Annotated in this window: 53 protein-coding genes, 1 tRNA gene and 1 pseudogene (1 of these 55 only partly in view); 20 read left to right on the forward strand and 35 right to left on the reverse strand. The window is 57.6% G+C overall.

Going from position 1 to position 56,399, the window contains the following annotated elements:
• Positions 1 to 294 carry the end of an SDR family NAD(P)-dependent oxidoreductase gene (locus tag AS136_RS14535; protein WP_063266812.1) on the forward strand. Its footprint begins 483 nt before the window's first position, so only the last 294 of its 777 coding nucleotides appear in the window; the start codon falls outside the window, past its left edge; it ends in the stop codon at positions 292 to 294.
• A gap of 25 nt (positions 295 to 319) precedes the next feature.
• On the forward strand, positions 320 to 1,111 hold the full coding sequence (locus AS136_RS14540; protein WP_008805511.1) for a MoaF C-terminal domain-containing protein: 792 nt from the start codon (positions 320 to 322) through the stop codon (positions 1,109 to 1,111).
• A gap of 551 nt (positions 1,112 to 1,662) precedes the next feature.
• On the opposite strand, the gene AS136_RS14545 is transcribed toward AS136_RS14540, so the two are convergent.
• The 3 genes from AS136_RS14545 to AS136_RS14555 form a co-directional block, all read right to left on the reverse strand.
• Positions 1,663 to 2,616 (reverse strand): aldo/keto reductase, encoded by a 954-nt coding sequence (locus AS136_RS14545; protein WP_012968772.1) that lies wholly within the window; start codon positions 2,614 to 2,616, stop codon positions 1,663 to 1,665.
• A gap of 127 nt (positions 2,617 to 2,743) precedes the next feature.
• Complete coding sequence (locus tag AS136_RS14550; protein WP_002892707.1) at positions 2,744 to 3,520, reverse strand: ABC transporter substrate-binding protein; 777 nt, start codon at positions 3,518 to 3,520, stop codon at positions 2,744 to 2,746.
• 19 nt (positions 3,521 to 3,539) lie between these two features.
• Positions 3,540 to 4,718 (reverse strand): M20 aminoacylase family protein, encoded by a 1,179-nt coding sequence (locus AS136_RS14555; protein WP_012542544.1) that lies wholly within the window; start codon positions 4,716 to 4,718, stop codon positions 3,540 to 3,542.
• A 540-nt stretch (positions 4,719 to 5,258) separates the two neighbouring features.
• On the opposite strand from AS136_RS14555, the gene AS136_RS29015 reads away from it, so the two are divergent.
• A complete protein-coding gene (locus tag AS136_RS29015; protein WP_228961033.1) occupies positions 5,259 to 5,540 on the forward strand; it encodes a lipid-binding SYLF domain-containing protein in 282 nt (93 codons plus the stop codon).
• 64 nt (positions 5,541 to 5,604) lie between these two features.
• Here the strand turns inward: AS136_RS29015 and AS136_RS14565 are convergent, their stop codons facing one another.
• Together AS136_RS14565 and AS136_RS14570 are read right to left on the reverse strand one after the other, a co-directional pair.
• On the reverse strand, positions 5,605 to 6,060 hold the full coding sequence (locus AS136_RS14565) for an RcnB family protein (RefSeq protein ID WP_063266813.1): 456 nt from the start codon (positions 6,058 to 6,060) through the stop codon (positions 5,605 to 5,607).
• 168 nt (positions 6,061 to 6,228) lie between these two features.
• The gene (locus AS136_RS14570; protein WP_002892699.1) at positions 6,229 to 6,618 is read right to left on the reverse strand and encodes a hypothetical protein; all 390 of its coding nucleotides are present in this window, start codon (positions 6,616 to 6,618) and stop codon (positions 6,229 to 6,231) included.
• Between the two features lie 271 nt (positions 6,619 to 6,889).
• Between AS136_RS14570 and AS136_RS14575 the strand changes: the two genes are divergently transcribed.
• The 3 genes from AS136_RS14575 to AS136_RS14585 are packed head-to-tail and all read left to right on the forward strand — an operon-like array spanning position 6,890 to position 9,891.
• The gene (locus AS136_RS14575; RefSeq protein WP_008805505.1) at positions 6,890 to 8,008 is read left to right on the forward strand and encodes an ABC transporter substrate-binding protein; all 1,119 of its coding nucleotides are present in this window, start codon (positions 6,890 to 6,892) and stop codon (positions 8,006 to 8,008) included.
• A gap of 60 nt (positions 8,009 to 8,068) precedes the next feature.
• A complete protein-coding gene (locus AS136_RS14580) occupies positions 8,069 to 9,097 on the forward strand; it encodes a FecCD family ABC transporter permease (protein ID WP_162494475.1) in 1,029 nt (342 codons plus the stop codon).
• Positions 9,094 to 9,891 carry an ABC transporter ATP-binding protein gene (locus AS136_RS14585; protein ID WP_063266814.1) on the forward strand — a complete coding sequence of 266 codons (798 nt, stop codon included), beginning with the start codon at positions 9,094 to 9,096 and terminating at the stop codon, positions 9,889 to 9,891. The genes AS136_RS14580 and AS136_RS14585 overlap by 4 nt, the downstream gene beginning before the upstream one ends.
• Before the next feature lie 40 nt (positions 9,892 to 9,931).
• Here the strand turns inward: AS136_RS14585 and AS136_RS14590 are convergent, their stop codons facing one another.
• The 3 genes from AS136_RS14590 to AS136_RS14600 form a co-directional block, all read right to left on the reverse strand.
• Entirely contained in the window at positions 9,932 to 11,074 is a 1,143-nt protein-coding gene (locus tag AS136_RS14590) for an HlyD family secretion protein (RefSeq protein WP_063266815.1), read from the reverse strand.
• A complete protein-coding gene (locus AS136_RS14595) occupies positions 11,074 to 11,418 on the reverse strand; it encodes a DUF3302 domain-containing protein (RefSeq protein ID WP_008805501.1) in 345 nt (114 codons plus the stop codon). Before AS136_RS14595 ends, AS136_RS14590 begins: the two co-directional genes overlap by 1 nt.
• 134 nt (positions 11,419 to 11,552) lie before the next feature.
• On the reverse strand, positions 11,553 to 12,194 hold the full coding sequence (locus AS136_RS14600) for a helix-turn-helix domain-containing protein (RefSeq protein ID WP_049163166.1): 642 nt from the start codon (positions 12,192 to 12,194) through the stop codon (positions 11,553 to 11,555).
• 238 nt (positions 12,195 to 12,432) lie between these two features.
• Between AS136_RS14600 and AS136_RS14605 the strand changes: the two genes are divergently transcribed.
• The 5 genes from AS136_RS14605 (at position 12,433) to AS136_RS14625 (ending at position 18,949) form a co-directional block, all read left to right on the forward strand.
• Positions 12,433 to 13,356, forward strand: a complete 924-nt coding sequence (locus AS136_RS14605; protein ID WP_063266817.1) for an aminoimidazole riboside kinase — start codon at positions 12,433 to 12,435, stop codon at positions 13,354 to 13,356.
• A 166-nt stretch (positions 13,357 to 13,522) separates the two neighbouring features.
• A complete protein-coding gene (locus tag AS136_RS14610; RefSeq protein ID WP_008805498.1) occupies positions 13,523 to 15,040 on the forward strand; it encodes a carbohydrate porin in 1,518 nt (505 codons plus the stop codon).
• A gap of 104 nt (positions 15,041 to 15,144) precedes the next feature.
• Positions 15,145 to 16,515: a sucrose-specific PTS transporter subunit IIBC gene (locus AS136_RS14615; protein WP_008805497.1), complete on the forward strand. Its 1,371-nt coding sequence runs from the start codon at positions 15,145 to 15,147 to the stop codon at positions 16,513 to 16,515.
• Positions 16,515 to 17,915, forward strand: a complete 1,401-nt coding sequence (locus AS136_RS14620; protein WP_063266818.1) for a sucrose-6-phosphate hydrolase — start codon at positions 16,515 to 16,517, stop codon at positions 17,913 to 17,915. The genes AS136_RS14615 and AS136_RS14620 overlap by 1 nt, the downstream gene beginning before the upstream one ends.
• 23 nt (positions 17,916 to 17,938) lie before the next feature.
• Positions 17,939 to 18,949: a LacI family DNA-binding transcriptional regulator gene (locus tag AS136_RS14625; RefSeq protein WP_162494424.1), complete on the forward strand. Its 1,011-nt coding sequence runs from the start codon at positions 17,939 to 17,941 to the stop codon at positions 18,947 to 18,949.
• A gap of 47 nt (positions 18,950 to 18,996) precedes the next feature.
• Here the strand turns inward: AS136_RS14625 and AS136_RS14630 are convergent.
• From AS136_RS14630 to AS136_RS14650, 5 genes and pseudogenes are all read right to left on the reverse strand, one after another.
• Positions 18,997 to 19,606 (reverse strand): annotated as a pseudogene (locus AS136_RS14630) (hypothetical protein).
• A gap of 185 nt (positions 19,607 to 19,791) precedes the next feature.
• Positions 19,792 to 20,814: an ABC transporter permease gene (locus AS136_RS14635; RefSeq protein ID WP_004152946.1), complete on the reverse strand. Its 1,023-nt coding sequence runs from the start codon at positions 20,812 to 20,814 to the stop codon at positions 19,792 to 19,794.
• Positions 20,815 to 20,833: 19 nt separating this feature from the next.
• Positions 20,834 to 22,318 carry a sugar ABC transporter ATP-binding protein gene (locus AS136_RS14640; RefSeq protein ID WP_004202401.1) on the reverse strand — a complete coding sequence of 495 codons (1,485 nt, stop codon included), beginning with the start codon at positions 22,316 to 22,318 and terminating at the stop codon, positions 20,834 to 20,836.
• 32 nt (positions 22,319 to 22,350) lie between these two features.
• Complete coding sequence (locus AS136_RS14645) at positions 22,351 to 23,274, reverse strand: sugar ABC transporter substrate-binding protein (protein ID WP_002892597.1); 924 nt, start codon at positions 23,272 to 23,274, stop codon at positions 22,351 to 22,353.
• Between the two features lie 430 nt (positions 23,275 to 23,704).
• Positions 23,705 to 24,724 (reverse strand): LacI family DNA-binding transcriptional regulator, encoded by a 1,020-nt coding sequence (locus AS136_RS14650; RefSeq protein ID WP_063266820.1) that lies wholly within the window; start codon positions 24,722 to 24,724, stop codon positions 23,705 to 23,707.
• A gap of 101 nt (positions 24,725 to 24,825) precedes the next feature.
• On the opposite strand from AS136_RS14650, the gene AS136_RS14655 reads away from it, so the two are divergent.
• Complete coding sequence (locus AS136_RS14655) at positions 24,826 to 25,833, forward strand: Gfo/Idh/MocA family oxidoreductase (protein WP_012542555.1); 1,008 nt, start codon at positions 24,826 to 24,828, stop codon at positions 25,831 to 25,833.
• Positions 25,834 to 26,076: 243 nt separating this feature from the next.
• On the opposite strand, the gene AS136_RS14660 is transcribed toward AS136_RS14655, so the two are convergent.
• Genes AS136_RS14660 through iolE form a run of 3 tightly spaced genes read right to left on the reverse strand, consistent with a single transcriptional unit; the run spans position 26,077 to position 29,207 of the window.
• Positions 26,077 to 27,108, reverse strand: a complete 1,032-nt coding sequence (locus tag AS136_RS14660; protein WP_063266821.1) for a Gfo/Idh/MocA family protein — start codon at positions 27,106 to 27,108, stop codon at positions 26,077 to 26,079.
• Between the two features lie 9 nt (positions 27,109 to 27,117).
• Positions 27,118 to 28,290, reverse strand: a complete 1,173-nt coding sequence (locus AS136_RS14665; protein ID WP_023297162.1) for a Gfo/Idh/MocA family protein — start codon at positions 28,288 to 28,290, stop codon at positions 27,118 to 27,120.
• A complete protein-coding gene (iolE, locus tag AS136_RS14670; RefSeq protein ID WP_008805488.1) occupies positions 28,287 to 29,207 on the reverse strand; it encodes a myo-inosose-2 dehydratase in 921 nt (306 codons plus the stop codon). The genes AS136_RS14665 and iolE overlap by 4 nt, the downstream gene beginning before the upstream one ends.
• Before the next feature lie 572 nt (positions 29,208 to 29,779).
• Here iolE and AS136_RS14675 point away from each other — a divergent pair.
• Positions 29,780 to 30,205 carry a hypothetical protein gene (locus AS136_RS14675; protein ID WP_063266822.1) on the forward strand — a complete coding sequence of 142 codons (426 nt, stop codon included), beginning with the start codon at positions 29,780 to 29,782 and terminating at the stop codon, positions 30,203 to 30,205.
• Positions 30,206 to 30,249: 44 nt separating this feature from the next.
• Here AS136_RS14675 and AS136_RS14680 read toward each other — a convergent pair whose 3' ends face one another.
• The 8 genes from AS136_RS14680 to AS136_RS14715 form a co-directional block, all read right to left on the reverse strand.
• On the reverse strand, positions 30,250 to 30,681 hold the full coding sequence (locus tag AS136_RS14680) for a cell envelope integrity TolA C-terminal domain-containing protein (RefSeq protein WP_012968783.1): 432 nt from the start codon (positions 30,679 to 30,681) through the stop codon (positions 30,250 to 30,252).
• A 157-nt stretch (positions 30,682 to 30,838) separates the two neighbouring features.
• A complete protein-coding gene (gene lysS / locus AS136_RS14685) occupies positions 30,839 to 32,356 on the reverse strand; it encodes a lysine--tRNA ligase (RefSeq protein ID WP_063266823.1) in 1,518 nt (505 codons plus the stop codon).
• Positions 32,357 to 32,684: 328 nt separating this feature from the next.
• Positions 32,685 to 34,160 (reverse strand): dipeptide permease DtpD, encoded by a 1,476-nt coding sequence (gene dtpD, locus AS136_RS14690; protein ID WP_012542563.1) that lies wholly within the window; start codon positions 34,158 to 34,160, stop codon positions 32,685 to 32,687.
• 60 nt (positions 34,161 to 34,220) lie between these two features.
• Positions 34,221 to 36,368: a lysine decarboxylase CadA gene (gene cadA / locus AS136_RS14695; RefSeq protein ID WP_023322169.1), complete on the reverse strand. Its 2,148-nt coding sequence runs from the start codon at positions 36,366 to 36,368 to the stop codon at positions 34,221 to 34,223.
• 82 nt (positions 36,369 to 36,450) lie between these two features.
• On the reverse strand, positions 36,451 to 37,785 hold the full coding sequence (gene cadB / locus AS136_RS14700) for a cadaverine/lysine antiporter (RefSeq protein ID WP_008805484.1): 1,335 nt from the start codon (positions 37,783 to 37,785) through the stop codon (positions 36,451 to 36,453).
• A gap of 365 nt (positions 37,786 to 38,150) precedes the next feature.
• On the reverse strand, positions 38,151 to 39,731 hold the full coding sequence (gene cadC, locus AS136_RS14705; RefSeq protein ID WP_008805483.1) for a lysine decarboxylation/transport transcriptional activator CadC: 1,581 nt from the start codon (positions 39,729 to 39,731) through the stop codon (positions 38,151 to 38,153).
• Positions 39,732 to 40,024: 293 nt separating this feature from the next.
• Positions 40,025 to 40,297 (reverse strand): YdgH/BhsA/McbA family protein, encoded by a 273-nt coding sequence (locus tag AS136_RS14710; protein ID WP_002892402.1) that lies wholly within the window; start codon positions 40,295 to 40,297, stop codon positions 40,025 to 40,027.
• Between the two features lie 100 nt (positions 40,298 to 40,397).
• Complete coding sequence (locus AS136_RS14715) at positions 40,398 to 41,318, reverse strand: Kdo(2)-lipid IV(A) acyltransferase (protein WP_008805482.1); 921 nt, start codon at positions 41,316 to 41,318, stop codon at positions 40,398 to 40,400.
• Between the two features lie 510 nt (positions 41,319 to 41,828).
• Here AS136_RS14715 and AS136_RS14720 point away from each other — a divergent pair.
• Positions 41,829 to 42,695: a GNAT family N-acetyltransferase gene (locus tag AS136_RS14720; RefSeq protein ID WP_012542565.1), complete on the forward strand. Its 867-nt coding sequence runs from the start codon at positions 41,829 to 41,831 to the stop codon at positions 42,693 to 42,695.
• Between the two features lie 22 nt (positions 42,696 to 42,717).
• Here the strand turns inward: AS136_RS14720 and AS136_RS14725 are convergent, their stop codons facing one another.
• From AS136_RS14725 to AS136_RS14740, 4 genes are read right to left on the reverse strand one after another with little or no spacing between them, the layout of a single operon-like run.
• Positions 42,718 to 43,743 (reverse strand): fimbrial protein, encoded by a 1,026-nt coding sequence (locus AS136_RS14725; protein ID WP_063266824.1) that lies wholly within the window; start codon positions 43,741 to 43,743, stop codon positions 42,718 to 42,720.
• A 1-nt stretch (position 43,744) separates the two neighbouring features.
• Positions 43,745 to 46,180 carry a fimbria/pilus outer membrane usher protein gene (locus tag AS136_RS14730; RefSeq protein WP_063266825.1) on the reverse strand — a complete coding sequence of 812 codons (2,436 nt, stop codon included), beginning with the start codon at positions 46,178 to 46,180 and terminating at the stop codon, positions 43,745 to 43,747.
• Positions 46,181 to 46,190: 10 nt separating this feature from the next.
• The gene (locus tag AS136_RS14735) at positions 46,191 to 46,886 is read right to left on the reverse strand and encodes a fimbrial biogenesis chaperone (protein WP_063266826.1); all 696 of its coding nucleotides are present in this window, start codon (positions 46,884 to 46,886) and stop codon (positions 46,191 to 46,193) included.
• 58 nt (positions 46,887 to 46,944) lie between these two features.
• Complete coding sequence (locus AS136_RS14740) at positions 46,945 to 47,505, reverse strand: fimbrial protein (protein WP_004151792.1); 561 nt, start codon at positions 47,503 to 47,505, stop codon at positions 46,945 to 46,947.
• A 471-nt stretch (positions 47,506 to 47,976) separates the two neighbouring features.
• Here AS136_RS14740 and AS136_RS14745 point away from each other — a divergent pair, with 471 nt between their 5' ends.
• Both AS136_RS14745 and AS136_RS14750 read left to right on the forward strand, forming a co-directional pair.
• Positions 47,977 to 48,639 carry a LuxR C-terminal-related transcriptional regulator gene (locus tag AS136_RS14745; protein ID WP_008805477.1) on the forward strand — a complete coding sequence of 221 codons (663 nt, stop codon included), beginning with the start codon at positions 47,977 to 47,979 and terminating at the stop codon, positions 48,637 to 48,639.
• Entirely contained in the window at positions 48,617 to 48,922 is a 306-nt protein-coding gene (locus tag AS136_RS14750) for a hypothetical protein (protein ID WP_022064705.1), read from the forward strand. Before AS136_RS14745 ends, AS136_RS14750 begins: the two co-directional genes overlap by 23 nt.
• 51 nt (positions 48,923 to 48,973) lie before the next feature.
• Here the strand turns inward: AS136_RS14750 and AS136_RS14755 are convergent, their stop codons facing one another.
• Positions 48,974 to 50,278, reverse strand: a complete 1,305-nt coding sequence (locus AS136_RS14755; protein ID WP_023339736.1) for a citrate synthase — start codon at positions 50,276 to 50,278, stop codon at positions 48,974 to 48,976.
• 45 nt (positions 50,279 to 50,323) lie between these two features.
• Positions 50,324 to 50,464 carry a hypothetical protein gene (locus tag AS136_RS28695; RefSeq protein WP_020804400.1) on the reverse strand — a complete coding sequence of 47 codons (141 nt, stop codon included), beginning with the start codon at positions 50,462 to 50,464 and terminating at the stop codon, positions 50,324 to 50,326.
• Positions 50,465 to 50,788: 324 nt separating this feature from the next.
• Here AS136_RS28695 and AS136_RS14760 point away from each other — a divergent pair, with 324 nt between their 5' ends.
• Complete coding sequence (locus tag AS136_RS14760; RefSeq protein WP_002892370.1) at positions 50,789 to 50,959, forward strand: hypothetical protein; 171 nt, start codon at positions 50,789 to 50,791, stop codon at positions 50,957 to 50,959.
• A gap of 78 nt (positions 50,960 to 51,037) precedes the next feature.
• Here AS136_RS14760 and uraH read toward each other — a convergent pair whose 3' ends face one another.
• On the reverse strand, positions 51,038 to 51,439 hold the full coding sequence (gene uraH / locus AS136_RS14765; protein WP_008805473.1) for a hydroxyisourate hydrolase: 402 nt from the start codon (positions 51,437 to 51,439) through the stop codon (positions 51,038 to 51,040).
• A 371-nt stretch (positions 51,440 to 51,810) separates the two neighbouring features.
• On the opposite strand from uraH, the gene AS136_RS14770 reads away from it, so the two are divergent.
• Complete coding sequence (locus tag AS136_RS14770) at positions 51,811 to 52,350, forward strand: hypothetical protein (RefSeq protein WP_023322164.1); 540 nt, start codon at positions 51,811 to 51,813, stop codon at positions 52,348 to 52,350.
• 284 nt (positions 52,351 to 52,634) lie between these two features.
• On the opposite strand, the gene AS136_RS14775 is transcribed toward AS136_RS14770, so the two are convergent.
• The 4 genes from AS136_RS14775 to AS136_RS14790 form a co-directional block, all read right to left on the reverse strand.
• Positions 52,635 to 53,231 carry a hypothetical protein gene (locus AS136_RS14775; RefSeq protein WP_023322162.1) on the reverse strand — a complete coding sequence of 199 codons (597 nt, stop codon included), beginning with the start codon at positions 53,229 to 53,231 and terminating at the stop codon, positions 52,635 to 52,637.
• A complete protein-coding gene (locus AS136_RS14780; RefSeq protein WP_063266827.1) occupies positions 53,228 to 53,473 on the reverse strand; it encodes a hypothetical protein in 246 nt (81 codons plus the stop codon). Before AS136_RS14780 ends, AS136_RS14775 begins: the two co-directional genes overlap by 4 nt.
• Positions 53,463 to 54,575: a ShlB/FhaC/HecB family hemolysin secretion/activation protein gene (locus AS136_RS14785; RefSeq protein WP_063266828.1), complete on the reverse strand. Its 1,113-nt coding sequence runs from the start codon at positions 54,573 to 54,575 to the stop codon at positions 53,463 to 53,465. Before AS136_RS14785 ends, AS136_RS14780 begins: the two co-directional genes overlap by 11 nt.
• Before the next feature lie 286 nt (positions 54,576 to 54,861).
• A tRNA-Arg gene (locus tag AS136_RS14790) sits at positions 54,862 to 54,938 on the reverse strand.
• Positions 54,939 to 55,277: 339 nt separating this feature from the next.
• On the opposite strand from AS136_RS14790, the gene folD reads away from it, so the two are divergent.
• Positions 55,278 to 56,144: a bifunctional methylenetetrahydrofolate dehydrogenase/methenyltetrahydrofolate cyclohydrolase FolD gene (gene folD, locus AS136_RS14795; protein ID WP_004143017.1), complete on the forward strand. Its 867-nt coding sequence runs from the start codon at positions 55,278 to 55,280 to the stop codon at positions 56,142 to 56,144.
• 1 nt (position 56,145) lies between these two features.
• On the forward strand, positions 56,146 to 56,358 hold the full coding sequence (gene ybcJ, locus AS136_RS14800) for a ribosome-associated protein YbcJ (RefSeq protein ID WP_004143016.1): 213 nt from the start codon (positions 56,146 to 56,148) through the stop codon (positions 56,356 to 56,358).
• Positions 56,359 to 56,399: the final 41 nt, after the last annotated feature.

Raw genomic sequence — 56,399 nt, forward strand, 5'->3', positions numbered from 1 at the left:
CGCGATTACGGCCCACAGGGGGTACGCGCCAACGCCATCTGTCCCGGCTGGGTCACGACGCCGATGGCGGATGAAGAGATGCGCCCGCTGATGCAGGCAGAAGGGCTATTGCTGACGGAGGCTTATCAGCGGGTCTGTCGCGATGTTCCGCTGCGCCGCCCCGCCAGCCCCGAGGAGATAGCCGAGGCCTGTCAGTTTCTCTGTTCGCCGCAGGCCGCCATCATCAGCGGCGCCACGCTGGTCGCCGACGGCGGCGCCAGTATCGTCGATGTTCCCACTCTGGCGTTTGCCTAACGCCCTACTCTGTTCAGGAGCCCCTATGACTTCAGAAGCCGTATTTATCCAGGTCGGCGCGCTGGCCGATGGTTTTGCGCCACACGGTAATTTACTCGCCACCACCAGCCTGCCCGCCGGCGAAACCTTTACTTTTTATGTCGCAGGCAGTAAGCCGCAGCAGTTGGTTATCGAAGATGACCAGACGCTCAGCTGGAACGACAAGCGCGCGCCCTGGCGGGCAACCGCCCTGCGCCCGGACATTCTGTTTATCGACTTCCTTGACCCGGAGCGGGATAACGCCAGCATTAGCGCGGTATGCAACCTGACACAGCGCAACGCCACCCTGGTCTACGGCCAGCTGCCGGACGAAGCCGCCGCGCGGCTGGACGCCTTCAGCCGGGTGGAGCAAGGCCTGCCGCTGACCGCGGTAGAGGCACGGTTTGTTTTTGCCCGCCTGGATGAGCAGTCGGGGCCGCTGCCGGACTTTACCGATGCGCTCATTGGCATGCGCAATCAGTACACCTACAGCCCGACCGAGCGCTATGAGCACATCTATCTCAACGACAATTTTTACACCTGGCAGTGTCTGGACGGTGTGGAAAAGGGGCTGGCGGATGTCGATCGCTGCCACTATGTGCAGGTGGCTGAGGATCTCTATCTGTTCGTCTGGCGGGAGAAAATCATTCCCACGCTGGGGGTGATCCTGATCGATCTGCAGCAGATGCGCACCGACGGCAAGATCATGGGCTATCAGGGCAGCGATTTCGGCGCCCTCAGCAATTTCCCGGTCGGCGCCAGCGCGAAGATCCTCAACGTCACCCGCCATCAGGAATAAAGGGGCGCCGCCGGGCACGCTTTCAGGCACCACACCCGTCATTTCGCCGGGTGGCGGCTGCGCCTGACCCGGCCTACGGTCCGAGCAGCCAGTCATTAATTTACCCACTTGTGCGACTGAAACTGCCGGTGCTGACGGCCTCAAAATCGCTGAGACGTTCCCGGAAGGCCGGGGCAGCCCGCATGGATGCGGGCTGAGGGCCGTGTTTTGCACGGACGCTGCCTCGGCCCGACCCGAAGCCTGCAGGGAAAAGTCGAAGGTACCCCGCAGTGGCGATTTTGCTGGCCGGAGCCCGGGGGTACAGGGGGCGGCGGCGACTGGCCGCCCCCTGTGCGCTCCCTGTGCCATGAGTGACATAACGCAGAAAAAATATCGGGAGCGCAATCAGCCCGGAAATAGCACAGGAGTGGTAGCCCTGCTAAGCGCAGCGCGAGCAGGGGCATTTCCGGTTGCGCCGTCATTTCGCCGGGTGGCGGCTGGCGCCTTAACCGGCCTACGGTCCGCGTCATGTATAGCCCTTCTCCCTCTCCCCGCCGGGGAGAGGGAGTGACTCAGGCGCTGGCGCTGTCCAGTCGCGCCACTTGCTCCGCGCTCAGGCTCAGCGCCGCCGCGCGGGCAAAACTCTCCACCTGAGCCACGCTGGTGGCGCTGGCGATCGGCGCGGTCACGCCTTCGCGGCCGATCAGCCACGCCAGGGCCACCTCAGCCGGCTTCGCCCCCTGCTCGTCCGCGACCGCCACCAGGGTATCGATAATCCGCATCCCGCGCGGATTCAGGTACTTACCAATCCCCCCTCCGCGCTGGCTCTGGGCCAGATCCGACGGCTGGCGGTACTTACCGGTTAAGAACCCGGAGGCAAGGCTGTAGTAGGTCACCACCCCGATATCGCGGCTGACGCAGAGATCGCACAGCGCGCCTTCAAACGCGGAGCGGTGGTAGAGGTTATATTCCGGCTGCAGCACCTGCCAGGCAGGCAAGCCGCCTTTACGCGCTACCTCCAGCGCCCCCGCCAGCTGCATCGCATCCAGGTTAGAGGCCCCCATGGCGCGGATTTTTCCAGCCTGCTGCAGGCTGTGGAAAGCCTCCAGCGTTTCCTCCACCGGGGTTTGCGGATCCGGCCAGTGGGAGAAGTAGAGATCAATGTAGTCGGTATTCAGGCGGCGTAAGGAGTCATCTACCGCCTGTTGGATCCAGGCTTTGCTGAGCCCTTTATGGCCGGGTAGGCCTAAATCGGAGCCGACTTTGGTGAAGATTTTGACCTTATCGCGCATGCCGGGGCGCGCCTGCAGCCAACGACCGATGATGGTTTCGGATTCGCCGCCCTGGTTGCCTTCCGCCCAGCGGGAATAAACATCCGCCGTATCGATAGCGTCAAAACCGTGGTCAACAAAAGCATCAAGAAGAGCAAAACTGGTTTTTTCATCGATGGTCCAGCCAAAGACGTTGCCGCCAAAGACTAATGGGGCGATGGAAAATCCGGTTTTACCCAATGGACGTGTCATCATGCCGAGTACTCCTTAGCTTATATTCTGCTTCCCTCAGGTAACCGCAGGGGTCAGGAGAGGAGGTGATTGGATAATCAGAAAAGGAATCTTACGGCGGGCGCTCCACGCCCGCAGGTACACTCAGACATTATGTCCCGGAATAAACATCAAAGCTAAAATATTTGCCGGCTAATTTTTTATAGGTGCCATCGGCAAGAATCTTCGCAATGGCACCGTTAATTTCCTGACGCAGTGCCTCATCGTCTTTACGCAAGCCGATCGCCGCCCCGGCGCCAAACAGCGTATCGTCCTGCAGATGGCCGCCGACAAAGGCGAATTCCTTACCCTGCGGCTGCTGCAGGAAGCTGTAGTCGGCCATCATCCCGGAGAGCACTGCGCCGTCGATGCGCCCGGACTCCAGGTCACGCACCACGCTATCGGCCCCCTGGTAGGCCACAATGTTAATCCCCTGCGGCCGCCAGTGCTGGTTAACATAAGTCTCCTGCGCCGAGCCCTGCTCCACGCCGATGGTTTTGCCCTTCAGCTGTTCCGGCGTATTGCCCTGCAGGGTATTTTTACGCGCCACGAGGAACACCGGCCCGTTATATAGCTTGTCGCTAAAGGCAATCTGCGCTTTGCGCTTCTCGGTCATGTACATCCCGGAAAGGATCGCGTCGAATTTACGCGCCTTCAGCGCCGGGATAATGCCGTCGAAATTGCTTTCCACCCACACGCATTTCGCCTGCAGCTGCTGGCAAATGGCGTTGCCTAAATCGATATCAAACCCCGCCAGCTTGCCCTGCGGATCTTTCCATTCAAACGGCGCGAAAGTCGGGTCGACGCCGAAGCGGATCTCCTTTCCCCCTTCGGCCAGCGCCGACGTCGACGCCATTAATGCCAGCCATAGCAACAGTGATTTTTTCATTCGCGTTCTTCTCCAGAGATTAGCGACAGTGCTTTTCCACCAGGCGAGCGAACAGCGTCGCGCCGGTGGTGATAATGTCATCGTTAAAGTCGTAGCCGGGGTTGTGCACCATGCAACCGCCCTTCTCCCCTTTCTCACCGTTGCCGAGCAGGAAGTAGCTCCCTGGGCGTTCGCGCAGCATAAAAGCGAAATCCTCGCTGGCGTTCATCGGCGAGACCGACTCCAGTACCCCTTCGCGGCCAAACACTTCCAGCGCCAGCGCCCGGGCGAAATCGGTCTCTTCAGGGCTGTTGGTTAATACCGGGTAGGAGTCGTACACCTCCACTACGCTGCTGGCGCCATAGCTTTTGGCGGTAAAGTCAGCGAGCTCGTGAATACGCTTGATCAGCAGATCGCGAATGTCCGGCTTCATCGCCCGCACGCTCAGCTCCATCACCACGCTCTCCGGAATGACGTTGGAGGCGATACCGGCCTGGAAGGTGCCGACGCTGACCACTGCCGTTTCCCCCGGCGGCACGTTGCGCGCCACGATGCTCTGCAGGGCCATCACCAGCGCCGCACCGGCGACGATCGGGTCGACGGTTCGCTCCGGATGGGCGCCGTGGCCGCCGTAGCCGGTAATCGTAATTTTGACGGTGTCCGCCGAGGCCATAAAGTTGCCGGCATAGAAGCCCAGCTTGCCCACTGGCAGCCCTGGCATGTTGTGCAAGCCAAAGATGCGTTCGCAGGGGAACTGCTCGAACAGCCCGTCTTTAATCATTAAATCGGCGCCGCCGATAGCCTCTTCCGCCGGCTGAAAAATCAGATGCACCGTGCCGTTAAACTGGCAGGCCGGCGAGGCGATGTATTTCGCCGCCGCCAGCAGAATGGTGGTATGGCCGTCATGGCCGCAGGCGTGCATTTTTCCGGGTACCGTACTGGCCCAGGGCAAATCAGTAGTTTCATGGATCGGCAGCGCGTCCATATCGGCGCGCAGGCCAATAGTACGCGGCGAGTCGCCCTTGCTCAGGCTGCCGACGACGCCGGTTTTACCGAGGCCGCGGGTGACCTGATAGCCCCACTCCGCCAGTTTGCCAGCCACCAGCTCACTGGTATTAAACTCTTCCAGACTTAATTCCGGATTGGCATGTAAATAATGACGGATAGAAATCATTTCATCTTCCGTCGCTTTAATTTCGGGGATTACATAATCACTCATGCCGTTCTCCGGGAAATAAATTAAGGACTTAACACGGTAACGTGGTGGAAACTTTATGCAAGCAGCATTTCTAATACCTGGAATGAACTCATCTTATTTAATAATCCGCACATTACAGAGTAATAAATAATAAAAATAGTGAAATTTAAAAATAAACGTTTATTTTATGGAGGATTTACCGTTATTTAACCTACCATTCCCGACCATATTCAGATTTAAATAAAATAAACGTGTATGAAATTACAGACGCTTTCCCTCGCCGCCATCGTCATGCTAGCGGGCTGCAGCGCGCAGGGCGATACCGCCAGCCAGCAGCGGGCCAGCATCCAGAAGATGCGCAGCGAAACCCTCAACAAGCTTTACGCCCTGCAGCCTGAGGCCCGCAGTGATATTCAGCATGCGAAGGGGTATGCGGTGTTTGCCAATAACAGCAGCAAGATCCTGCTGTTCGGGTTTGGCAGCGGTTACGGCGTGGTGCGGAATAAGGCCACCGGGAAGGATACCTATATGAAAATGGCCCAGGGCGGCGCCGGCCTGGGGATGGGGATTAAGCAGCAGCGCACGGTGCTGGTTTTCCATGATAAAGCGGCCCTGGAGACCTTTATTCGCCAGGGATACATGGTTGGCGCCGATGCGAATGCCGCCGCAAAATATGATGACAAAGGCATCGCGCCGATCGCCGCCTCCACCAGCGGCGTGGCGTCAGATACCGCCTCCCTGCCCTCGAAGGTCAACGTCTACGACCTGACCGAAAAAGGGCTGGCCGCCCAGGCAATGATCAATGGTTATAAATACTGGCCGGATGCTGCGCTGAACCCGTAGCTTTCCGCGAGTGCGCCATCGCCGGATCAGGCTTTCCCTGACCCGGCGTCGCGGAGCAGCGCATTTAGTGGCCGAGGGCGCCGCTCACCAGAATCGAGGTGATGATCCCGGTCGCCGCAGCGATCAGCACATAGTTACCGTCGATATAGGACCAGTGATGGCCTTCCGGCGGGGGCGGCAGGCCGCGGTCGCTCCAGTCGCGGACGCGATATTCATCGCCACGGAACGGCGCCGGAGCCGGGTGGCCTTTGCGGAAATCGTTCCCGCGCCAGGCGAAATGGTCCTGCTCATGACGTGCCTGATCGCGTTTGTCACGACCGTCGCGATCCGGGCCACGCTGGTCATGGTCGCCCTGATGATGCGCGTCAGGTCCGCCCTGCGGCGCATGCCCATCATGGTCCGGACCGTTCTGCCACACCGTTGGCTGCCCCGGGCGATGGCCGTCGTTCGGGCCATCGGCAAAGGCCGGGACGCTCAGCACACACGATAAAATTACTGCCAGAGAAATCATCTTTTTCATGGTACACCTCCTGATTCAGCTCCTTTGTACCGGGCAAATGTGAAGAAAGAGTGAGTAACTGGTTAACCAGGACGATTCCTGGCATCGGCTGTCGGGAAGAGGTTGTGCTGATGGCGGGGCAATAAAAAAGGCCGCTTTCGCGACCTTGATTCAGACAGGTAAAAGGACTTATTCAGTCACTTTATTTTTTAACTCTTCGGCGCCGGTTTTGGTTTTATCCCAGCCCTTTTCCGCACCGGATTTGGTGGCATTCCAGCCTTTTTCACTGACCTCTTTGGTCTTATCCCACCCCTTCTCGGTGCCTTCTTTGGTCTTGTTCCAGGTTTTCTGCGCGCCTTCGCTCACCTGGCTGCCAACGCTGTCCTGCTTGCCTTCGGCAGCATGTTTCGCCTTCAGCTGCTGCTCTTCGCCCTCATGCTGGGCCTGGTGCAGCTTCTCTTTGGCGGTGTTGGCATTGGCATTCGCCGCCGCGACGGTATCATCTGTTGCATGTGTTGTCGCAGCAAAAACCGGAGCTGCAACCAGAATAGCCGATAACGCAATCATTGCTTTTTTCATAATATCCTCTCTCACGTGTCGTGTTATGAGTCGCATTCAGGATGGCACAACGAACCGGGGATGACATTAGGAATTAGCCTGAAAAACGTCTTCGACCTCCAGCCATGGCAGAAAATGCTGCCGCCGTGCGCGCCCTGTCGGCGTTGGCATAATTTCCAACATGTTTGTTACATTTTATGAAATTTGTCCTTGATATACTTGCCGTTGATGTTTGTTCGAGAATAATTCTCAGAATCATTATATTTATAAATTGGCAAACGGAACTCCTTTTATGGCAAGAAAATCAGTAAGATCGCTGTTACTTACTGCGCTGATCGCGACGCCCCTCTTCAGCTATGCAACCCAATATCCCCTGACGGTCACTGACCTCGACGGCCGGCAGGTCACCCTGGCCAAAGAGCCGCAGCGTATTATTTTGCAGGATGGCCGCGACATTATGACCCTCGCCCTGCTGGACCGGGACAATCCGTTTAAACGGCTGGTGGCATGGAATAATCTGGCGAAAAAGCAGGATGTTGCCACCTGGCAGATGCTGAAAACGACGTGGCCGCAGTCGGCCACGATCCTTGACATGGGCTTCAGCGACAAAGGGAACGTCGATCTTGAAAGCGTCATCGCCCGTCAGCCGGATCTGATGATCGCCCAGCTGCGCGCCAGGCCAGCGCTGATGGAGAGCGGCGTCATCGACAAGCTCAGCGCCCTGCACGTTCCGGTGCTGTTTGTCGACTATGAGATAGACCCGGCGAAAGATACCGCCCCCAGCATCGACCTGCTGGGCAAAGTCCTTAACCGCGAGAGCCAGGCCAAAGCCTTTACCGATTACTATCGTCAGCAGCTGCAGACGATTCGCCAGAAAACCGCGGCCATCACGCCGAAGGCCAACGTCTTCGTTGAAGCGCTGGCCGGCAACAGCGACGCCTGCTGCTTTACCCACGGCCACAGCGGCTGGGGCGGGCTGGTGGAGGCGGTCGGGGCGAACAATATCGGTTCGCAGCTGCTGCCGGGCGCCTCCGGGTTCGTCTCGCTGGAGAAAATCATCAGCATGAAGCCCGACGCCTGGATCATGACCGGCTCGAAGCGCGGCAACAGCCAGGTGCTGCCCCTGGGTTATGAGGTTAAGCCGGAGGCGGTGAAGGCCCAGGCGCAGATCCTGCTGGCGCGACCTGGGGTCAGCCAGATCCCGGCGGTACAGGAAAAGCGGGCCTATGGCGTCTATCACCACTTCTATAACCACCCGTGGAATATTGTCGGCATGGAATACCTGGCGAAAGATATCTACCCGCAGGCCTTCGGCGATCTCAACCCGGATGAGACTTACCATTATATCGTGCGCCATTTCACCGACCTGCCGGACCAGCCGTTCGTCTTCTCCTGGCAGCAGAGCGAGTAATCCGGCATGCGTTTAACCTCCGACTCCGTGCTCGACGGGCTGCCCGCCGGGACCTCTGGCGTGATAGATGACTATCGCCGTATCGTGCGTCGCCGTCTGCTGCTGATGCTCCTGCTGGCGCTGTTGATTGTCGCGTCGCTGCTGCTCGATTTTATGCTCGGCCCCTCCGGTCTGCCGCTGCAGAGCCTGTGGCAGACGTTAACCGATCCGGCCAGCGCCGATCCGGGCACGCGCGCCATCGTCTGGGATATCCGTCTGCCCTATGCGGTGATGGCGATTATCGTCGGCCTGGCGCTGGGACTGGCCGGCGCCGAAATGCAGACCATCCTCAATAACCCTCTGGCCAGTCCGTTTACCCTTGGCGTCTCCTCGGCTGCGGCCTTTGGCGCCGCGCTGGCGATTGTGCTGGGTATTGGCCTGCCCGGTATTCCCGGCCAGTGGTTTATCTCGGCCAACGCCTTTATCTTCGCCCTGCTGGCGGCCCTGCTGCTGGACGGCATCACCCGCTGGACCCAGGTGGCCACCTCCGGGGTCATCCTGTTCGGCATCGCGCTGGTCTTTACCTTTAACGCCCTGGTCTCGATGCTGCAGTTCATCGCCAACGAAGACACGCTGCAGGGGCTGGTGTTCTGGACCATGGGCAGCATCGACCGCGCCTCCTGGAGCAAAGTCGCCATCCTGCTGGTCGCCCTGGCGCTGGTGATGCCCCTGTCGCTGCGCAGCGCGTGGAAGCTGACCGCCCTGCGGCTGGGTGAGGACCGGGCCATCAGTTTTGGTATTAACGTTCGCCGCCTGCGCCTGACCACGCTGCTGCGGATCAGCATACTGTCGGCGCTTTCGGTGGCCTTTGTCGGGCCAATCGGCTTTATCGGCCTGGTGGCGCCGCATATTGCGCGGATGCTCTTCGGCGAAGACCATCGCTTTTATCTGCCCGCCAGCGCGCTGATCGGCGCTCTGGTGCTCTCCCTGGCCTCCATCGCCTCGAAGAACCTGATCCCGGGGGCCATTATTCCGGTGGGGATCGTCACTTCCCTGGTCGGGGTCCCGTTCTTTTTGAGCATTATTTTACGTCATCGGGGGCAGGCATGAGCGACCAGACGTTATCCGGGCTGTCGCTGTCTTACTTCAGCGCCGGCTACCCCAGACGCAAGGTGATCGAGAACCTGACGGTTCCCCATCTGCCGCGAGGGAAAATCACCGCGCTGCTGGGGCCAAACGGCAGCGGTAAATCAACGTTAATGCGGGCGATGGCGGGTCTGGGACCCTGCCGCGGCGAGCTGCTGCTGGAGGGGGAAAATCTGCTGACGCAGCCGTTCTCACGTCGCGCAGAGCAGGTGGTCTATCTTCCGCAGACGCTGCCCGCCGGCGTGCATCTGCATGTGCTGGAGTCGATTATCGTTGCCCAGCGCGCCGCCGGAGGACGCCACAGTCCGCAGCACCAGGAGGAGGTGATGGCGCTGCTGCGGCAGCTGGGGATTGCCCATCTGGCGATGAGCTACCTCGATCAGCTCTCCGGCGGGCAAAAGCAGCTGGTGGGTCTCGCCCAGTCGCTGATCCGCCAGCCGCGCCTGCTGCTGCTCGACGAACCGCTCAGCGCCCTTGACCTCAACTACCAGTTTCACGTGATGGATCTGGTACGCCGGGAGACCCGACGGCGCAACATCGTAACCCTGGTGGTGGTGCACGATATCAATATTGCCCTGCGTCATGCCGACCACGTGCTGATGCTCAAGGCGGGCCAGTTGCTCGGCGACGGCACCCCGGCCGCGGTCATCACCCCCGAGACCCTGGCGGCCGTCTATGGGGTGCGCGGGCGTATTGAACCCTGTTCGCAGGGGGTGCGGCAGGTCATTATTGACGGCCTGGTGGACAGCGAGACCTGACTGCGGCGCGGGGCGGCACGTCCGCCCTGCGCCCGCCGGCTTAGTGATCGAGATAGAGGTAGTTTTCCCAGCTTTTCATGCGGATCAGGATCTTCCTGATCAGCGACAGCTCTTTCAGGTGATCCGAGTAGACCGCCGCCTCAAGGGTGGCCCCCTGCGGCAGAGCGTATTCGGCAAATCGCGGATCGGTCACCTTCAGCACCACCAGCGCCCGGCCATGGGTATTGAGCGCGTCTGTGGTCAGCAATTTGCCCTGCCCCTGAAACTGACTCTCGCCAATCGCCGGCAGCACGTCGGCCACTTCTCCGCGAAAGACGGTGCCCGGGATGGCCGGAAACATCAGCTCCGCGGGCTCGCCTTTGTGCAGACGCTGCAGGGCGTTCTGGCGAAATGCCGCGACGTACTCCCGCGAGGCGGCGCCCTCCACCGGCACAAAGGTCATCAGCGGGATCATCCCCAGGGCAGTGGACATGGTGCCCGGCCGTAAGCCGACGGTACTGACATAGCCATCCTCCGGGGCACGGACGACGGTGTTCTCCAGCTGAAACTGCGCCTTTTGCAGCTGCGCCAGCAGGGAGGCCACGGTGGTATTTTTGCCCTTCACCACCGACTCCAGCGCGTTGCGCGCCTGCACCACCTTCGCCTGAGCCGCGCTGACGCTGGCTTCATCGGCTTTCCACGTCTGCAGACGGGTATCAACCATTTGATCGGAGAAGGCGCCCTGGGCATGACCCTCCCGAAAGCGGGCATACTCTCGCCGCGACTGGTCGCGCTGGGCCACCGCTCTGCTCAGCTCGGCCTGCGCCTGGCTTAACGCCGCGTTTAAGGAGAGCGCATCCTGACTGGCCGCTTTTATCTGCGCCTGCAGATCGTCTACTTTTGCCTGGAACGGCGTCGGGTCGAGGGTAAACAGCACATCACCCTTATGCAGCATCTGGTTAGGCTTCACCGGTACGCTCTGCACCCGGCCGCGCACCTGCGACACAATCGGCACGGTACGAAACACCTGGTTACCAACGTCGGTATACGGGAAGTTGTAGTTCATCCCGAAGATCACCGCGCCAATCAGGGCGATACCGCCGAGCACCGCCGTCGGTACGGTCCACTTATTGAGCGGGATGCGGAAGACTTTAAACACCACGATGCACAGCGCGGCGTAGGTCAGTAACATTAACGTTTCCATTAGTTTGCCTCCTCCGCTTTCAGCGCAGCCACCTCGCGCTGGACCTGTTCCAGTTGCTGGACCACCGTTTCCAGACGCTGATGCAGCGCCTGCTGATCGTCGGCAATGTGGCGCATTCCCCACCCGCGATCTTCGCGCCACAGCGTTGCCCAGATCCATAACAAAGGCCACAGCGCGTGCAAGGTAAATAAGCTGACCCAGCCGGCATAATGAATCGCATCCTGATGAGGATGGCGCCGCTCTTTGGCAATTTCATAAGGAATATCGTGAATAACAATCACGCCATAAAAAAGTATTAAGGCCACGGCGATCAGAATGGCCAGCGCAACATAATCCAGGGTCATAAAATAACTCCAGAGTGAAAGGTTAACTAAATAAAACAGCCAGATTCAGACGTAACGGGGCCGGGGAAAAAGCGCGCTTAGCGCTTTCCCTGGCGGTGATAACAACGTGATGGCGTGAATCTGCCGAATCGGGTTCAGAATTTCTCAGGAATATGACGATCGATGGAGATCAGCTTGCCTTTTTTCACCGTGATATATCCCCCCTCGCGCAGCGCGGCCAGCACCTGGTATACATAGCTGCGCGAGAGATTGGTTCGTTTAATAATAAATGCCGACAGGCTCTCATGCTGACCACCATCAATTTCGCTGCGATATAAATAGCGCGACAGCATCGATTTAATGGTCTGAAAACTGGTCTGGCTGCCGCGTTCATAGTGGGCATCAAGGGCAAATATGCCCATATAGGCCAGGATCGTGGTCAGCTCTTGCATATAGCCCGGCGACGAATGAAAGAATATTCGCTCAAAATCGCTGGCGGTTATTTTCGCCAGCTGGCATTCGCCCAGACACTGATAATAGAGCGCGACCGACGGACAATAATGTTCCAGTAATCCTAACGGCATATGCGCGATAACAATCCCGACCAGATTCTGCTCATCACCAAAGGCCAACGTCATTTGCCCCTGCAGCAGAAAGTAGAGATAGCCCGGCTGCGGAATAAAGCCCTGGTCTTTGCCCAAACTCAGCGTTTCACTGCAGGCGATCACCGCCGGCAGATGCGTAGTCAGCGTCAGCTTCTGGTACCGATCGTAAATATCGCCAAAACTGGGGTTCATCGCGCTGCGCACTCCTTTACCTTTGGCCACCGCGGCGGGGCTAACCGCGACCTGTTGAACTATACCTAAGCGGGTGGGGAAGGAAAAGTCCAGATCTGGAGTGGCGAAATATTCCGCCTGGGTCACATTTTTTACCCTCGCCTCCCTGTTTCGTGACCCGATCGTTCCGCTTACCGGTGGGCTATGCTTTAATTAGCTAAACCGGTTTAACATAGTTTAGCTAAGAGGAATTTGTCGAATGAATGGAAAAATCTGGGTACTCGGCGATGCGGTCGTTGATCTCCTGCCCGATGGCGAGGGCCGCCTGCTGCAATGCCCCGGCGGCGCACCGGCCAACGTCGCGGTCGGCGTGGCGCGGCTCGGCGGCGACAGCGGGTTTATTGGCCGCGTCGGCGACGATCCTTTCGGCCGCTTTATGCGTCACACCCTGGCGCAGGAGCAGGTCGATGTGGATTTTATGCGCCTCGACGCGGCGCAGCGCACCTCCACGGTGGTGGTCGATCTCGATCAGCACGGGGAGCGCACCTTTACCTTTATGGTCCGTCCGAGCGCCGACCTGTTCCTTCAGCCCGAGGATCTCCCGCCGTTTGCCGCCGGCCAGTGGCTGCACGTCTGCTCCATCGCTCTCAGCGCCGAGCCGAGCCGCAGCACGGCATTCGCGGCAATGGAGGCGATAAAACGCGCCGGGGGCTATGTCAGCTTCGACCCCAATATCCGCAGCGACCTGTGGCAGGATCCGCAGGACCTGCGTGACTGTCTCGACCGGGCGCTGGCCCTCGCCGACGCCATAAAACTCTCGGAAGAGGAGCTGGCCTTTGTCAGCGGCAGCGACGACATCGTCAGCGGCATCGCCCGGCTGAACGCCCGCTTCCAGCCGACGCTGCTGCTGGTGACCCAGGGCAAAGCGGGGGTCCAGGCCGCCCTGCGCGGGCAGGTTAGCCACTTCCCCGCTCGCCCGGTGGTGGCCGTTGATACCACTGGCGCCGGCGATGCCTTTGTCGCCGGGCTGCTCGCCGGCCTCGCCGCTCACGGTATCCCTGACAACCTCGCCGCGCTGGCTCCCGACCTTACGCTGGCGCAAACCTGCGGCGCGCTGGCCACCACCGCCAAAGGCGCCATGACCGCCCTGCCCTACAGGGACGATCTTCAGCGCTCGCTGTGATCCCGTTGGGCCGGCTAACGGCCCACTTTGCTGGCGACATCACAATTCTTAAACCGGTTTAGCAATTTTTATTTTCACCGCGTTACTGACATGTTTACCATATTAACTAAACCGGTTTAGCAAAAGTTAGCACACTCACTGATTTTCACCTTTGGATGTCAACAGCATGTATAAAAAACGGAAGTTAGCCATTCTTATTGCTTTGCTAACCGGCACCGCCGCCGCCCATGGGCAGACAGACCTGAACAGCATTGAAGCGCGTCTCGCCGCCCTGGAAAAACGCCTGCAGGACGCCGAAACCCGCGCCAGCACTGCCGAAAGCCGTGCCGCCTCGGCGGAGCAGAAAGTTCAGCAGTTAACCCAGCAGCAGCAGCAAACCCAGGTCACCACCCAGCAGGTGGCCAAGCGCACCACTCAGCTGGAAGAAAAAGCCGAACGGCCTGGCGGCTTTGAGTTCCACGGCTATGCCCGTTCCGGCGTGATCATGAACGACTCGGCCGCCAGCACCAAATCCGGCGCTTATATGACCCCCGCCGGGGAGACCGGTGGCGCCATTGGTCGTCTGGGCAACCAGGCCGACACCTATGTGGAAATGAACCTCGAACATAAACAGACGCTGGACAACGGGGCGACCACCCGTTTCAAAGTGATGGTGGCCGACGGGCAGACCACCTATAACGACTGGACGGCAAGCAGCAGCGACCTGAACGTGCGCCAGGCGTTTGTCGAGCTGGGCAACCTGCCGACCTTCGAAGGCCCGTTCAAAGGCTCGACCCTGTGGGCCGGGAAACGCTTTGACCGTGACAACTTCGACATCCACTGGATTGACTCGGATGTGGTGTTCCTCGCCGGGACCGGCGGCGGGATCTACGACGTGAAATGGAACGACAGCCTGCGCAGCAACTTCTCGTTATACGGCCGCAACTTTGGCGATATCGCTGACAGCAGTAACAGCGTGCAGAACTATATCGTCAGCATGAATAACTTTGCCGGCCCGGTGCAGATGATGGTCAGCGGGATGCGGGCGAAAGATAATGACGAACGCCAGGACACGAACGGCAATCTGGTGAAAGGCGATGCCGCTAACACCGGGGTCCATGCTCTGCTGGGCCTGCACAATGAGAGCTTCTATGGCCTGCGCGACGGGACCAGCAAAACGGCCCTGCTGTATGGCCACGGGCTGGGCGCCGAGGTTAAAGGCATCGGCTCCGACGGTGCGCTGCGCCCGGGGGCCAATACCTGGCGCTTCGCCAGCTACGGCACCACGCCGCTGAGCGATCGCTGGTTTATTGCCCCGGCCGTGCTGGCGCAGAGCAGTAAAGATCGTTATGTCGATGGCGACAGCTATCAGTGGGCCACTCTCAACCTGCGTCTGATTCAGGAAGTGACGCAGAATTTCGCCCTCGCCTGGGAGGGCAGCTATCAGTACATGGATCTGCAGCCTGAAGGCTACAACGATCGCCACGCGGTGAACGGCAGCTTCTACAAGCTGACCTTCGCCCCAACCTTCAAGGTGGGCAGCATCGGCGACTTCTTCTCGCGTCCGGAGATCCGCTTCTATACATCGTGGATGGACTGGAGCAAAAAACTGGATAACTACGCCAACGATGATGCATTAGGCAGCAACGGGTTCAAATCGGGCGGCGAATGGTCGTTCGGTATGCAAATGGAGACCTGGTTCTAACGGTAACCCGGACGACAGGGTAAATAACACATAAATATAAGGTTCGCGGCGCCTGCCACGGCTGGCGCCGCCCACGCCATATCATCATGCATTTAGAGGGTACTATGGATTTTGATCAGATTTCCCGCTCACTGCTTCCCCTGCTGGGCGGCAAGGAAAATATCGCCAGCGCCGCACACTGCGCCACCCGCCTGCGGCTGGTGCTGGTCGACGACGCGCTCGCCGACCAACAGGCCATTGGCAAAATCGACGGGGTGAAAGGCTGCTTTCGCAATGCCGGACAGATGCAGATCATCTTCGGCACCGGGGTGGTCAATAAAGTCTATGCCGCCTTTATCCAGGCCGCAGGCATCAGCGAATCAAGCAAATCCGAAGCCGCCGACCTGGCCGCGAAAAAGCTGAACCCGTTCCAGCGCATCGCCCGCCTGCTGTCCAACATTTTCGTACCGATTATTCCCGCCATCGTCGCCTCCGGCCTGCTGATGGGCCTGTTGGGGATGGTGAAAACCTACGGTTGGGTCGACCCGAGCAACGCTATCTATATCATGCTGGATATGTGCAGCTCGGCAGCGTTTATCATTCTGCCGATCCTGATCGGCTTTACCGCCGCCCGCGAATTTGGCGGTAACCCTTATCTGGGCGCGACCCTTGGCGGGATCCTCACCCACCCGGCGCTGACCAACGCCTGGGGCGTCGCCGCCGGCTTCCACACCATGAATTTCTTCGGCATCGAAGTGGCGATGATCGGCTACCAGGGCACCGTCTTCCCGGTGCTGCTGGCGGTGTGGTTTATGAGCATGGTCGAGAAACGGCTGCGCCGCGTTATCCCTGACGCGCTGGACCTGATCCTCACCCCGTTCCTGACGGTGATTATCTCCGGCTTTATCGCCCTGCTGTTGATCGGCCCGGCCGGTCGCGCGCTCGGCGACGGTATTTCGTTTATCCTCAGCACGCTTATCAGCCACGCCGGCTGGCTGGCGGGCCTGCTGTTCGGCGGCCTCTACTCGGTGATCGTCATTACCGGTATCCATCACAGCTTCCATGCCATCGAGGCGGGTCTGCTGGGCAACCCATCGATTGGCGTCAACTTCCTGTTGCCGATCTGGGCGATGGCCAACGTCGCTCAGGGCGGCGCCTGCTTTGCGGTGTGGTTTAAAACCAAAGATGCCAAAATCAAAGCCATCACCCTGCCGTCGGCGTTTTCGGCGATGCTGGGGATCACGGAAGCGGCAATCTTCGGGATTAACCTGCGCTTTGTGAAGCCGTTCATCGCCGCGCTGGTCGGTGGTGCCGCCGGCGGCGCCTGGGTGGTGTCAATGCACGTCTATATGACCGCGGTGGGCCTGACGGCGATCCCGGGGATGGCCATCGTGCAGGCCAGCTCGCTGCTGAACTACATTATCGGAATGGCGATCGCCTTCGCCGTGGCCTTTATGCTCTCTCTGACGCTGAAATACAAAACGGACGCTGAATAATGTCATTACCGTCACGCCTGCCTGCGATCCTGCAGGCCGTTATGCAGGGCCAGCCGCAGGCGCTGGCCGACAGCCATTATCCGCAATGGCATCTGGCGCCGGTCAGCGGACTGCTGAACGATCCCAACGGCTTTTGCCAGGTCGCCGGGCGTTACCACCTGTTTTATCAGTGGAACCCGCTCGCCTGTGACCATACCTATAAGTGCTGGGGACACTGGAGTTCAGCCGATCTGCTGCACTGGCGGCATGAACCTATCGCCCTGATGCCGGACGAAGAGTATGACCGCAACGGCTGCTACTCCGGCAGCGCGGTCGAGTTCGAGGGCGCCCTGACCCTGTGCTACACCGGCAACGTGAAATTCCCCGACGGCGGGCGTACCGCCTGGCAGTGCCTGGCGACAGAGAATGCCGATGGCACCTTCCGCAAGCTGGGGCCGGTGCTGCCGCTCCCTGACGGTTACACCGGCCATGTACGCGACCCCAAGGTGTGGCAGCAGGACGGGCGCTGGTACATGGTCCTCGGCGCGCAGGATTTGCAACAGCACGGTAAAGTGCTGCTGTTCACCGCCAGCGATCTGCGGGAGTGGCGCCTGGTGGGCGAGATCGCCGGACATGGCGTTAACGGTCTGGCGAACGGCGGCTATATGTGGGAGTGCCCGGATCTCTTTCCGCTGGCGGATACCCACCTGCTGATCTGCTGCCCGCAGGGGCTGGCCCGTGAAGCGCAGCGCTTTCTCAATACCTATCCTGCGGTGTGGATGGCAGGCCGCTTCGACGCCGAGCGCGGCACCTTCGACCACGGCCCGCTGCACGAGCTGGACAGCGGGTTTGAGTTCTACGCGCCGCAGACCATGCTGGCCGAGGATGGCCGCCGTCTGCTGGTCGGCTGGATGGGCGTCCCGGACGGGGAAGAGATGCATCAACCCACCCGCGCACAGGGATGGATCCACCAGATGACCTGCGTGCGCGAGCTGGAGTGGCAGGCGGGCACCCTGTATCAGCGCCCGCTGCGCGAGCTGGCCGCTCTGCGCGAGGAAGCCCAGGGCTGGCGCGGGCAGACCCTGCCCCTCGCCCCGATGGAGCTGGCCTTTGACATCGCCCCCAACAGTACGCTGGGGCTGGACTTTGCCGGCGCCCTGCAGCTCACCGTCAACCGCGACGGCCTGCGTCTGTCGCGCCGCGGGCTGCAGACCGCCGAGATGCATCACCGCTACTGGCGCGGCGAAGCGCGGCGCCTGCGGATCTTTATCGACCGCTCCAGTGTGGAAATTTTCATCAACGATGGCGAAGGGGTGATGAGCAGCCGCTTCTTCCCGGGCTATCCGGGGCAGATAATCTTCAGCGGTGCGACGCCGGTGGCATTCTGCCGCTGGCTGCTGCGGCCATGCATGGTAGTATAAGCGTTTTGCTTTCAGGCTCCTGAGTGGTGATGAAAACCAAACGCGTAACTATCAAAGATATCGCCGAACTGGCGGGCGTCTCCAAAGCGACCGCCAGTCTGGTGCTCAACGGCCGTGGCAAAGAGCTGCGCGTGGCGCAGGAGACGCGCGAGCGCGTGCTGGCGATCGCCCGCGAGCAGCACTATCAGCCCAGCATTCATGCGCGCTCGCTGCGCGATAACCGCAGCCATACCATTGGCCTGGTGGTACCGGAGATCACCAACTACGGGTTTGCCGTTTTCTCCCATGAGCTTGAGACGCTCTGCCGGGAAGCCGGCGTGCAGCTGCTTATCTCCTGCACCGACGAAAACCCCGGTCAGGAGAGCGTGGTGGTCAATAATATGATTGCCCGCCAGGTCGACGGGCTGATCGTCGCCTCGTGCATGCACAGCGATGCCGACTACCTGAAGCTCAGCGAACAGCTGCCGGTGGTGCTGTTTGACCGCTCCCCCAGCGACAGCGCCCTGCCGCTGGTGATGACCGACTCGGTGACGCCAACCGCCGAGCTGATCTCCCGCATTGCGCCTCAGCATGCGGACGAGTTCTGGTTTCTCGGCGGCCAGCCGCGGCTGTCGCCGTCGCGCGACCGGCTGGCGGGATTCACGCAAGGCCTGGCTCAGGCGGGGGTCACGCTGCGCCCTGAGTGGGTGATCAACGGTAACTACCACCCCAGCTCCGGGTATGAGATGTTCGCGGCGCTCTGCGCGCGGCTGGGACGTCCGCCGAAGGCCTTGTTTACCGCGGCCTGCGGCCTGCTCGAAGGGGTACTGCGCTACATGAGCCAGCATCATCTGCTGGACTCCAATATTCATCTCGCCAGCTTCGACGATCACTACCTGTATGATTCGCTTTCCCTGCGCATTGATACCGTGCAGCAGGATAATCGCCAGCTGGCCTGGCACTGCTACGATCTGCTCAGCCAGCTGATCGACGGCCAGGCGCCGGAGCCGCTCCAGCGCTACCTCCCCGCCACCCTGCAGTTTCGCCATCCCTGACGGCGCCGTCGGCAATTAGCGTTTTCGCCGGGTGCGCGCTGCCTGCCTCACCGCCAGCAGCGCACCGGCAAACAGCATGCCCAGGCCGATCGTCACCGGCCAGCGGTAAGCCATCAGTAACGAGGGCAATCCGCCGTCCGGCGCCAGCACCACCAGATTCCAGCCCGTTAGCCCCGCCTCGCCGTTCAGCGCGCGGGTTAACATCCGCTGGTGCGGGGCGAAAGGCTGGATAGTCTGGTAGTGGCTGCCGAACAGCGGCGGCTGCATCTCCCTGGGGAACTGCGCCTGCACCTGGGCCAGTACGCTGGCCGGCAGCGCATGCGACGCCGCCAGCAGATGCCCGTCGCCATTCACCAGCAGCAGTTGATAATGCCGCTGCCGGGCGAGGGTATGGAGTTCGGCGCGCATCGCCGCCAACGGCCAGGCGGCTTCCCGCTGCGGCGCCGGCGTGTTCATTCGCCGCTCAAGGCGTTGCGCCACCCACTGCGCATCTTCCTCCAGCTGGCGGGTCTGCATCTCACGGTAAACCTCTCTGGCCGGCAAATTCACGCCCCGACCGAGCGCCAGGATCGCCAGTCCGGCGATCAGCGTGACGATAATGCCCCTGCTTGCCGGTCGCCAGAGCGGCGAGGATTTGACGACGGATGGTGTATTCATACGACTCCAGAAACCGGAGGCCACGCATGGGCCCCCTGACGAATAGACAACGGAAGTGGCAAAACTGTACAGGATGAGCCGCGTGGGCAAAACAGACAGGCCGCGCCTGGCGGGGCGTATTTTGTTTATTTCTGGACAGGACGGGCGGCAACGACATCCTTCGCCGCTGCGGCCCGTTGATAAGATTAGTGTTTTTTCCGGTTGCGACGCATGTCGATGGTCACCGCGGCGACAATAATGATGCCCTTAATAATATCCTGCACGTAGGCATCGACGCCGACAAAGGTAAAACCGCTTTTGATCAGACCAAGGATCATCGCGCCAATCAGGGTGCCGGTAATGCGCCCCACCCCGCCCATTAAGCTGCTGCCGCCGATCACCGCGGCGGCAATCGCGTCCAGCTCGTAGGACATCCCCATGCTCGACTGGCCGCTGCTGACGCGCGCCGCCAGCACCACCCCCGCCAGCCCGGAGAGCGCCCCGGCGATGGTGTAGACAATCACCAGGTACTTATTCACGTTGATGCCGGACACTTTGGCCGAGGTCATGTTGCCGCCGATGGCATACACATATTTGCCATAACGGGTATGCTTCAGCGCAATGTGAAACACGGCGGCGATCACGAAGAAGATAATCACCGGCATCGCCCCCTGACCTATCGCCGTAAAGCTGTCGGAGAGGAAGCTGATCGGGTTGCCCTGGGTGTAATACTGCGCCAGACCGCGCGCCGAAACCATCATCCCGAGGGTGGCAATAAACGGCGGAATACCGGTCCGCGTCACCAGAAAACCGTTGGTCAGGCCGCACAGCAGGCCGACGCCGATCCCCGCGCAAATGGGGATCACCGCCGGCAGGTTGACCAGCGCCGGGAACATCGGCGACAGGCTGTCGGAAGTTTGCGCCAGGCTCGCCGCAACCACCGCCGCAAGGGCGATAACCGAGCCGGAGGAGAGGTCAATCCCGGTGGTGATGATCACCTGGGTGACGCCGACGGCGATGATGCCGATGATCGCCACCTGCAGCACAATCAGCACCAGGCGGTTGGTATTGAGCAGGAACGACTGGTCGCGAACATACCAGCCGGCAATTTCAAAAGTCAGGGCAATCACCAGCATCACCACAAAGATGCCGGTATCTTTCGGCATTTTATGCCGCAAATTAGCGAAGAAGGAGGAACCCTCGCTGGCCGGAGCCGCCGTTAATTTCATATTACTCATTCTCTGTGCCTCAATGGGATGCCAACGACAAAATGGTTTCCTGGTCGGCTTCGTCTTTTTCCAGGATGCCGGTGATACGGCCTTCATGCATCACCATAACCCGATCACTCATGCCAAGGATTTCCGGCAGCTCAGAGGAGACCATAATGACCGCCACCCCCCGATTCGCCAGTTCACTGATCAGATGATAAATCTCCGCCTTCGCCCCGACGTCGATACCGCGGGTCGGCTCATCGAGAATTAAGATTTTCGGTTGCGCTAACAGCCAGCGCGCAATCAGGACTTTTTGCTGATTCCCCCCGCTGAGGTTATTAATAATTTGATCCATCGTCGGCGTTTTAATATTGAGCCGGCGAATTTGCTCCATGCAGTCTTCGGCCATTTTCACGTGCTGGACAAAACCGCTCTTGCCGATATATTCCGGCATTTTGACGATACTCATATTTTCCAGCACCGACAGCACCAGAAACAGGCCCGACTTTTTGCGGTCTTCGGTTAATAACGCCATCCCCTTTTCAATCGCCACGGAGGGGGAATCAATGGTCACCGGCGCCCCGTCGATCAGCACTTCGCCGCTGTCGAAGCGCTCCATACCGAACAGGCTTTCCATCACCTCGCTGCGCCCGGCGCCCACCAGCCCGGCCACGCCAAGGATTTCACCGCGGCGTACAGTAAAGCTGACGTCATGGAACACGCCCTGGCGCGTCAGGTTGCGCACCGTCAGCACCTCTTCGCCGATGGTGTTATTAAATTTCGGAAACAGCTGGGTTAATTCGCGGCCCACCATCTGGGTGATCAGCGACTGCCGGGTAAATTCGGTGGTGTTTTTGCTCCCCACCCAGGTGCCGTCGCGAAACACGCTGATCTCATCGGTAATGGCAAAGATCTCATCCATTTTGTGACTGATATAGATGATCGCTTTACCCTGGGCGCGCAGGTCGCGGATGATGGTGAACAGGTGAGCCACCTCGCCTTCGGTCAGCGCCGAGGTGGGCTCATCCATGATCACAATATCCGCGTTCCATGAAACCGCCTTGGCAATCTCCACCATCTGCTGAGCGGCGATGCTCAGGTCGCCCACCAGTCGGTCGGCGGTTAAGCGGATATTAAGCTTGTCCAGCAGCGCCTGGGTCTGGCGGGTCAGCTGGCCGTGATCGACAAAGCCGTACTTCATCGGCTCGCGCCCCAGCCAGATATTCTCCGCCACCGTCATATGCGGCACCAGATTGAGCTCCTGGTGGATCATCGAGATCCCCGAGCGCAACGCATCCATGGTGTCGGTAAACTCCACCGGCTCCCCTTTCACGCGAATCGACCCTTTATCGGGGCGATAGATACCGATCAGGCACTTCATCAGCGTGGATTTACCGGCGCCGTTCTCGCCCATCAGGGCATGCACCGTTCCCGGACGCACGCGCAATGAGACATTATCGAGCGCCTTCACGCCGGGGAAGAACTTACTGATACCTTCGGCTTCAAGTGCAAAAGCGTTCATACATCCACCTCCGTACCACGGGTTGGCCAGGACTATTTCTGATTACGGTTGGTAAATTCAGCCATGTTCTCTTTGGTGATCAGCTGATACGGCACGTCGATGATTTTTTCCACTTTCTCGCCGTTCGCCAGCTTGATGGCCGCGTCGACTGCGCCTTCACCCTGGCCTTTCGCATCCTGGAAGATGGTGGCGATCATTTTGCCGCTCTTCAGCATCTGCAGGGCATCCGGGGTGCCATCCACGCCAGCGATGAGAATATGGTTCGGGTTTTTGCCCAGAGCCTGCAGGGCGCCGATCGCCATTTCATCGTTGTTGGAGGCGATGGCCTGGATATCCTCACCGCTGGTCATCCAGTTGCTGACCACGTCCACCGCGTCATTGCGGGTAAATTTCGCGGTCTGCTTCTGGACGATTTTGATGTTCGGGTATTTCGCCACCACCTCTTCCACCCCTTTGGTACGATCGCGGGTGGACTCATTCGCCAGGTCGCCGAGCAGGATCGCCACATTGCCCTTACCGTTCATCGCTTTCGCCAGCGCTTCCATCTGCAGACGGCCGGCGAGAATGGAATCCGATCCCACATAGGCCATCTTGTCGGTCAGCTCCGCCTGCGGACGGCGGTTCACAAACACCAGCGGGATCCCGGCTTTGGTGGCCTGATCCATAATCGGTTTCACCGCATTGGTATCCACCGGGTTGACGATAATGGCGTCCACCCCCTGGCCGATAAAGTTTTGCACCTGCTGCAGCTGCTGGGAGACATCCCCTTTTGCGTCCTCGATCTGCGATTTAACGCCGTCTTTTTTCATCTCTTTTTGCATCGAGGTCCGCAGGATCGTCAGGAAGTTATCGTCAAACAGCGCCATGGAGACGCCAATAGAGACGTCTTTTGCCATAACCACCGCAGGCAGCATGCAGGCTAACAAAGAGGCAACAATCGTTTTCTTAATATTCATAGTTGATCCTTGATTTTGTAGGTACGCCGGTGAATGAAACAAAATGAAAAATTAATTTCAGTTACGTTGCGGCAAATGTCTGCTGTGATATCGACGACGCTGCGGCACCTCTCGCACTCCATCGTGATCTAAATCACAAATTACGGCTGTTTTTTCATCACTTTTTTGAAACGTTAGTCCATTTACGCCGCAACCTGGATTTCAGACCATTTATTTCATTAACAAGACATTTGAAACTTTTATAAGTAAATAACTGAAATGAAAATTTTAAAACTGTGCAGTAACAGAATTTTGACAGACATCTAACATTGCCGCATAAATGAGCGAAAAATGAGAGGCAGACAACGCTTTGACGCGATCGCTTCCCCGCCAGGCGGGTATTTACCCGCCAGGGATAGTCATGCGGTCAGGAGGGGATACGCCGACCGACTCAGTCGACGTTTTCGGCGCTGTAGAGGATAAAGTCGACTTTACCGTCGGCATAGGTTTGCGGCTGGTAGCCGGACTCCAGATGGCGCAGCATCAGGTCGATCGCCAGCTGGGCGTGTTGGCGGGTGTTCTGATCGAGCGTTAACGCCAGACTCCCCTTCGCCAGCTGCTGCCGGGTGGTGTTGTAACGCTCATGGGTGATCCAGCAGACGTCGCCTTCGCGGCGGTGGCGGGCCAGCGCCTCGGCAATCTGGGTATTGCCAAGCCCGGTGTTATAGATCCCAACAATATTCCGGCTGCGGCACAGGGCCTGTTCCAGCAGGCGGGTGATCTGCTCCCGCCGCTCCTGACCCGCCAGCACGTCGCTGAGCTGCAGGTGGGGAAAGCGCTGGCTCAGCACCTCGCGAAACCCCTGAATGCGCAGGCGATGCGCGCTGTAATCTTGCCGGCCGCTGACCATCAGCACCTCGCCGGGCCGCGGCGTCATCCTCCCCAGCATTAACCCCGCCGTGCGGCCAGCCTGCAGCTGATTGATCCCCACGTGGCAGAGTCGGTCGGCGCCGGGCAGGTCCGTCGCCAGGGTGATCGCCGGGACGCCCGCCTCCCGGCAGCGGCGCAGCGCGTCGTGCACTGCGGGATGGTCATTGCCGAAGACGATGATCCCCTGACGCTGCTGGCAGCTGCGCACAATGCGCCGGGCCAGGGTCGTCGGCTGCGACTCCGGGACAAAGGTGCGGTGCAGGGTCAGACGGCGATAGCCGAGGCTATCCGCCACGGCGGCAAAATCCTGCGCCAGCTGGGGAAAGAAGAACGAGTCATTGCTGCTGAGAAAGACCTCAACCTGCCAGGGAAAGCGGTGCTCCTCCGGCAGGATCCGCTTCAGCCCCGCCTCGCGCGCCGCCTGCAGCACTTTGCGGGTGGTCTGCGGCGATACGCCGCCGCGTTCGTTCAGCACCCGGTCAACGGTGGCCACGCCGACGCCAATCTGTCTGGCCAGCATCGCCAGTGAAATGTTTTTCATCGCCCCTCTCTTCATGATGGAAATCCATCAAAACGGCAGTGTCAGTGAGTTTAGCAAACCGATTATGGTGGCAACGTCCCCTCGCCATTCTGGAGAAAAAAATGATCTGCAAACGTTTTGCCCTGGTAGGCAGTGGTTTTATCGGTCAGGTTCATGCCGCCAGTCTTGCCCGTCATGAAGGAAGTGCGCTGACGATGGTGGCCGATGCCGCCCCGGAGCGCGCCCAGGCGCTGGCCGCCCGCTATGGCGCCCGGGCGGTGACAGTGAGCGAGGCGATCCATAGCGACGCCATCGACGCGGTGCTGATCGCCAGTTCAACCCCGTCGCATGCCGAACTGCTGGAAGCCGCCGCCCGGGCGGGCAAGGCGGTCTATTGCGAAAAACCGATCGACCTCTCCCTGGCGCGCGCCCGTGAGGTGGTGGAGCGGGTGCTCCCCCTGAACGTGCCGGTGACTGTCGGCTTTAACCGGCGCTTCGACAGCAGCCATCAGCAGCTCCGCCGCCAGCTGGAGCAAGGGCTGATCGGCCGGGTCGAGCTGGTGCAGATGGTCTGCCGCGCCTCCACCATGCCGCCGCTCGACTATCTGCGCAGCTCCGGCGGCCAGATGCGCGATCAGGCGATCCACTTCTTCGATCTCCTGCGCTTTCTCACTGGCGATGAAGTGCGTACCGTGGCGGCGATGGGCGCGGCGCTGGCCCTGCCGGACATTGCCGAATTTGGCGATGTCGACACCTCCATCCTGATGATGCAGATGCGCGGCGGCGCGCTGGCGCAGCTGGACAACACCCGCCGCACCGGCCACGGGTATGATGAACGGATCACGCTGCTGGGCGCCGAAGGCGCGCTGGAGTCCGGTAGCCAGTCGCCGGCGGGCCCTACCCTGTGGCGCGGCAATCAGCGCATTGAGCCGGGCCTGTGGCCGGACTGGTTCAGCCGGGTACAGGGATCTTATTACCAGCATCTTGACGCCTTTATTCGCGCCCTGAATGGTGAAACCGTGGCCGATCTGCCCGGCCTGCTGGACGGCCTGCAGGCGCAGGCCATTGCCGAAGCGGCGGTTCAGTCCCTGCAGCATGGCCAGTTTGTCGCCGTCGACGACTGTCGCTGAGTGGTTGCGTGGCAACCGCCATCAGGCGCTGTACCAGCCTTTATGCCGGGCGGCGGCGACGCCTTGCCCGGCCTACATAACACAGGCATTAATCCGCTTTAATATCAAACGGTTGAAGTAAAATCGTAGGCCCGTGCAAGCGCAGAGCCGCCGGGCAACAGACATCCGGCATCGTACGCGTCCTGGTGCCGGGCAATGGCAGACACGCTCGCGCTATCTGCAAACCAAAGCCCGGCCGGCTCCTTAGCGTTCTTCGTTAAACACCGCGCCCACCTGGCGCCGCACTTCATCCATCACCTGCAGATTCTGCAGCACCCGACTGAGCGACCGCAGCGGCGAGTCCTGCAACCCCTGGCCGATGCACCAGGCAAAATGCTCCGCCTGCCAGAACAGCTGGTCGTAGCGATTGCGCGGCTCTTCCCAGCGCAGCGCCTGCCCGCCCTGGCTGGCGGCGAGCGTGAAGCCGCCGGGGGCATAAAACTGACCGTCGATCGTCAGGGTCGCCTGGCGTCCGGCCACCACCGCCCCGCCCGGCGTGTTGCTGAACAACGTCGTGTTTAACAACCCCTGCATACCGTTCTGCCAGCTAAACAGCATCGACGTCTGACCGTTAAGCCCCTCCGCCGTGGCGCTGCCGCGGGCGACAATCTCCTGCGGCATGCCGCCCACCATCAGCGCAAACGAGGTCAAATAGCTGCCGAGGTCCATCATCGGCCCGCCGGCAAGGTCGGCATTGAAGATGCGGTGGTCGGGGGTGAAATACTCGCCGTGATCGGCCAGCAGGGTATGCAGGTCGCCGAGCGCCCCATCCTCCAGCAGCTGGCGGATCACATCATATTTCGGCGCGTAATCGCACCACATTGCCTCCAGCGCCAGCTTCCCCTGGCGGGCGGCTTCGGCCTGCAGCTCACGCCCTTCGCCGAGGTTGAGCGCGAAGGGCTTCTCAATCAGCACGTGTTTACCCGCCTTCAGCGCCTGCATGCCGTCGGGAAAGTGATGGTTGTGCGGCGTCGCAATGTACACCGCATCAATATCCGGGCGCGCCAGCATCTCCTCCACCTGGCCGTAAGCCTGGGGGATCCCCCATTCCGCGGCCACCCGCTCGGCCTTCGCCTGGCTGCGGGAGGCCACCGCCACCACCTGCTGCCGGCTGTAGGTTTTCAATGAGTGCACAAAGCGCTCGGCGATCCAGCCGGGACCGATAATGCCCCAGCGCAGGGAGGGAATGCTCTGCGCCGCCGGGCGGCGCGGGATCGGTAAGTGTGAGGGAAACATAGCGGCTCCTTAGTCTTTAACCACGTTCACCCAGCGGCGGCTGACCATCGAGGCTTCAATCGCCGACAGCACGCGCTGATTCTGCAAACCAAATTCGAAGTTGGGATAGCAGTCGCCCTCCCCGCAAATCCCCTGCACCAGGTCATGCACTTCGATCACCTTGACGTCAAAATAGCCCAGCCCACCGCCGCCAAAATCGAAGCCGAAGAAGCCGGCATAGGCCGGGATCTGGCTCCCGGCATACAGCGTCTTAAAGCCGCGGTCGTGTTTGTCATCGTTGAAGCGATACACCTGCAGCTCGTTAAAGCGCTCCCCGTCCATATACAGCGTGCCTTCGGTGCCGGAAACCTCCCAGAACACGCCGAAGATCCGCCCGGCGGCGATGCGCGAGGCCTCAATCACTCCCGCCGCGCCGCTGTCGAAATTGACCAGGCACTGAACCTGATCGTCATTTTCTACTTCCCGCCACTCGGCATCGGCCGCGACCCGGCTGGCATACCCGGCATCGCGCTGCGGCACCGGACGCTGACGCAGGCAGGTTTGCGCGCTGGCGGTCACTTCGCGGATCCCGCCCAGCAAAAACTGGGCGACCGACAGGGTATGGGCGCCAAGGTCGCCAAGCGCCCCGCTGCCGCCGAGGGTTTTCGAGCAGCGCCAGGACCAGGGCAGGTTCGGGTCGTTATAAAACCCCTGATCAAAGGTGCCGCGAAAGCGCACCGGTTCGCCAATATCGCCCCGGGCGATAATCTGCTTTGCCAGCAGTGCCGCCGGCGTTTTGATGTTGTTAAAGGCCACCATGGTCTTCACCCCCGCGCGCCGTGCCGCCTGCGCCATCTCCTGCGCCTGCTGCTCGTTGACCGCCAGCGGCTTCTCGCAATAGACATGTTTACCCGCCGCGATCGCCGCCATCGCCATTGTGTAGTGCAGATGGTTCGGCGAGGTGATATCCACCACATCAACCTGCGGATCGTTTACCAGCTCGCGCCAGTCGCCGTAGGCCTTTTCCGCCCCCAGTTTCGCCGCATGGCGTTCAGCCAGCGCCTGATCCTGATCCGCCAGCGCGTAGAGATGCGGGCGCTTCGGCAGATCGGGATAGAACATGGCCGCGCGACGGTACGCGTCAGCGTGTGCCTGACCCATAAAACCCGAGCCGATAAGACCGATATTTAACCGCGCGCTCATGCTGCGTGCTCCTCTGACGGTGAAGGGGAAGATAAATGGTGCGCCAGCCAGGCATAGGCGCGGCGGGCGGTGGCCAGCGGCGGCGCCATCGCCGGGTCCTGCTCGGCTTCGATAATCAGCCAGCCGCGGTAGTCACTGCGCCGGACGAAGTCGAGGATCGGCGCATAGTCGATGCAGCCGTCGCCGGGGATGGTAAACAGCCCGGCGCGCACCGCCTCGTTAAAGCTCAGGTTTTCACGATACAGACGCCCCAGCACCTGCGGACGCACGTCTTTCAGATGCAGATGGCGGATACGGTGGCCATATTTTTGCAGCACGCGCGGGATCTCGACCCCGGCGACAAAGGCGTGTCCGGTATCAAACGCCAGCCCGACGTTGTCATGGGTATGGGACAGAAACCGCTCCAGCTCGTCATCGTGCTCCACCAGCATCATCAGATGATGGTGATAGGCCAGCTGGAGGCCATAGTCGCGCAGCAGCAGGTCGGCAAAGGTATTTAGCTTGTGGCAATACGCCGCCAGGCTGACACGGCTTAACGGCGGCGAGAGTGAAATAGGCTCATCAAGCGGGGTTTCACCCGGCAGTTGCCCGCACTCGCCGTAAACCATCACCCTCGCGCCGAGCTGCCGGAGGAGCTGCGCGTGCTCCCGCACCGCCTCCAGCTCCGCTTCCACGCTGCGCTCGGCCAGCAAGCCGCTGTACCAGCCGGACGCCAGGCGCAGGTCAGCCGCCGCCAGCAGCGGGCCCAGCGTCTCTGCCTGGCGGGGAAATTTCCGTCCTAACTCAATGCCCTGATAGCCCGCCTCCCGCGCCTCACGCAGGCAGGTATCCAGGGGGATATCGCCGCCTAAATCCTCCAGCACATCGTTGGTCCAGCACAGGGGGCTCACGCCCCACTGCAGATGCTCTGTCGCCATCTTGTTCTCCTTTTCACCCTGTGGTCTTGTCTGGCGTCACTATAAGCAGGCGACGACCGACGATGAAAACGGAGAAATGATGGAAATCCATCATTGCGCTGGCGATATATCCGCTATTTCAGGTAACCCTGAAAAATAAATGGAAATAATGCTTGCCGCCGGCTTATTTTGCGGCTAAAAATTACTGGCTTAATAACCCGCTTCAGAGGTTATCCCTTTCATTCGAAATATGATGATAGCAATATGAAAAAAACTCAACACCGCACCGGCGCGGGCTTTAGCCGCGCGCCCAGGCCTGGCCTGCTGTTATTTGCGTAAGTGACAAATAGTCACTTTTAAAACATCAATTACTTAACATTCTCTCTGCAATAATATGACATGCAGCGGGAAGGTACAGTGATAAATAAAATCAGGGTAATGATGTTTTACCAATAAATAACCCATCTCCTTCCTGCTAGTTATTTATCAGGAATGGCTGCGGTTATATTTATTCTGACGCCACCGGGAGAATGCACCAATGTGTAGCAACCTTTATGACAATGCACGCCGCTATCGCGATGAGAAACAATAAGATGAATAAGACCTGGCTTTTCACCACCCTCACCCTGGCGCTGGTCGCCGCCGCGCCGGCCCACGCCATTAGCGCGAAATACCGGGAACAGCTTGAACGTTCCGGCTGCACGCAGATGACCAACGGGACCACCTGCGATATTCATAAAACCAAAGCCGAGAATGCCGCCGCCGCGCAGCAGGCCAGCAGCGGCTTCGGCCCCTGGGTGGGCACCTGGTATGTTTATACGGAGTATGGCGATAAAATTGATGAGATTGTCGTCACCGCTAAAACGGTGAAAACCCATGGTCATCTGGTCGAGGCGGCGAAAGCCAGCCAGGGCAAACTGACTTTCCGGGTGAAAAGTTCAGCCTTTACCCTCAACGACGCCTTTAACGGCAGCTGGACAAACGGCAGCCAGCGCGGCTCCCTGCAAAAAGTGCAGTAATCTCCCCGCCCCTGCCGTCCGGCGGGGGCGGAAAGCCGGGTGCGCTAAGGCTTAAAATCCAGTAGCGGATGGTTAAAGATCTGGTAGACCCCTTCGCTGGCAAAGGGCGGGAAGGTCGTGCGCAGTACCGCATCGGTCACTACCGCGCAGAACGCCGGATCGCCCCCCTCCTGCTGCAGTCCGGTCAGTTTTGCACTGCGGTTAAGCGACAGCCGCACGGAGCATATTTTCCCCTGGTAGCGTGCGCTGTTGGGCAATTGAACCATAACCGCCTCTCTGAGCGTGAAGGCGTAGCGCATCAGTTGGTCCTGCGTGGCTTTGCCCGGCGGCAGTGTGTGCGTATCCGGGGCCGCGGCCCGCTGCTGCATCTGGCGGATCAGTTCCTCCTGCGTCGGATGCTTCTCCTTCGCCGCCTGGCAGCCGCTCAGCAGGCTAATAGCCGCCGCGGTCATGAGGGCAATACCAAATTTGCTCATAGCGTCTCCTTGCGAAATGGTCACTATTGTCGCGCGTCTGGCCACGGCAAAACATCCCGATAAATAGCGGTTAGCGGTTCATAAAGCAGGGCAAAAGACAGGATGGGGATAATGCAGGGAGGACCTCCCGGCGCAGGCCGGGAGGGAGTGCAACGGATTACTTCTGCGGACGCATGGCCGGGAAGAGGATCACGTCGCGGATGGTATGGCTGTTGGTAAACAGCATCACCATGCGGTCGATACCGATACCCAGACCCGCGGTCGGCGGTAAACCATACTCCAGGGCGGTGACGTAGTCTTCGTCATAGAACATCGCTTCGTCATCGCCCGCCGCTTTGGCGTTCACCTGATCCTGGAAGCGCTGCGCCTGATCTTCGGCATCGTTCAGCTCACTGAAACCGTTACCGATTTCGCGGCCGCCAATGAAGAATTCAAAGCGGTCAGTGATTTCCGGGTTGACGTCGTTACGGCGCGCCAGCGGGGAAACTTCCGCCGGGTATTCGGTGATGAAGGTTGGCTGAATCAGATGCGCTTCCGCCACTTCGTCAAAGATTTCGGTGACGATACGTCCCAGACCCCAGCTTTTCTCTACCTGAATACCGAGAGATTCCGCCAGCGCTTTCGCCGCGTCGAAGTTATCCAGATCCGCCATGTTGGTTTCCGGACGGTGTTTCTTGATTGCTTCGCGCATGGTCAGTTTTTCAAACGGCTTACCGAAATCAAACACCTGGTCGCCATATGGCACTTCGGTTTTGCCCAGCACCGTCTGCGCCAGGGTGCGGAACAACGACTCGGTCAGTTCGATCAGGTCTTTGTAGTCCGCATACGCCATATACAGTTCCATCATGGTGAACTCTGGGTTATGGCGTACCGAGATCCCTTCATTACGGAAGTTGCGGTTGATTTCAAACACGCGTTCAAAACCGCCGACCACCAGACGTTTCAGATACAGTTCCGGCGCGATGCGCAGGTACATATCCAGAGCCAGCGCGTTGTGATGGGTGATGAACGGACGGGCGGACGCCCCGCCAGGGATCACCTGCATCATCGGGGTTTCGACTTCCATAAAGCCACGAGCCACCATGAACTGGCGCATGGTCGCGAGGATCTGCGAACGGATACGGAACGTATGACGTGACTCTTCGTTGGCGATCAGATCCAGATAGCGCTGGCGATAGCGGACTTCCTGATCCTGCAGGCCGTGGAATTTATCCGGCAGCGGGCGCAGGGCTTTGGTCAGCAGACGCAGCTCGGTGCAGTGAATAGAGAGTTCGCCGGTTTGCGTTTTGAACAGCTTGCCGCGGGCGGCGATGATATCGCCGAGGTCCCATTTTTTAAACTGTTCGTTGTAGACGCCTTCCGGCAGGTCATCGCGCGCCACGTACAGCTGAATGCGGCCGCCGACGTCCTGAAGAGTGACGAAAGAGGCTTTGCCCATCACGCGGCGGGTCATCATCCGGCCAGCCACCGCAACTTCAACGTTCAGGGAAGCGAGTTCATCGTTATCCTTCGCATCGAATTCAGCATGCAATTGGTCAGAGGTATGATCGCGACGGAAGTCGTTGGGGAAGGCTACGCCCTGCTCACGCAGTGCAGCCAGTTTTTCGCGACGAGTTTTCAGTTCATTATTAAGGTCAATGGCCTCATCGGCACCTTGTGCTTGTTGTTCAGACATATGGATTCCTCATAACCTTGCTTTCAAACTAGCTTCGATAAATTGAACCAGGTCACCCTTCCGCGCGGCCTGTCTCTGGGAAGACACCAGAGCACAATCTTAACGATCCTGGATTCACTCCAAGCTGATCTCACTCAGCTATGGCTTCAGTAACGGTATTTTTTATCGTTGGCCTCCGCGCATGCCAGAATATCCTCCTGTTCACTAAGCTGTGCAAGGAGCGACTTCGCGCTCCGCTGTTGATGTCATGCCCCCGGTCGCGCTGCGCTTATCGGGGCTACGAATAGCGGCCCGGATAAGGCGTTTACGCCACCAGCCGGGACGAGCGTCAGGCGCCGCCGCCGGTAACTTCACCGGCAGCCGCACGGCGTTTGCCCACACTACAGGCCGCGGCAAAGGCGATAACGACCATCACCGCCACGCAGCCGAGGGTCCATTCGCCCATCTGCGAGAAGAAATGTTGATAGGCAGCAATCGCCGTGTCGCTAATTTGCGATTCGGTGGTTTGCTGCGCCACCACGCCCGCCAGCCAGTTGGCCACCGCGCCAGTGGCCAGCATATAGATCCCGGTCAACACCCCGGTGACGCCGGGCATGTTCAGACGGGTGATTTGCGCCATCGCCACCGGGTCGATAAACAGTTCGGCAAAGCCCATCATCGCCAGCCCGGCGACCATCATGCCCATCGAGGCCTGGCCGTCAGCCGCGCCGTGGCGGGCATTGAGCGCCAGCAGCATAAAGCCGCCGCCCATCAGCAGCAGGCCGAAAGCGAATTTCAGCCAGACGCGCAGCACCGAACGCACGCTGCCTTCCGGGCGCATCAGCCACGCCAGCACCACGCCGGCCGCCATCACCGCCACCGCGTTGACCGACTGGAACAGCGCGGTTGGCACGTCCCAGTTCAGCAGGCGACGATTGACGAAGTGGTCGATAAACAGGCTAATCGAGCTCCCGCCCTGCTGCGCCAGCACCCAGAACAGCGTTCCGGCGAGCATCAGCAGGACGATCTGCCACAGCGCGCGACGATGCTCCGGGGCTTTGATCATGATCCGCGCCACCATCTGGGCGGCGAACAGGCAGACGATCGCCAGCAGATAGCCGGACCAGTTGTTTTGCAGCAGCAGCGTGAAGAACACCGGCGCCAGGCACAGCATCACCAGCAGCCAGCCCCAGGTCGGCAGCACAAATTTCACTGCCCGCAGCGCCGGTTTATCGACGCCGCGGGTATGCCGGAAATGGCGGCTGCCGCTTAAGAAAATCATCAGGCCGATAAACATGCCGATCCCCGCCAGCGCAAAGCCGATATGCCAGCCGTACCACTGCGCCGCCAGTCCGCAGGCGATGGGCGCGGCGATCGACCCGACGTTGCCGGCGGCGTACAGCAGCGAGAAACCGCCGTCGCGACGCGGGTCGTCGTGAGCGTACAGTTCGCCGAGCAGGCAGCTGATATTGGATTTGAACAGGCCGTAGCCGCAGATGATGATCGCCAGCGCGACGTACAGACTCCATGCGGAGGTCGACTCGACGCCCAGCACCACGTGGCCGAGGGTCATTAACAGCGCCCCGGCAATCACCGCCGTGCGGTTGCCGAGCAGGCGGTCGGCAAGCCAGCCGCCGAGAATAGGGGTAACGTAAACTAAAGATGCGTAGGCGCTGAACAGACTGATGGCATGGCTGTCGTCAAAGCCAAGCTGGTGGGTGAGATAAAGGATGAGTAAGGCACGCATGCCGTAAAAGCTGAAGTACTCCCAGATCTGGATCGCAACGATGTAGTAAATCGCGCGCGGCTGTGAGGGTGTTTTCATAGGTTCTCCTTGCAGCGTGAAAAAAGGGAAGTGGCAAGCCACTTCCCTGGTGTGCGTCTATTACTTGTTGTTTTCTTCTTTCAGCACTTTAACGGTGTAACGACCATCCGCCTGACGATAGGCGCCGTGGATATCGGTTTCGAAGCCCGGGTAGTGGGCGCCGATTTCGCACAGCATCTGCAGGAACTCCAGCACCGGGCGGCTTTCTTCGGTGATCATTTCACCCGGCATCACCAGCGGCACTCCCGGAGGATACGGCAGGATCATGTTGGCGTTGACGCGGCCGACCATCTCTTCGAGATAAACCTCTTCAGTCTGACCGTGCAGCTCTTTCTGGAACGCGGCATACGGGGTCATCACCATCGATGGCAGCACTTCAAACGCGCGGAACATCAGGTCCGGCAGGTTGTGATGCTCAATCAGTTTGTGAATGTTCTGCGCCAGGTCCTGAATACGCATGTTTTCATAGAATTCAGGATCTTCACGGTACAGCGACGGCAGCATGTTTTTCACCCGCAGGTTCAGGTCGAACGCGCGTTTGAAGTCGGTCAGCGCACGCAGCAGGCTCAGCGCTTTGGTTTTGTCGATACCGATGCTGAACAGGAACAGCAGGTTGTACGGACCGGTTTTCTCCACCACGATGCCGTGTTCGTCGAGATATTTCGCCACGATGCTCGCCGGAATACCGAAGTCATCCATGGTGCCGTCTTTCTTCATCCCCGGCGTCAGCAGCGTGACTTTGATCGGGTCGAGGTACATGTGCTCGTTATCGATGTTTTTGAAACCGTGCCATGCACTGTCGGAACGCAGCGGCCAGCATTCAGCGCCATCGATATGCTCCGGCTGCCAAACGTCGAAGAACCAGCCGTCAGACTCGCCTTTCAGACGTTTGATCTCTTTACGGAACTTGATGGAACGTTCAATAGAGCCGTCGATCAGACGCTTACCGGCGTTACCCTTCATCATCGCCGCCGCGGTTTCGGTGGACGCCACGATCCCGTAGTGCGGGGAAGTGGTGGTGTGCATCATGTAGGCTTCGTTGAAGGTCTCTTCGTTTACGTCGCCTTTCACGTGGATCATCGACGCCTGGGAGAATGCCGCCAGCAGTTTGTGCGTGGACTGGGTTTCGTAGATCACTTTCCCTTCGACGCGGCCGCCGCTCATCCCGCATTTGCCTTCATAGATCGGCGAGAAGTTGGTGTAAGGCACCCATGCGGAGTCAAAGTGGATGGATTTCACATCCAGGGTTTTCTTGATGAAGTCGGTGTTATACAGCAGGCCATCATAGGTCGAGTTGGTGATCACCGCGTGTACCGGCCAGGTCGCGTTCGGCGTCTCTTTCACACGCTTGGCGATAGTCGCGTGCTGAAATTCGCTCTGCGGAATACCGCCGAGGATACCGTAGGCGTTACGGGTCGGACGGAAGTAGATCGGCGTAATGTCGCTCATCATCATCAGGTGAGTCAGCGATTTGTGGCAGTTACGGTCAATCAGCACGGTGCTGCCGGCCGGCGCGGAGTACATGCCGACGATTTTGTTAGCAGTAGAGGTACCGTTGGTCACCATGTAGCTGCGTTCTGCGTTAAAGACGCGAGCGATATACTCTTCCGCTTCTTTGTGCGGGCCGCTGTGGTCCAGCAGGGAACCCAGTTCAGAAACCGAAATGGAGATATCGGATTTCATGGTGTTGGAACCAAAGAAATCATAGAAGATGCTGCCTACCGGGCTTTTCTGGAACGCGGTACCGCCCATGTGGCCAGGGGTACAGAAGGTGTATTTGCCTTCACGTACATATTTGAACAGCGCTTTGGTCAGCGGTGGCAGAATGGTGTCGATGTATTCGTCAGTGTTCTGTTTGATTTTGTTCGCGATATCTTCCGCAGCGCCCAGCGCATATTCGAAGAAGCGAACCTGCATGCGCAGATCGTTCAGGCTAACGTCCAGAGTCGAGTAGGTGTTAGCGAACGCGTACAGCGGCATGTACTCGTTCATTTTGCTGATTTCTTCGCACAGTTCGAGATTGTATTTATCCCAGTCGAAGATCACGCCGCACAGACGAGAGTTGTTTTCGATAAGTTTTAATAAGTCGTCACGGTCGTTCGGGTAGACAATACGGAAGTCCAGGCGTTCGAGAGCACGATGCAGTTCACGGATGGGTTCTTCTTTGAAGTAAACACCCATGTGATTCATGATTGCAATAACGTTCATAGTCAAATCTCCAGATGTAGAAAGCCCCTCCCGTCGCGTGATGACAGGTGATGGAAGGAGCCTCAGGAAAAAGGGTTACTGATTAGTGCGCGTTAGCGGGGCTGTTGTTATCCGTTGCGTTGTTCTGGCGCTGGTGCATTTTGCGACCGTAGAACATCAGGATAATCAGGCTAACGATAAAGGTGCCGGCCAGTTCGAAGGAGCTTGCGCCCATCAGCGCGATGAAGCAGAACACGCAACCCAGTACCGAACAAATCAGGCTAACGAAGTTACGAATGTTGATGCCTTCGAAACGAATCAGGTCAACACAGGAGTAGAAGTAAGGCAGCATGGTCAGCAGTACCGCGATACCGGTCAGTTCGCCGAACAGGTCAGAAGCTTTACCACCGGCGGAGTTCATCAGGGTAATCAGCACCATCAGCGCGGTCATTTTCACCGCCGCCAGCAGCAGGCCTTTTTTCGGGATACCGTTGCTATCGACTTCGCCATACACTTTCGGGAAGTTACCGTCGTTGGCGGCACGTACACCGGCCTGGCCAACCAGCATCATCCACGAGCCCAGAGAAGTCAGGCAAGCGAAGGCGGTGAAAGCGGAAACCATCGGAGCAGCCCAGCCGCCGAGAATGGTAGAGGCGCTAATCGCGAACGGCGCACCGGACGCAGCCATCTGAGAAGCAGGATACATACCGGCGATAACCTGAGTCGCGGCGATATAGACAATACCGGCCATCGCAGTACCCAGCATGGTTGCCAGCGGTACGGTGCGTTTCGGGTTTTTCACCATCCCGGTACTCACGGCGGCGGATTCGACGCCAACAAAGGCCCACAGGCAGAGCAGGATACTTTTAATGACCGCGTGGCTATCGGTGGTGCTGGAGGTGTTCCAGTTCGCCTGATAGGTGGCGACATCAAACCAGTGCCAGCCGACAACCGCGGTCATGACCACTGGAATAAGCACCAGTACCAGACCAATAGTGGTCAGACGGCTGACCCAGGTCCCGCCGAGCATATTAACGAAAGTAAAGATCCACACGATGGCAATACAGGCAATACCTGCTGGCACCGGGTTATTTAAAATTGGGAAGAACGTTGAGAGATAAGAAACTGCGGTAATCCCGATGGCCAGGTTACCAATCCAGTTTGCATGATAATAAAGCACACCGGTCTGGAAACCGAATGCGGGAGATATTTCCCCGGCGTAGGCAATTGGACCACCCTGTTGCGGGTTCTTAGTGGCCAGTCGGGCATAAACATAAGCCAGAGACATCGCACCAATAATTGAAATTACCCAGCCCCAAATGGCAATACCACCGATGCTGGCCAGGTTCGCAGGTAATAATGCAATACCGCTCCCCATCATATTACCGGCGACGACACCGGTACAGGCAAATAGCCCGATCTTCTTGGCAGAACTCATGGTTGTTTTTCTCCTAAGTTTATTTGGGAGGTACAGATCATGATACAGAACCATTAATTGACCCGACCAACTGCCAACAAGATTACTGATTTGTACGAGATAAGTCCTAAAGATAAAGTGAAATAACAACAAACATCAGACAAATGATATTTTGACCTTTTTCGCTTAACATATAAACATGACAACAGGGTGTCAGAAAAAGATAAACATCGTTTAATTACATGTAGTTAGAGCGGGAGGCAAGTGTTACTGAAGTGTTATTCAAAGCCTCCTGAATGCTAAATACAAATAACAACAGGAGACTTCATGAGAAACATAAATTTAACCTCACCATGCCCAAAACCTTGCGCATGATGAGGGTTTACTTATTCTGAAGAGAGGAAATTGTCGAGATACGGTACCACCCGATTAACTGATGTCTGGAAAACACCGTTTTCAATCCAGTACAGGGTATCCCCGCCGGGCCGTAAATTAAACGCAGTGATGTAAGAATCGGCAGCCAGTCGGTTCTCTCCTTTCATCTCATAGACTTTGCCTAACAGCACATAATTCAGCCACGACATCTCTAAATCAATCGCACTGTTAATCGCGGTATTCGCTTCGTCGACTTTACCCTTACCCAACGAATCTACCGCTTTTATTTGATAATAAATCGCCATGTCTTTAATACCCGGCATCTCCCCTACCCGCTCAACCTCACTGTAGAGGGCAGCCAGCTGTTTATCGTCCAGCGGCTGCTGCGAATGGCGTAATACATCCACCAGCGTTTTTTCGGCATAGGCGTAAATAAAATCCGGCGCCCGCTTAATCACATCATCCAGCAGGCTACTGGCTTTACTTAATGAATCGACATCGCCCTTCATTAACAGCTGATGCGACTGGTAGAAATAGGTTAACGCCACGCTCTGCGAGGGCTGATATTGCCTGAGCATCGCCTGCATCCGCGCCGGCCACGGTTGCGTCAGGGCATCCGACAGGCTGTTCATCAGATCGTTCTGAATGGTCAGCTGGTTGTCGTTGGTCACAAAGTAGCGTTTATCCAGCATCGTCGAGCTGTCGGCGTTATCCACCAGCTGGACCGACATAAAGCACTGCTGCGCCCGATAGTGGCGCTGATTGACGAACTCAATGGTCAGCGTTTTCCCGGAGCTGCTCGGCTCATTGATGTTGTAGTCCGTTTTGTCATGCACCATAAAGGTCGAGAAGGTGTTCAGCGAGGTGGTGATCAGGCTGGCCAGGCCGACCGCGTAAGAGTGCTGCGACGACCAGTTGGCGCAGGAGTTACCATTGACCAGGTGGATATCGATATCGCGCGGATTGAGCAGCAGGCGCGCCTTGTTGACCGGCGGCCGCGACTCCATGCTCGACAGCGCCACCAGCGCCACACAGGTGCCCAGCGCCAACAGGAACAGCCCCCACACCAGGGCGGTGGTGAGGCGTTTGCGGGCCGATGGCGCGCTGGCGACAGCGGGAGCCGCCGCCGGCGCTGTCACCGGCGCGGTAAGATCGGCGGAGGAGTCGGGGGCTTCTGGCGGCCCACCGGCAGCCGGTGGCACGGGAATAGCGGTCGACGACGAAGGCGTCAGCGCCTCCACCTGCGGGGCGAGTTCCTCCCCCTCCTCGGTGCACCAGATCACCGGCACCGTGAGCTTATACCCCCGTTTGGGTACCGTCGCGATGTACTCAAGGCTAACGTCGTCGCCGTCTTTGAGCGACTTGCGCAGTTCGGAAATACTCTGCGTGACGACGTGGCTGGTCACAACGTTCCGGGTCCAGACGTTTTCGATAAGCTCGTCCCGGCTAAGCACTTCCCCCGGATGGCGGGCAAAAAAGACCAGAAGATCGATTAAACGCGGTTCAAGGGTAAGCTGGCGCCCCTTCCTGCTGATTTGGTTTACAGAGGGGGTTACCAGCCATTCACCGACGCGAACAACAGGTTGTAGCATACAAGAAAGCCCCAGACAAAAAGGGAAAGGCGCGATGATAACACATTTGTCCTACCTATTTTTGCCAGGGGTCACTCCCTCAGGCATTAGGTCAGAATTGGCTTTTTATCAACAATAAAAAGCAATAATTCATTAACATCGTGATCATGAAATTTATATATAGCGATAAAAACGCATTTCCGCTGCCGCAATTGCCTAAGGCAATTCCGATGGCAGAAAAAAAATGAGCCCGGAGGCTTAACGCGCTCCAGGCTCAATGCGTCGCGCGCCGCTACGGCACGCTTTTAAAAAGGTTATTTATACACTTCCGCTGTGGCTTCGAAGTTTGGACCATGCTCGCGCGCGGCGGTAATCACGTAATATTTTCCGCCTTTCTCATCGGCCAGCTTAGAGAGCTGATCGTGCAGATCGGAAGGTGAAGAGAACTCGCCACCGGACGGCCCTACCGAGATCGGTCCGACCTTGGTCAGTTTGAAGTGTTTCACTTCTTCTTTGGTGATCAACTGTGCGGCGGACGCGCCAAATGCAACGGCGGAAAGGGCTAACGCGACTATCACTTTTTTCATCCTGCAATCTCCTTGGAATTAGCCTTCAGTCAGGCTCTTTCAGTATAGACGGCGATTTACTGAGCGTGCTACCGATGCGCTTATTTTTCGGCCGAAGCGTTCAGTAACGCGGCGGTACCCCTTCCGGGCGAGTCTTAAAACGCCGGTGCAGCCACATATATTGCTCGGGCGCCATCAGTATGCACTGTTCGATAATCTGATTCATCCAGGCCGCCGTGACCTCGGCGCTCGCCAGCGGCGGCGTGCGCTCTGGCGTCAGAGAGATCAATTCATACCCCATGCCGTTGGGCTTGCGCCGCGGAACAAACGGCACAATCGTCGCCCCGGACATTTTCGCCAGCATCCAGGTGCCGGTAGTGGTCGCCGCCTGCTCGACGGCAAACAGCGGGGCAAAAACGCTGCTGGCCGGGCCGTAATCGTGATCTGGCGCGTACCAGAGGATCTCCCCCTCTTTCAGCGCCCTGACCATCCCTTTCAGATTTTTTCGATCCAGCATGGTCTTGTTCGAACGCAAGCGTCCCCAGGTCTGCAGCCAGTCAATCAGCGGGTTATCATTGGGCCGGTAGACGCCAATGCCCGGGGTAAACATGCCATACATTCGCGCCCCCATTTCGAGGGTCAGAAAATGGATACCGATCAGTAAGATGCCCTGCTTTTGTTCCAGAAGCTCCACCACCTCGTTAACGCCGCTGGTCTCGGTCCAGCGCGCCACCCGGTGCGTCGGCCAGAACCAGGCCATGCCGGTCTCCATCAGCCCCATGCCCAGCGATTCAAAGTTTTTCACCAGCAGCGCCTCGCGGTCGGCGGCGCTCATCTCGGGAAAGCAGAGTTCAAGATTACGTCTGGCAATCCGCGCGCGGCTTTTCATCACCCGCATTGCCAGCCGCCCAAGCGCCGTTCCCAGACGGTAGATCACCGGATACGGTAATTGCACCAGCAGCCACAAAAAGCCAATTCCCAGCCACAACAGCCAGTAACGCGGGTGCAAAAGCGCGCGGGAAAATTTGGGTAAATTTGACATAGTAATCCTGTTAATTCACTCAATAATAGCTGAGCAAAAACCGCGAAATAAAGTAGCGGATCCTGCATGTTATATTTTTCCAATTCGTGCGGTAATACTCAGACACAAAGGGCGTTATTATACGTCGCTCCTTGAGTAATTTCAGCCCTTGCGATGACGGCTACTCTATTATTAGGCAGATCGCGTAAAATTTCCTGTTTAATGCATAAATAAATAAACCTAACCTCTACGGCGCGGCCGATTGTCGATAAAATCGCCAGTACATTTGCCTCAGCCTCTCGACCAGTGCCTCGTTTACTCACGCTCTATTATGGCGATAGCAAACGCAAACAGGCCGTTCAGCCCGGTCTGATATGGCCAGCATGCGGTTATTTGTGACTGGGGCAAAGGTTAAGCATCGACATTGCGGATCCTTTTCCCAGATATGCTACGTTTACAGCGCTCATTCGACGCAAGTGCCTTTGCCGACGTCGCCGCTTTCAGAAGCCATAGTGAGAAGGAACTATGACAATGAATTATCAATTAGTGAAGCAAGTCAGAGAAAATAGCCCATTAAGAAAAAGCTTCATTGACCTTGCCGTTAAGACTTTTGATCTGTCTTTTGAAGAGTGGTATCAGCAAGGTTACTGGACCGACGCCTATATCCCCTACGCCTTTGTCGAACGCAATAAAGTTATCGCTAACGCCTCGGCCAATATCATCGACCTGCGCTGGCAGGGCGAGCCCCGGCGTTATATTCAGATTGGCACCGTGATGACCGAACCGGACCACCGTAATAAGGGATTAGCCGGCCAGCTTATCCATCACATCCTGCAGGACTGGCAGCAGGAGGCGGACGCCTTCTTTTTATTCGCCAATCCCACCACGGTGGATTTTTACCCCAAATTTGGCTTCACCCGCAGCGAAGAGCATCAATATATTATGCCGGTTTCCCCGCGAGCCGGTGATTTTCGTAAACTGGATATGGACAGCGCTGACGATGTCGCCCTGCTCCGCCATTACTATGAAAAATCCAACCCGTTCTCACCGCTGCGGGTGGAGCATAACTTTGGCCTGCTGATGTTTTACTGCTCAGCCTTTATGAAGCATTTTGTTTATTACTCGGCAAAAAATGAGGCAGTGGTCATCGCCATGCAAAACGGTCCGGTGCTGATCTGCTTTGACCTCTTCTGCGAGGAGGGTAAGAGCCTGTCGACGCTGGTCAACGAACTGGCCGATGACCATGTTTACCAGGCCATCCTCGGTTTTACCCCTAATGAAGACCGGCTCGGCGAGTATGAGAAAATAGAGGGAGAAGATATCCTCTTCGTCTATGACCAGAAGGAAAACCTGTTTAAAGACAGGAAGTTGATGTTTCCTTTACTGGCGCATGCCTGACGACGCCACGCCGTCAGGCCGATCAGTTATAAGTCACCACGAAGGTCGCGCTGGCGTTCGCCTCGCCCGCAGTCACTGCGGGCTGCGTCTGGATATAGCGGGCCTGATAGGATAAACGATAGTTCGTCTGACTGCCTTTATTCCCGGACCAGACCTGGCTCACCTGGTTTAGCGGCACCAGCGCGCCGCCGGCACTGAGGATTTGCACGCCAAGTCCGGATGCGCCTTCAGGTTGGTCATCGATTTTAATCACCTCGTTGGCGGCGACAGCGCTGTCCACCGTCGCGTTAAACTGCATAAACACGCTGCCGACATTTTCACAGTTCGTCAGGTTGATGTTAAAAGGAACCGGGGCGGTGGTGCTGTTGAGCCCGATAAACGCGGTTTTGTTATGCCGTCCGAGGAAGACGTTAATGTTTTTACTGTCGTCAGTAATCTTGCAGGTGGGTGATTTGACCTGAATACAGAGCCCACTGACGCTAAAGCGCATCGCCTGTACTCCGCCAAGATAAATATCGCCAAGGTAATCGTTAAGGCAATACTCGCCCGGCGGCGGTAGACCGCCGTTATCGGCAATCCGCCAGAAATAGATGGTCGGTTTTTTATTTTCCGCCTGAAATGCGCGCTGGCCGGAAAATACCGGCGCTGAGGGCCAGGCCGTGAACAGGGGATCGAAATTAATGCCATCCTGTTCCCCCATCTGGAAGCTGTAACCAATGCCCGGCAGGCGGTCGATGCTGTAGATATCCCCGGGCTTGCCGTCTCCCGCCGGGCCGACCCGTGAGCCGCCGATGCTCTGAAACCCGCCGGGCTCGCTGCCGCTGCAGGCGATCTCCCAGCGTTCGTTATTAGTGATAATCATCCCTCCGTAGCTGTATAGCAGGGAGCCGATGGGGCGATTGCTGACGTCAAGGTTGATACTGGCCTGGCTGACGTTCACTGAATACTCGATAGTTTTGCCACTGACCATCTGGCAAGCTGCCGACAGCGAGGCGCAGTATCCGCCGGCCAGCAGAAGCGGTACCCCTGATGCGATGATTTTTTTCATATTACTTCTCCTTTATTCCCGGCCGGCAGACCTGATGCGGCGTACCGCGGCTAACCTGTTGCGCCGCGTCGCCGCGGATGGCATAGGCCAACCGGCAGCGTTGCCCGCTGCGTTCGCCCCATACTACCGAGACGCTGCCGTCGGCCTGCGGCACCCGGGCATACAGCAGCCCGCCCTGACCGACGGCGCCAACCGCCCGACCGCTGTCGTCAAACACCTCCGCGCCCAGCGGGGGCGCCGCGCCATCCGGCAGCGTGACATGGGCAAACCAGGGATAGCCGGTACGCGTGACAAATTTGACCTTCACCGCCGCGCCCGAATCGGGCACCACCGTCGTGCTGCTGGAGACAATCTCCACATGGTCGTTCAGACCCTGCGGATCGAGATCCAGCCAGTTATCGGTAAAGGGATCGAGGTAAGGGATGATCGTAAAACCCTGGCGGTTTATTGGCTGTCCGAGGCGGTTTGCCACCCGAGCGCCCGCCGCGCCGGGCGCTTCCACAATGGCGAAGGTTTCCCCCAGTTCGGGGGTGGCGGTCATTCCGCCCTGATGCGCCACCAGGGCGCCCGATGCCCCCAGCGAGTACTGCTGCTGGTGGCGACCGGCGCTGGCGCTGGCATTCAGGTACGCATAATCCGTACGCAGGCTACCGTTGCCCCCAACGCTGGCCTCGTGCGGGTTCTCCCGCGGCATGTCGTAGCTGGCGGTCAGGCCATAGCTAAAGGCATTTTTCTCGCCAGCGCTGCCGGTATAGCTGGACTGCAGCTGGCTGCCGTAGCTCTTATCATGGTTAAAGCGGGTAGTCAGGCTGCCCGCCTGCCCGAAGGGCAGCGAAAAGGAGATGCCCACCACCTGATTATTGCGGTGATGAATATCCTGACTCTGCTGGGCGTACAGGTAGTAATTGAGCTGACCATAGCGGTTGGCGTACCCCAGCTGATAGGAGCGCCAGCGGTGGTGGCGGACATCCTCACTCCAGATTCCGTTAAACGACAGGCTGCCGCTGCCGGCCTGCTGAGACAACGTCGCGCTGTAGCGGGTCATCTCCCGCCAGTCGTTGGGGTAACGGTCGTGCTCCCGGACGGCGTCGCGAATGGAACGATAGTTGCCGTCGTTGCTGTGGCTCATCGAGACCAGCATCCGCGTATCGGACGCGAAGGATTTTGATGCGGATACCCGCCAGCGATACCCCTCCTGCCAGCCGCGTTCCCTGCCCTTCGCCGCAGAACGGGAAAGATCGACCGCCAGCGCCCCCCAGTAGGTATTGAAGGCGCTGCCGACCAGCGTCGAGTAATAATCCGTCGTCGCGTTGGCGCCGGTATAGCCGCTGACATAGTCATTGAAGCCGTACTGCACCGTGGCTTCGCCAAATCCCGGCCGCCCGGCGATCCCGTCCTCATCCAGATAGCCCAGCGACAGGTCATAGTAGACCGCGCCTGCCCGCACCAGGCCAGGCAGCGCGGCGTACGGCACGGTAAAGGTCTCCTGACTGCCGTCCGCCTCATGGATCGTTACCTGTAAATCGCCGCCGGCGTTGGTGGGATAGAGATCGTCAAAGGTGAATTTGCCCGGCGGAACCGTGGCCTCGTACAACAGGGCGCCGTTCTGGGTGACCGTCACGCGGGCATTGGTGCGCGCCACGCCGCTAACCGACGGCGCAAAGCCGCGGCGGGAGCCCGGCAGCATGCGCACATCGGTAGCCAGCCTGCCGCCGATAAAACTGACGCTGTCAAAGAAGGTTCCGTCGGTCCATCCCTGACCCAGCCGTAACGTGGACGCCCAGTTCACTACACTTCTCTCAGCCCAGGTGGCAATGCTATCCCAGTGTGTATTCCCCTCCTGCGCCTGGTAGCTGGACTGGTGATGTAAACGCCAGCCAAAGGCGCGCAGGCTGGCATCCAGCCCGAGATAATGATGGCTGCTGCTATCCCCGTCGACGATGCTCTGATAGCTGTTGGCCTGATAGCGCAGCACTGCGGCGGGCACGCCGCTATCCACCTTCTTCAGGTTCACCGCCCCCCGATAATGGGGTTGCAGCAGCGCCTGGGGCATATTCACCCGCAGGACGTTTTCCCCGCTGTCATACTCCCAGCCGATCGCCTTATTGATCTGCGAAAAGCGCAGGCAGGTGGCCGCCGCCGGCCACTGGGCATCCTTCAGCTGCAGGGCGTCGAACAGCGAGGGCGAGATGCAGGGCTCAAGCTGGCCATCGCGTTCCTGGATAACAAACGTTTCTTCCGCCAGGTCCCGGCCATTCACCGAGAGCGTGCTGCGATACTGTCCGGTGTGCAGCGGATTACCGTATTGATATTTCTGGAGATCAACCTGCGCGGCGCCGTGCAAATGGGCGCGGTTAAAACTAAACGCCTCTGCCGCCCATGCCTCCTGCCAGGGAAGGAGCAGCATCAACCCAAACTTGATCTCCCTGAGTTTCATAATAATGTCCTTACTGAGGATAATTATGATTCACTACCGCGCCGTAATCATTGATGGTGGTGAAGCTGAATTTCTCCGGCAGCGTACGCAGCGCGACCTCTTTAAGCGCGATCTCCAGCGAGGAAAAAGGGGCGACCATGCCAGCGGACTGTTTTTGTCCGTTAAGGGTGATGCTGTCGATGGTGATATAGCGCGATGAGGCATTGCTCACCCGCAGCCTATTGCCCGTGGGAGCCAGCGCCCAGCGCAGGGCATTCTCCGGCGCCATTTTTTCCGCCGCCACGCCTGCCGGACGGTAAAACAGCTTGATACGCGACCGTATCGCGAGCTGGAGGTAATTGATTGCCGTGCCGTTTTTCGGCTCAGGTGGGATGTCCAGCAGATTAAACCAGAACAGCGACTCCCGATCCTGCGGCAGACGGCTGCCGTTGAACACCAGGCGCCAGCTTTGACCCTTTCCCGGCTCGATACGCACAATCGGCGGCGGCACAATAAACGGCGCCGAATCTTTTTCCGGTTGATTTTGCACGCGGCCATCGTCGACCCAGACCTGCGTCAGAGAGGGGGTCTCCCCCATATTGGTGGCCCGGACGGCGATCTCTTTTTTGTCGCCGGGAAAAATAATCCGTGTGCCGTCAATAACCATGCTGGCGTCCGCCGAGGGTAAAATGCAGGACAGCAGCCATGCCAGAACCATACGCCGCATATTCACCTCCTCCTTGCCGGGTGGATAAACGGCCCCTGAGCGGGGCCGTGGACAGGGTTTACGGATAGACCACCGTAAAGTTGACGTAGGTAGCGACTTTTCCAGCCGTAGCGGCGTCGGTCGCATAGTAGCGGGCATAGAAAGGCAGCGAGGCGGAACCATCCTGCTCAGCCACCGCCACCGGGATCACGTCCGGGCGAGCAATGGTGCCGTCTGCAGCGACCGCCGGGGTCTCCGCGAGGTTAATCGGCGTAAACCGGGTGTTCAGCAGTTCCACATCGACGTTTTCTGCTTCCGTGCCGTCAGACAGGGTATTTTTTAGTCGGCCCTCCGTGGAAACGTATTGATCTTTCTCGAAGTACACCGAGACATCAGCCCCTGGGGTGCAGCTCGTCAGATCGATGGTGAAGGGAACCACGCCCGCCGTCTCACCCGCGCTGCTGAGCGCTGAACGCTGGACCGTCGGCAGGGTCACCGTCTTATCTTTATTCACTACCGTACAAGTATTTTCGATGACTTCACCATTAAAGGTGACTTTGCCATCAGCAGCCTGTGCCGCTACCGGAGAAAGCATCATCATCACCACGAAAGATGCCATTCCTCTGCTGTATTTTTTCATATTTACTCCTCATCACCACGCTTATGGAGAATCGTTCAGGAAATACCCCTGGCGTACTTTATACGTACAATTTATTAATGCTCAGTCCATTGGATTAACCAGTTATCTTTTAACCCCTTCCCTGCACTGACATCCTACTCACTTCATTGTTTATTATTCAAATTCGCCACCAGGACCATTTCTACTTTTTATAGAAAAGTCTTAACGCCACTCTGAAAAAGAAATAAAACAAATGCACAATAAAAGCATAACTTATTGTAAATAAATGATAATTTTTATTATATGTTTTCCATAAAATATTCGCAAAATGCGATCTAAATATCTCACCCTCATTATTAACCACCTCCTCCCACGTTCTCCCCCCTCGATTGAAAGCGCAGGGAGTATGTTATTTCAGACGGGTATTCTCTACAGTAAATTGTCGAATCAGGCAGGACAGCATGCACAGCGTATTTATGCCAGGAGGTCATTATGTTGATCTGCATTGCGGATTCAGAATATTTTAATATTGCGCTGAAGGCGTATATTAATGAACCAAACAGCAAGCCTCTGGATATTAAAGAAATGCTCTGTTACCCGTTTAGCGGACAGAGTGAGATGTTCTATACTTTTTTTGCGACCGATGCCGGAGCCCGGTTAAGCACCATCCTTATTGATTACAGCAGCGTCAGCATCGAAGTACTGCAGGTCGCGCTCAGTTTAAAATCGTTTAATCCCCTGATCCGGATCTTTATTTTTGCCAAATCAGGCTACCCGTTGAGCGAGCTCGAAAGCAGCCTCGCCATTGTGCTCGGCGCAGAGTTCATCACCAGTTTTGCCGGGCTCAGTACGGCGCTTGCCCGCGCTCCGCGCTGGACGTCGCCCCCCGCCGACAAGCTCTATATCGCCATACCTGACAGCTATAACCTGACCCGTAAGGAAACTTTTTTAATCAGCCTGTTGATGGGGGGAATGCCGTTGTGTCACGTGGCCAGCACCATGCAGCTCACGATCAAACGGGTCTACTACTACCGTTCACGCGTCCTTAGCAAGCTGGCGGTGAAAAATAACGTGGAACTGATGAACAAAGTTCAGGGGATGGTGTTGCGCCACTACCGACAGGAGACAGGCCATGAAATCGTATCTCTACGCTAAAAATCGCCTTATGTTGATTATCCTGAGCTGGCTAAGCGCAGACGAGGCGTTGCCATCTCGTCACGATTTCCAGCAGACTGAAGCCATCCTCAGCACCCTGCATATACCGTATGTGCTGAAGTCTGACCTTGATCAACTGAGAGCTACGCTACAGCCATTACTCGCCACACCCGGGCCGCAAGCCTGTGAGGTAGGCGCTTTTCTCAGCGCCCTGTTGGCGCTGTATACCCGGTTAACCGAATATACCGCCGTCGAGCACTATCTGCTCTCCCGGCATCTCTAAGTAGCACCCCGCCTGGGCAGGAAGACGCCGCGCGCCTCCTGCCCGTACGCATTACCTTGGGCCAGCAGACTGCTCGCCGCGTCGGGAGACGTAATCCCGATAGCCCTCGCCAACGTAAATCTGCCGTGGCCGGTAGATGGTCAGCGGCGCCTGGTGCATCTCGTTCCAGTGCGCCACCCAACCGACCGTCCGACCGACCGCGGTGACCACCGCAAACATCGACGAAGGCAGATTCATCGCCTTGAGGATCACCGCGGTATAGAAATCCACGCTCGGCGACAGGCCATTGTCCACAAAATAGGGGTCGGTCAGCGCCACGTCCTCAAGGGCCATCGCCACCTGCAGCAAACGGTCGGACATGCCTACCTCCGCCAGTACCCGATGGCTGGTTTCACGCAGGATCCCGGCGCGCGGATCGCGGTGACGGTAGCGCGAGTTGCCAAAACCCAGCCGGCGAAATGCCTGCGGATCGCGCTTCGCCTGGCGCAGAAACGCCGGAACCTGATCGACGCTTTCAATCTCCTCCAGCATTCGCATGCTCGATTCATTGGCGCCACCGTGCATTGGCCCCCACAGCGACGCCAGCCCGGCGGCGACGCAGGCGAATAAATTCGCCCCGGAGGAGCCCGCCGCACGCACCGTGGTGGTCGAGGCGCACTGCCCGTGATCGGCATGGAGCACCAGGATCTGGTTCATCGCCTGCTCGATGACCGGATTCAGAACATATTTCTCCGCCGGGATAGCAAACAGCATCTGCAGGAAATTTCCGGCATAGGAGAGATCGTTGCGCGGATACGCGGCGGGTTGTTCAATGGTGTACTTGTAGCTCATGGCGGCGATAGTGGGCATTTTCGACAGCAGCCGGGTGGCGGCCAGCGCCCGGTGCTGCGGATTTTCCACATCCAGGACATCATGATAGAACGCCGCCAGCGCCCCCACCAGGGCGCACATCAGCGCCATCGGGTGCGAATCGCGACGAAAGCCGCTGCACATGCGGGCTATCTGCTCGTGGACCAGAGTATGGCGGGTGATGGTCTCGCGAAAGGTTTGATAGCTGGCCTCATCCGGCGCGTCACCGTTCAGCATGATGTAGGCCACTTCGAGAAAATCGCACTGGCGAGCCAGCTGATCTACCGGATAGCCGCGGTGCAGCAGCACGCTGTTTTCCGTATCGATCCACGAGATCGCCGACTGGCATCCGGCGGTATTGGCGAAGCCGGGGTCATAGCTGCAGAATCCGGACTGATTTAGCCCGCGCATGTCGACTCCCACCGGCCCCCGCGTTCCCGGCACCTGCGGCAGGGCGATGGGTGGTTGTTGCCCGGCAAAAGAAAGCGTTAACGGTGTAGTGCTCATCCTGTTAGTCCCCCAGCAAGCTTATCAGCGACCTGAAGTCATTCTTCAGGCGGAAAGACCAACATAACCAATGTGATGCCGCTTATTCATTGATGTCATCACTATAACCCTGACAAAGAGAATATTTTGCTGGCCTTCACGGGGAAACAGGCCGTCTTTCCCCAGCCCACCGCCGGATAGCGGCACAAATCGCCAAGGATAAAGGCGATCATCGCTGTCAAAATTTACGCTGAGTAAAGAAAGGATGAAGAAGAGCTACCATGAATTTTGTGCTGTCGATGACCCTCATCTGCATTACCATCGCCTGGCTGATGATGAGCCTGCTGCCGGTGTAGATGCACCGCTAACCGCCACGCCAGTGGTCTGGATAACCCCTCCTTCAATTGATTTCCGCCGAGGTCTTCGCCTCTGAGGTTTCACAAGAGCCATATAAGAAGTACTGGTTGCATATCAGGCTGTTGCGTTTTCCCGCCGAGGGGTAGGCTAAAAGCCCACTGTTAAGGAGGTGATATGTCTGGACTGATCAATCCACATGCGGCCCCGGAAGAAGCAGCCTATGCGCTGCTGATTGAGCTCGTTCGCGCCCAGCGCGTGCCGCAATATGAAGGCGAAATTTCCGGCCTGCTGGCGATGTACGACGAAGCTGTTAAACACTTTAAAGAGAAAGAGACCGAGCGTTAGGCGTGGACATCGTGGTGTGAGGAAAACGTGACGCCTGCGGGAGACGCGCAGGCGTTGGCTGGATAGCGGCTTGCGTCATCAGCTGCCGCGGTAGGTAGAGTATCCGTACTGACTGAGCAGCAGCGGGATATGCAGTTTTTGATTTTGCTTTGTAACATTGAAAATAACCGGAACCACCGGGAAGAACGTATTCATGTTTTGGCTTTTAAAATAGTCACCGGTTTTAAACGTCACTTTATAAACCCCCGGCTCCATATTCTCCGCCTGCGGATAGAGCGATTTAATCCGCCCATCGGCATCCGTTTTACCGGTGGCGATATGCTGCCAGCTCTCCCCCTGCTGTTTATCCAGCTCAATCTGCACCCCCGGTGAAGGGAGCCCGGTTTGCTGATTAAGAATGTGTACGCTGAGCGTCCCCTCTGGCGCCGCCAGCGCGCTGAAGCTGAGCAGAGAAATTACGGAGGCGATAACTAATTTCATAATCGTGACCTTATTGGGCAAGTGAAAGTGCCCTAACTATAGTCAGCGCGGCGGGGAAAAAAATTAAACTTTTTGTTATCAGATTGCGGTTATTCGGCGGGGAAAGGCACAACTGGATGTGCGCTGAAACAGGCCATAAACGGCCTTCTGCACAGGGAAAGTCGGCTAACAGATATGATCTTTTCATCTTGAAAAGCAGACCTTTTCCGGACGGCGGGTAAAGAACGTCCGGGACCTGTCGCTGATGCTTATACCGTGAGCCGATCGTTGTCAGAAGAGGGATTGATTGTATATAGACTTTGGATAAATGTTTGACCAGGATGGGCTCATAGCTTGTCACTAATACGCTCAATTTTACAAGGACTAACCCGATGCCATTACCCGATCGTCTGCAACCAGCCAAAGTAAACCGCCAGAAACTGCAACAGCTAGCGGACATGGCCGAAGAGATACTGTCGCAAATTGATAATGGGGCCAAGGAAGAAGATGCCGGATTGAAAATGTTGATAGATAGCTGGAATAGTCAGGTCATTAACCCATATGCATTCTCTGATTTCCGGGACTTCTCTTCATGGACCAGTGCAAAAGACTTCACCCGGATGGCATTTAATCAAGAAAAATATGTGGCGGATTTAACCTGGGATGAGCTGATTCAGATCATCCAGTTTGTGTGTCAGGCCGAAGGTAAGGAATCTGAACAAAGCTACTCGCTGGGAGTGCTGGAGAAAAACTTTGATGCCAATCCATCCGACCTTATCTACTGGCCAGATGAATGGTTTCAGGATAAAGACATGCTTCATGTCGATTTGACGCCTGAAGAAATCGCCGGATACCTGATGGCAAAATCTGGCCGGCGGCTAAGCGATGCGCCGCAAATCGAGCTGAAGTATCCGATACCTTCAAATACGTAAGGTATATCAGCGCTCAGTTTGTAGATGTTGAAAGAATGGGATAGCGGCAAAATCACCGATCACCTGGATTTATATCAGGCGCCGCTACGCTTTCTCCTTGTCGGAGACTGGGCTTAAACTGCCGCTGGTGTGTTCCGCATCACGGCTTAGGCCAGCTACGTCCTGCTTCTGGTTATCACTGGTTATTTTGTCGCGGCTGACAATCAGGCTCCCCTGACCACGACCCGGCGACGAAGGTGTAGCCCAGGCCACCACTGAGGCTGTTCTGCGTGTTGTCGTAGTGGTCATTGCACCGCAGGCTGGTTATCACCAGGCAGATAATGCGTCGCCTCCATTTTCTGGAATCCAGCAGGAGTAGGAAATCTGGGATCATTATTCATATCCGGCAACTTTCCACCTTGTGAAGGATTTGATTCAACCTGTTTCCAGAACGTTTGCTCATTCAAATCCCTCGGCGCTGTAAATTGTTTACCCGGCTTAGCCGTCGAGATCTTCTCCGCTGCTCTAATCAGTATTGTGTTATCAATAATACCGGCTGCTTTATCCACTAACGATAACGCTTTTTCTGCCGGGATTGACGTCAGCAGAGCCAGCGCGTAATCCTTCGCCTCTTCCGCTGTCAGCAACGCCATTACCGTATCCGAGCCCGGGTTATTACTCAGGATGGTTTTGATAATATCCGCGCTTTCCGGCAAGTCGCCGCGTACGATATCCTTTAACCCGGCCTGTACCTGCTCCGGCGAAAGATTGTTGTCCTGCGCATACTTCACCCAGGATGTGGCTGCCTGTCCGGTTTCCGTCATCCCTTTTGGCAGACTCAGCGAGTTAGTCTCAACAACAATCCCAACCACAAAGGCTGGGATCTTTTCGACATAGATCAAAATCCCTTTACTTTAAAAAGGCGGAATAATGCGAGTCCAATGCCTCCAATGCTTCCACCATAAAGTCCTAATTTCGCTCCGTGCAAAACATCCTGCCAAGTTGTATTAAAACCATCGCCAAGCAGCCACAGTAACAACGAAAAAAAAATCTTTCCGCATACAGATAATGCGATCATGAATAAAATCGTAGCAACTAAGAGAAATAGAGACTGAACACATCTAACTCGGAGATCATTTTTCATTTTTATCTCCTATTTTTTTTATTACCTGTTCAGCTCCTTTACCGCCTCCCTCTGATATTACTGAAGCTCCAATATTACCCATATTGCCTGGAAGCTTACCAGGCAACATCTCCTTAGAGATCCCCAGCTGACCTTTAATTTCGGTATATTTCAGCAGGTCAGGATTAAACTTAGGATCCCAGCCGCCGGTTAGCCATTTACCAGCCGCATTTGTGCCTGAAGAGATTAGTTTGCCTCCCCAGTAACCGCCAGCAGAACCCAGACCATTAGTAATTGCTCCTGTTAAAGGATTGTCACCGTTGATCTGATTGGTTAGCGCGCCACCGGCTGCATTCCAGCCCACTGTTCCCCATAAGCCATTCCCTATGCTTGCAACGTTTATCCAGCCAGCAACAACAGAGTTACCTGTACTCTTCTGGCCGCTGTTGTCGACGCTCATCGACAACAAAAGTGGGCGCTCCGCTGTCGCCGTCAGGTTAACGATGGAGCCGCCAGGTTTTTCGCCCGGCTGGATTTCAATTTGCACAGGCGTCGCGCGCGTGCGGTTAATCTGCTCCATCCCCTGTTCGATATCACGCAGGTTAAGAATATGGCCTTCCAGCCCTGGAAACGCCATTGTTAACTCACGTTTAGCCGCCCCTTCCATGGTGATTTTTTCGAGCTTTCCTTCAAGAATAGCCAGATGTAATACCCCGGAACGTAAATCCTGCTCGGTCAGAAAAGCGCGGCTGGTAATATATCCCCGACTGATATACCAGTCGGAAATAATATTTACGAGTTTAGTAATACGCGCAATATCCATGCACTGCCCAAGCCAGGGCTGGACTATTTTTTGCTGCTGACGCGGATCAATAAGCGTCGCGCCATCTAACGCGATGCGATGGATAGAAAAACAGGGACCATCAGAGGCTTCAGCCTGCGCAGGCATCGCCGCGTGAAGGCTTGGCGTGGCGCGCTCCAGCGATTCACGTTGCTGCTGGTTCTGACGCAGTAATTGTTGCTGCTGTTGCTCAACGCTGTCGCGATCGGCTGGCGATAAAAAAGCGGCGTAGGTGGTCAGACTCAGCGTCATTAGTCCCAGAGCCAAATACAGAGATTTCATCCGTGTTCTCGTTATTACTTAACGTGCAGTGCAAAAACATATTCCATTATATGTTGCGCGGATTTAAGCATGAAACTTACGGTATGTGAACATGAAATAATGAATGAGGATCGTTTTTAGGATAATGGCTTTTGCGCAGCAAAATAGACGGCAGGGGAAAATAACGAATGTATTAACACGTAGTTGAAATATGTTTTTCAACCGCAATAGCACAGCCAGGTTACAGGATAGGGAAAATGGTGTCCGGTACGAAAAAACAGCAAGAGGATAAGAAGCTGATATTGAATGGCACGCCCTACAGGATTCGAACCTGTGACCTACGGCTTAGAAGGCCGTTGCTCTATCCAGCTGAGCTAAGGGCGCCCTGAGAAGCGAGTGCTTCGCGGAGTGAAACGCCTGGAATTATACGGTCCACATCCGTTGAGTCAATCCATTTTGCCAGGAAACTGCGGGGCTTATACGATGCTGGCGAAATATCCCTCAGCAACTGTACAAGAAGCATACCACCGGGGCTCATGCGCGCGAAAATTCACTTAGTGGCCAGGCGCAACACACCAATGACCCTGGACTTAACAGGGTCAAAACAGGCTAAATTCACCGCATACAGGATAAAACAGCAAACGAGGACTGACAGCGAGGCCCGCTTCTGACAAAATATCCTCATCCCCCTTTCGTAAAGATACAGATGGAATCCTCTCTCTGATGGCAGCAAAAATTATTGACGGTAAAACGATTGCGCAGCAGGTACGCTCTGAGGTTGCGGAAAAAGTGAAGGCTCGCGTTGCGGCCGGAAAACGCGCCCCTGGGCTGGCCGTCGTGCTGGTCGGTAGCAACCCGGCCTCGCAGATTTATGTCGGCAGCAAGCGCAAAGCATGTGAAGAAGTGGGCTTCGTCTCCCGCTCTTACGATCTCCCGGAAACCACCAGCGAAGCCGAGCTGCTGGAGCTTATCGACACCCTGAATGCCGATAAGACCATCGACGGTATTCTGGTTCAGCTGCCCCTGCCGGCAGGGATCGACAACGTCAAAGTGCTCGAGCGCATCGCGCCGGATAAAGACGTCGACGGCTTCCATCCCTACAACGTTGGCCGCCTGTGCCAGCGGGCGCCGCGCCTGCGTCCGTGCACTCCGCGCGGTATCGTGACCTTGCTGGAACGCTACAATATCGACACCTACGGCCTCAATGCGGTGGTCATTGGCGCGTCCAATATCGTCGGTCGCCCGATGAGCATGGAGCTGCTGCTGGCCGGCTGCACCACCACCGTGACCCACCGCTTTACCAAAAACCTGCGCCATCACGTCGAAAACGCCGACCTGCTGATCGTCGCGGTAGGTAAACCGGGCTTTATTCCTGGCGAGTGGATTAAAGAAGGGGCGATTGTGGTCGATGTCGGCATTAACCGTCTGGAAAGCGGCAAAGTGGTCGGCGACGTGGTGTATGAAGATGCCGCCGAACGCGCGTCCTACATCACCCCGGTTCCCGGCGGCGTTGGCCCGATGACCGTCGCCACCCTGATTCAGAACACGCTGCAGGCGTGCGAAGAGTATCACGACGTTGAGGAGGCCTGAGATGGCGACATTTTCCTTAGGTAAACACCCGCACGTTGAGCTGTGCGATCTGCTGAAGCTGGAAGGCTGGAGCGAAAGCGGCGCCCAGGCGAAAATCGCTATCGCTGACGGGCTGGTGAAAGTTGACGGCGCGGTGGAAACCCGCAAACGCTGCAAAATCGTCGCCGGTCAGACGGTGAGCTTTGAAGGCCAGAGCGTCACCGTCACGGCCTGACAACGAAAAGAAAAACGCCCGCTTTTGCGGGCGTTTTTTTA

Source organism: Klebsiella sp. D5A (assembly GCF_001620885.1).
GTDB classification, from domain to species: Bacteria; Pseudomonadota; Gammaproteobacteria; order Enterobacterales; family Enterobacteriaceae; genus Klebsiella; species Klebsiella variicola.

Excerpts from the sequence above, each read along its gene's own strand:
- AS136_RS14565 (WP_063266813.1), bottom strand. The coding sequence starts at position 6,060 with ATGAAAAAGATGATTTCTCTGGCAGTAATTTTATCGTGTGTGCTGAGC.
- cadB (WP_008805484.1), bottom strand. The coding sequence starts at position 37,785 with ATGAGTTCTGCCAAGAAGATCGGGCTATTTGCCTGTACCGGTGTCGTC.
- AS136_RS14555 (WP_012542544.1), bottom strand. The coding sequence starts at position 4,718 with ATGAGTGATTATGTAATCCCCGAAATTAAAGCGACGGAAGATGAAATG.
- AS136_RS14600 (WP_049163166.1), bottom strand. The coding sequence starts at position 12,194 with ATGAACCCCAGTTTTGGCGATATTTACGATCGGTACCAGAAGCTGACG.
- AS136_RS14655 (WP_012542555.1), top strand. The coding sequence starts at position 24,826 with ATGATCTGCAAACGTTTTGCCCTGGTAGGCAGTGGTTTTATCGGTCAG.
- AS136_RS14550 (WP_002892707.1), bottom strand. The coding sequence starts at position 3,520 with ATGAAAAAATCACTGTTGCTATGGCTGGCATTAATGGCGTCGACGTCG.
- AS136_RS14680 (WP_012968783.1), bottom strand. The coding sequence starts at position 30,681 with ATGAGCAAATTTGGTATTGCCCTCATGACCGCGGCGGCTATTAGCCTG.
- dtpD (WP_012542563.1), bottom strand. The coding sequence starts at position 34,160 with ATGAAAACACCCTCACAGCCGCGCGCGATTTACTACATCGTTGCGATC.
- AS136_RS14735 (WP_063266826.1), bottom strand. The coding sequence starts at position 46,886 with ATGCGGCGTATGGTTCTGGCATGGCTGCTGTCCTGCATTTTACCCTCG.
- AS136_RS14760 (WP_002892370.1), top strand. The coding sequence starts at position 50,789 with ATGTCTGGACTGATCAATCCACATGCGGCCCCGGAAGAAGCAGCCTAT.
- AS136_RS14720 (WP_012542565.1), top strand. The coding sequence starts at position 41,829 with ATGAATTATCAATTAGTGAAGCAAGTCAGAGAAAATAGCCCATTAAGA.
- iolE (WP_008805488.1), bottom strand. The coding sequence starts at position 29,207 with ATGGCGACAGAGCATCTGCAGTGGGGCGTGAGCCCCCTGTGCTGGACC.
- uraH (WP_008805473.1), bottom strand. The coding sequence starts at position 51,439 with ATGAAATTAGTTATCGCCTCCGTAATTTCTCTGCTCAGCTTCAGCGCG.
- AS136_RS14770 (WP_023322164.1), top strand. The coding sequence starts at position 51,811 with ATGCCATTACCCGATCGTCTGCAACCAGCCAAAGTAAACCGCCAGAAA.
- AS136_RS14660 (WP_063266821.1), bottom strand. The coding sequence starts at position 27,108 with ATGTTTCCCTCACACTTACCGATCCCGCGCCGCCCGGCGGCGCAGAGC.
- AS136_RS14540 (WP_008805511.1), top strand. The coding sequence starts at position 320 with ATGACTTCAGAAGCCGTATTTATCCAGGTCGGCGCGCTGGCCGATGGT.
- AS136_RS14635 (WP_004152946.1), bottom strand. The coding sequence starts at position 20,814 with ATGAAATTAACGGCGGCTCCGGCCAGCGAGGGTTCCTCCTTCTTCGCT.
- AS136_RS14590 (WP_063266815.1), bottom strand. The coding sequence starts at position 11,074 with ATGGAAACGTTAATGTTACTGACCTACGCCGCGCTGTGCATCGTGGTG.
- AS136_RS14645 (WP_002892597.1), bottom strand. The coding sequence starts at position 23,274 with ATGAATATTAAGAAAACGATTGTTGCCTCTTTGTTAGCCTGCATGCTG.
- AS136_RS14605 (WP_063266817.1), top strand. The coding sequence starts at position 12,433 with ATGAATGGAAAAATCTGGGTACTCGGCGATGCGGTCGTTGATCTCCTG.
- AS136_RS14640 (WP_004202401.1), bottom strand. The coding sequence starts at position 22,318 with ATGAACGCTTTTGCACTTGAAGCCGAAGGTATCAGTAAGTTCTTCCCC.
- AS136_RS14755 (WP_023339736.1), bottom strand. The coding sequence starts at position 50,278 with ATGAGCACTACACCGTTAACGCTTTCTTTTGCCGGGCAACAACCACCC.
- AS136_RS14730 (WP_063266825.1), bottom strand. The coding sequence starts at position 46,180 with ATGAAACTCAGGGAGATCAAGTTTGGGTTGATGCTGCTCCTTCCCTGG.
- AS136_RS14610 (WP_008805498.1), top strand. The coding sequence starts at position 13,523 with ATGTATAAAAAACGGAAGTTAGCCATTCTTATTGCTTTGCTAACCGGC.
- AS136_RS14575 (WP_008805505.1), top strand. The coding sequence starts at position 6,890 with ATGGCAAGAAAATCAGTAAGATCGCTGTTACTTACTGCGCTGATCGCG.
- lysS (WP_063266823.1), bottom strand. The coding sequence starts at position 32,356 with ATGTCTGAACAACAAGCACAAGGTGCCGATGAGGCCATTGACCTTAAT.
- AS136_RS14710 (WP_002892402.1), bottom strand. The coding sequence starts at position 40,297 with ATGAAAAAAGTGATAGTCGCGTTAGCCCTTTCCGCCGTTGCATTTGGC.
- AS136_RS14780 (WP_063266827.1), bottom strand. The coding sequence starts at position 53,473 with ATGAAAAATGATCTCCGAGTTAGATGTGTTCAGTCTCTATTTCTCTTA.
- AS136_RS14650 (WP_063266820.1), bottom strand. The coding sequence starts at position 24,724 with ATGAAAAACATTTCACTGGCGATGCTGGCCAGACAGATTGGCGTCGGC.
- AS136_RS14740 (WP_004151792.1), bottom strand. The coding sequence starts at position 47,505 with ATGAAAAAATACAGCAGAGGAATGGCATCTTTCGTGGTGATGATGATG.
- AS136_RS14620 (WP_063266818.1), top strand. The coding sequence starts at position 16,515 with ATGTCATTACCGTCACGCCTGCCTGCGATCCTGCAGGCCGTTATGCAG.
- AS136_RS14725 (WP_063266824.1), bottom strand. The coding sequence starts at position 43,743 with ATGAAAAAAATCATCGCATCAGGGGTACCGCTTCTGCTGGCCGGCGGA.
- AS136_RS14745 (WP_008805477.1), top strand. The coding sequence starts at position 47,977 with ATGTTGATCTGCATTGCGGATTCAGAATATTTTAATATTGCGCTGAAG.
- folD (WP_004143017.1), top strand. The coding sequence starts at position 55,278 with ATGGCAGCAAAAATTATTGACGGTAAAACGATTGCGCAGCAGGTACGC.
- ybcJ (WP_004143016.1), top strand. The coding sequence starts at position 56,146 with ATGGCGACATTTTCCTTAGGTAAACACCCGCACGTTGAGCTGTGCGAT.
- AS136_RS14595 (WP_008805501.1), bottom strand. The coding sequence starts at position 11,418 with ATGACCCTGGATTATGTTGCGCTGGCCATTCTGATCGCCGTGGCCTTA.
- AS136_RS29015 (WP_228961033.1), top strand. The coding sequence starts at position 5,259 with ATGGGGATTAAGCAGCAGCGCACGGTGCTGGTTTTCCATGATAAAGCG.
- cadA (WP_023322169.1), bottom strand. The coding sequence starts at position 36,368 with ATGAACGTTATTGCAATCATGAATCACATGGGTGTTTACTTCAAAGAA.
- AS136_RS14785 (WP_063266828.1), bottom strand. The coding sequence starts at position 54,575 with ATGAAATCTCTGTATTTGGCTCTGGGACTAATGACGCTGAGTCTGACC.
- AS136_RS14545 (WP_012968772.1), bottom strand. The coding sequence starts at position 2,616 with ATGATGACACGTCCATTGGGTAAAACCGGATTTTCCATCGCCCCATTA.
- AS136_RS14570 (WP_002892699.1), bottom strand. The coding sequence starts at position 6,618 with ATGAAAAAAGCAATGATTGCGTTATCGGCTATTCTGGTTGCAGCTCCG.
- cadC (WP_008805483.1), bottom strand. The coding sequence starts at position 39,731 with ATGCTACAACCTGTTGTTCGCGTCGGTGAATGGCTGGTAACCCCCTCT.
- AS136_RS14585 (WP_063266814.1), top strand. The coding sequence starts at position 9,094 with ATGAGCGACCAGACGTTATCCGGGCTGTCGCTGTCTTACTTCAGCGCC.
- AS136_RS14675 (WP_063266822.1), top strand. The coding sequence starts at position 29,780 with ATGAATAAGACCTGGCTTTTCACCACCCTCACCCTGGCGCTGGTCGCC.
- AS136_RS14615 (WP_008805497.1), top strand. The coding sequence starts at position 15,145 with ATGGATTTTGATCAGATTTCCCGCTCACTGCTTCCCCTGCTGGGCGGC.
- AS136_RS14715 (WP_008805482.1), bottom strand. The coding sequence starts at position 41,318 with ATGTCAAATTTACCCAAATTTTCCCGCGCGCTTTTGCACCCGCGTTAC.
- AS136_RS14665 (WP_023297162.1), bottom strand. The coding sequence starts at position 28,290 with ATGAGCGCGCGGTTAAATATCGGTCTTATCGGCTCGGGTTTTATGGGT.
- AS136_RS14750 (WP_022064705.1), top strand. The coding sequence starts at position 48,617 with ATGAAATCGTATCTCTACGCTAAAAATCGCCTTATGTTGATTATCCTG.